Genomic DNA, 56,058 nt, shown 5'->3' with positions numbered 1-56,058 from the left:
CCGGGGGCAAATACCGCCCACGGATCGAGCAATACCACCGCCAGCAAGGCAAGCGCCAGCACCGATGAAGCCGAGCTGGCGCGCCCCATCCACAATGCGGCTGCCACCACGGAAAGCATGTACAGGGTACGCTGGGTCGGCACGCCGAAACCCGACAGCAGTGCATAAAACAAGGCTGCCAAGACGCCCGCCACGGCAGCTGCCTTGCGCGCCGGCAAGCGCAGGGTGAGCATCTGGCTGCGGCGCCATAGGCCGTACACCAGTGCAAATACCAGACTGGAGATCAAGGTAACGTGCAGCCCGGAGATGCTCATCAGATGGTTCACTCCGGTGCGCAGGAACACCTTCCATTGATCCGCGGAGATCGCGTTCTGCTCGCCCACCGCCAGCGCCTTGAGCACGCCAGCATAGGGGCGCTCGCCCAGCACCGCCTGAAACCGCTGCGCCACCCGTTCGCGCAGCATCTCGACGATGTAGCCGGGCCGATAGACACGCTCCTCCAAGCGGCGGTTACCGTCCTCCTGGCGCACATAACCGGAGGCACGGATGTTGCGTTCCAGCAACCACGCCTCGAAATCGAAACCGTTCGGGTTGGCGTTGCCATGCGGGCGCTTGAGGCGCACCGTCAGCTGCCAGCGCTCGCCGGCGTGGAAATCGGGCCGCGCGGCGTCGGATGTTTTCTGGCTGAAACCCTCGCTATAGGCGGCGAGTTGAATATGATGAGGCACCACTGCTTCCAGGGTTTTCACGCGCTCGACGTCGAACGTAAAGCGCAGCCCGCGTTCGGTTTCAACCGGCAGGCTTGCCACTACGCCGACTACCTGGACGTCGCGTCCTTCCCAAGCAGTTGACAAGGCATCCTGCAACCGCTGCTGCGCCATGAAGGCAGCCCAGAAGAAACCAAGCCCGAGAAAAAACACCTTGGCCAGTACCTCGCGCGACACTGCCGGAAAAAAACGGCTAGCCAGCCACAACAATGGCAGCAGGCCGGTCCAGGCCAGATTCGGCAGCACTGCCTGCTGTTGCAGCAGCCAGATACCGAGGACAAAGGCTAGGATATTGATCCGCACGGATGAGCTACTTGGAGATGAGCTACTTGGAATGGAAGCGATGCAGCCAGCGCTCTATCCGATCCCGGAATACGATCGCAATCAGCATTACTCCAAGACTGAGGCCGATTACCACAAATAGTGGGCCATAGCGCTGGCTCTCGAAATAGGAGCCCGCCAGGGTGAGGAGGCTGGTTCCCAGCATCCGTCCTACCGTGACGATCACCAGAAAATCGCGCAGCTGCATATGCCCCAGCCCCAGCAGGTAGCACAGATAGTCCTTGGGAAACCCGGGGATAATAAACATGAAGAAGGCCAACAGGCGGCCCTTGTGCTGCATCACATAATCGTAGCGTGCCATGGTCTCCGCCTTGACCACTCTTTCAACCAGCGGCCGCCCCAGCATCCTGGCCAGCATGAAAGCCAGCCATGAGCCGAGCGTCAATCCGATCGTCGAATAAACTATGCCCCAGATCAATCCGAAAATCAGCCCCCCGGCGAAACCTGTCAGTTCCCCCGGCACTGGAGCAATCACCACCTGTGCAACCTGGAGTCCAATAAAAACGAACGCTGCGTAAGGACGATGCCGGTTGATGAAATCCAGCAGATGCTCTTTGCTGAGAAACAAGTTGACGAAACCGGAGGCATACAAGAGAAAGCCGACGACAGCCAGGCCGCTCAGTAGCAGAAGGAGGAGCAACAACGCTTTCTTGTTTGAGGGAAAGATCATACGAGATCCGGTCGCCAGCAAAATGAATGGCTTGTAGCCACTATACCAAGAAACGATTTAGCCTTCGGTACCCAGCACGCCATCCACCAGTTTGAGCACGCGCTGCGTCCGCGCCGCCAACTCATGGTCATGGGTAACGATGATGAAGCTGGTGCCAAGCTCCCGGTTCAGCTCCAGCATCAGGTCGAACACCCCTTCAGCGGTATGGCGGTCAAGATTGCCGGTCGGCTCGTCCGCCAGCACGCAGGCCGGACGCGTCACCAGGGCGCGAGCCACCGCGGCACGCTGGCGTTCGCCGCCGGAAAGCTCGCCGGGAGTGTGGCCAAGGCGGTGTCCCAGGCCAACCTGCTTGAGTATCTCCGCCGCTTGCTCATACGCGGCATCCGGCTTCATGCGCCGGATCAGGAGCGGCATGGCGACATTTTCCAGAGCGGAAAACTCCGGCAACAAGTGGTGGAACTGGTAGATGAAGCCGAGTGATCGGTTGCGCAGGCTGCTGCGCTCGGATTCGCCCAGTTCATGGACGTTTCGTCCCATGATGGCGACTTCGCCCGAGGTAGCATCATCCAACCCGCCCAGCAGGTGAAGCAGCGTGCTCTTACCGGAACCCGATGCGCCGACGATCGCCACCCGCTCGCCCTGTGCGATTTCGAAGTTGACGCCGAGCAACACCGGCACTTCGACCTTGCCTTGGTGGAAAACCTTGTGCAGATTGGTGCAGGAAAGCACGTTACTCATATCTCAACGCCTCCGCCGGGTTGGTCTTGGAAGCACGCCAGCTGGGATAGAGCGTCGCCAGCAGGGTAAGTACGAAAGACACGGCGGCGATTACCCCTACATCGCGGCTTTGCAGGTCGGAAGGCAGTTCGCTGATGTAATACACATCTTTGGCGAGGAAATGCACGCCGAACACATGTTCGATGGCCGGCACCACCACGTCGATATTCAGTGCCAGCACCACGCCGCCAGCCACGCCGATCAGCGTGCCGATAACCCCGATCAGGGTGCCCTGGACGATGAAGATTTTCATGATGCTCGCGGGGGAAGCGCCCAGCGTGCGCAGAATGGCGATGTCCGCCTGCTTGTCGGTAACCGCCATCACCAGAGTAGAGACAATGTTGAACGCCGCCACTGCCACGATCAGCAGCAGGATGATGAACATCACATTCTTTTCGATCTGGATGGCGCGAAAGAAATTGGCGTGTTGCCGCGTCCAGTCGCTGATGTAGACGTCATCGCCGAAGCGGCCAGAAAGTTCCCGCGCCACCTGCGGCGCCTGGTTCATGTCCTTGAGCTTGAGCCGCACACCGGAAACGCGGCTGCCCATGCTGTACAGCTTGGCCGCGTCATCCAGATGAACCAGTGCCAGCCCGGCATCGAATTCGTACATGCCGGCCTCGAAAATCCCCACCACGCTGAACTGCTTCACCCGCGGCATGATACCGGCCGGCGTAACTCTCCCCTGCGGCGCAATCAGCACCACCTTGTCACCGGTAGAGACCGACAGCGTTCGCGCCAGTTCGGAACCCAGCACGATGCCGAACTCGCCAGAGCGCAATGCATCCAGCCGGCCCACCTTCATCTTGTCGGCCAGCTCGGACACTTGCGCCTCGCGATCAGGCAAAATACCTCGCACCACCGACCCTTGCACGGTCTGGTCGTAGGATAGCAGCCCCTGCGCCATGATGTAGGGCGCCGTACCAACCACCTCGGGATGCTGCGCCGCCACTTCGGCAACACTTTGCCAATCGGCCAGGGTATTGTTCGCACCGCTGATCTGGACATGCGCCGCCACGCCAAGGATGCGGGTGCGCAGCTCCTTCTGGAAGCCGTTCATCACGGAAAGCACCACGATCAGGGCGGCCACGCCGAGCGCAATGCCCAGCATGGAAACCATGGAGATAAAGGAAATAAAGTGGTTGCGCCGCTTGGCGCGGGTGTAACGCAGGCCAACAAAGAGCTCGAAAGGTTGCACGGGTAAGAATGGCTGGCAAAGGCGCCAGTTTGCCACTTAACGGCCGGAAACACAAAACCGGCCAAGCGCATCCCGGAAGAGTCCAGTAAGAGTTGGCCTGTTGCCAGTCTGATGATAACCTACTCACTAAATGCACTGCCATCTTCTCATTCCGGGCCTGTTTCCGCCCTTCCGCCCCGAAACCAGAAACACGCTACGGGATTTATCCCTGCCCGCTCTGGTGACGTTGCTGGCGCGCGGCAGCCAGAAGACGCTTCCGGATGGCAGCATGGATGAATGGCTGTGCCGAACCTTTGGCGTCGAGAAACGTCACGACTGGCCGGTAGCAGCCTTTACCCTGCTGGCGAACGGCGGCAACCCGGGAAGTGATTTCTGGCTGCTGGCAGAGCCCGTGCACCTGCAGTTGCAACGCGACCGGCTGGTGCTCGCGGATTCCGGCAACCTGGATATCACGCAAGAAGAGGCAAACAGCCTGACTGCCGCCCTTAACGAGCATTTCGCCGATGAGGGTCTGAGCTTCTTTCCGACCCGGGCAGGCCACTGGCATTTGCGCCTGGCTCACCCCCCCGCCCACCTGAAAACCCATTCTCTGGAAACTGCCGTTGGCAGGAATATCCGGAATATTCTGCCCAGCGGTCCTGACGGCAAACGCTGGCACAGCATCCTCAATGAAACCCAGATGTTGCTGCACCGCCATCCAGTTAACGAGGCGAGGGAGGAGCGCGGCTTGCTGCCGGTGAATAGCATCTGGCCCTGGGGCGGCGGAGTTCTACCGTCTAACCTGACCCCCCATTTCGTCCATATCTGGGCCGACAGCGCATTGACCCGTGGCCTTGCGGCCGCCACCGACACCCCCTGCGCCAATGTGCCGGAGACTGCTGTGGAATGGCTGCATGCCACCCAAGGCAGATCGCATCATCTGGTTGTTCTCGACGCGCTGCGCACCCCTGCTCTGTACGGCGATGTCCACCTCTGGCGCGAAACCCTGTTGCACCTGGAAAAAGACTGGTTTTGGCCGCTGCGGCAGGCACTGTCCCGCGACAAAATCTCCCGATTGACGCTCTATGCTTTCGATAGTGGGCAGGCCAGATCTTTTTCAGTCAGCCGAACCGACCTGTGGAAAATCTGGCTCCGCAAAAAACCGCTGGAAGCCTATTTCGGAGAAGCATGACCATGATGAACACCCCGGGTTTCTATAATGACGTCCCCAAAATCACCCTTTACGATCCGCTTTCCGAATTTCTGGGCGCGGCAGAAAAAGGAATCGTCGAATACAACTATCTCGACGCGGTCAAGCTGGCCGGGCACTCCTGCCCCACGGTGGCGGGCGCCTACCTGATGACGCGCAAGGCACTGGCGAGCCTTTATGGCGGCGAACTGCCGGTACGGGGTGCAATCCAGGTTTCATTCCGTGATGGTCAGGCTGACGGCGTGACTGGCGTAATCGCCAATGTCGCCAGCCTTCTCACTGGCGCCGCGCAGTCCGGCGGCTTCAAGGGTATCGGTGGAAAATTCGACCGCCGTAACCTGCTGCATTTCAATGCCAGCATCACCGGCGAGATTCGCTACACCCGTCTGGATACCGGAATCAATGTGGAGACAACCTATCATCCGGAGCTGATTAGCCCCTCCCCTGACATGAAGGAACTGATGCAAAAAGCCATGATGGGCGTTGCCAATGCGGAAGAACGGAGCAGGTTCGGTCTGCTCTGGCAGGACAGAGTCAAGCGCATCCTGATCGAGCATGCCGATAATGATGAATTGATCTCGACCATAATCAGCGGAAGGTAGGCGGTGGCTGAACACAACGAAATCGCCCTGCTGCTCACGCCTGATACTGCCGAAATCCAGTGCCTGGAAGCCATCAAACAAGCGCGCAACACCAGTCATGCCCTGGCTGCGCTGATCACCCTGCAGTCCTTTATTTCTTCCACTGTCCGCCCAGCAGATCGTTACACTCCTGCTTATGAGGCAGTCAAGGCCATCATCGAAAAGCATGTGGTCACAACACGCGAAAAAATTCTCGCCAAAAATGCGAACGACTTGGCCAAAGCGATTGGGCTGAGTAACCAGGTTGAAATCGCGCATATTCACACCGCACTATCCCGCAACGGCTTCTGGCAGGCGGCACAGCAGGCAATCAGCCAATTCGGGCCGGATGATCTGGCCACCTCTGCAACATGGGCAAAAGACTGGTGTAGAGAAGCCAAGATGCAAGCCCAGACTGCCAGTGGCTACCCGGATGCGCTAGATTTCAGCAAGGCCGGGATTGCCGCATCCGAATATGCCGCCATGACGGAACTCAGCCATTACTTAACCGATGTCATCGGTTAAATGTCGATTTAGGGGAAACCCTTATTGACAAACAAACCTTCCACATAAGCTGTGGATAAGGTTGTGTATAAGCTGTATAGATACATTGCAAGTCCATTTCAAACAAGGAAGAACAGTAATTTGACTAAATTCTGCGCTTACACTCTTGTTGTTATTAATCAATAAGTTATCAATAAGCCCGTGGTTTATCATGATGTTATGATTGAAATTTTTCGCCACAACCTAAATTGTGGATGAATCAGTCCTCAAATGCTTTGTCAAGTAATGCTCATTTAATAAAAAAGGTCGCTTCCGACTTCATGATGTTGTTGAATTTAAGCCGGTCGATCAGCCCCAGACACGGAAATCCATCTCGATTTCGCGCATCAGCTTCTGAATCATCGGCTCCTTATTCATGGCGATCTCCCTACTGTTTTTTTGCCTGTAAATTTTTTAACGGACAGTCCCAGAAAAAGTTTGAGGCATAACCTGGACGGACGAGCATTCACTGGATGCTCCCCATCACCTATACTGTAAATCAGCGTAAACACTCTATGAGAGCGCTCTTTGTGTACAAGGAGTGTTTTGCAGATTGAACCTCAAAATCAGGTTTTCATGGCCATGAAACGAACCGACAAAAATCCCACGCAATTGCGACAGGAAGCGGAGGCACAACTTGCACGCGTATCGAAGACGAAGCTGAAGCAGTGCCCCGACGAGGAACTCCTGCACGAACTTCAGGTGCATCAGATCGAACTGGAGATGCAGAATGAGGCCTTGCGTCAGTCCCAGATTGAACTGGAGGAATCCCGTGACCGCTATGTGGATTTCTATGACTTTGCTCCCGTCGGTTACCTCACCCTCAACCACGAGGGCATGATCGACGAAATCAACCTTACCGGCGCCACGCTGCTCGGGGTGGAGCGCAACAAACTACTGCGCCGCCGTTTCACCCATTTCGTTGCCACTAAGGACCGCGACCACTGGCATCGCGATTTTCTAAACGTACTAACACACGACGAACCACTGACTTGTGAACTAGTACTCCAGCGCGAAGACGGGCCACGCTTTTTCGCCCAGTTGGATTGCAGGCTCCTGAGAAAAGATGGCAAGGAACCAGTGGTGCGTGCCGTGCTGACCGACATCACCGGGCATAAGCGGGTGGAAGAAACGCTGCGCGAGCAGGAAGAATTTTTTCGCATGATCACCGAGAACGTCGACGATTTTATCGCGGTGCTCGATCTGAAAGGACGACGACTCTACAACAGTCCCTCATACGCTAAACTTTTTGGCAATACCGAAGCCATGAAGGGCACAGACTCCTTTGCCGAGATACATCCGGATGACCGGGAGCATCTGGAACGGATATTCAAGGAAACCGTACAATCCGGCATCGGCCATCGGACGGAATTCCGATTCGTTCTGCCGAACGGCGACATCCGCCACATGGAGTCTTGTGGTGGGCTGATCAAAAACAGTCAGGGCAAGGCGAGTCGTGTGGTCGTTGTGTCCCACGATATCACCGCACGTAAACAGGCCGAGGATGAAATCCGCAATCTGGCGTTCTATGACGAACTCACCAAGTTGCCCAACCGTCGCCTGCTAAACGACCGTCTGGAACACACCATGGCCGCCAGCAAGCGCAACGGCCTTTATGGCGTGCTGATGTTCCTGGATCTGGATAATTTCAAGCCGCTCAACGATAAGCACGGGCATGATGTGGGCGATTTGCTGCTGATAGAGGTAGCAAAGCGCCTCACCAGTTGCGTGCGTGAGGTTGATACCGTCGCCCGTTTTGGCGGGGATGAGTTCGTGGTAATGCTCAGCGAACTGGACAAAGATAAAGCCGAGTCCGCCACGCAAGCCAGCATCGTCGCTGAAAAAATCCGTACCGCTCTGGCAGAGCCTTATGTGCTAAAAATTCAGCATGAGGGGCAAGCGAAAACGAGCATTGAGCATCATTGCACATCGAGCATCGGCTTGGCGCTGTTTATCAAAAACGAAGCCAGTGCGGAAGATATTATCAAGTGGGCCGATATGGCGATGTATCAAGGCAAAGAGGCCGGGGGCAATCAGATTCGGTTTTATGATGACGCGAATACCTGATTGTCAATTTGATCTCTTCAGTGCTTCCTTCAAGCAAGGGCTGGCTCATGTTTTTCGAGTTGGGAGATAAAGCCACCCATCCCTGCTAACCCCACTTTTCTGTGACTCTGTAACAAATGAATTGACGTTTTTGCTCAACCCAGCATCTCCTTCAGCCTCAGTGCATTGTGCAGCGCTGCCCCGGCCGCGGTGTTGTCGAAATAGACATGGGCATCGCGCCCCTGCGCCTGCAAATCCCTCACCCGTTCGGCCCAGTCGCCAAGCTCGCCATCACTATAGGCTGAAGCATAGGTGCGGGCATGCCCATGCAGGCGGAGGTAAAGCAGATCGGTGGTGACCGCATCCCATAAGGGCCAATCGGCGGCGTCGGACCAGCAGTTGGCAATCCGATGGGTGCACAGGCAGACCGCGACCTCGTCATCGAACCAGGAAGCGTGGCGGAATTCCAGGACGTGGCGCACTTCCGGCCATGCCGCGAGGGCATTGGCGAAGTTCTGCAACCTCACCATGTCCTTGTGCAGGCTGCGCGGCATCTGCCACAGCATCACGGCCAGCTTCCCGCCCAAGCCGGCTGCCGCCTCGCGGCTTTGCTGCAGCGGCTGTTCCGGATCGAGCAATCGCTTCACATGGGTGAGATAGCGGTGCCCCTTGATGGCGAAGGTGAAATTCGCCGGGGTCTGGTCGCGCCAATGCTCGAAAGTGCTTTTGCGCTGGTGGTGATAGAAGGTGGCGTTAACCTCGACGGCATTGAAATGACGCGCGTAGAAAGCGAGCCAGTCCTTATGGGGAATGCCGCCATAGAAGCCGTCCGACCAGTCCGGATAGTCCCAGCCGCTGGTGCCGACGAAGGTACGCCCATTCATCCCTTTATGCACGCCAAGGGTTTGAGTTTGGCCACTTTCCGCGCCAGCCCGGCGCGATCGGCCGCCTCCACCACCGCGCTCACGTCCTTGTAGGCGCCCGGCGCTTCCTCCGCCACGCCGCGCAGCGAGGGGCTGCGGATCAGGATGCCCTGACTTGCCAGCTCGCGCACCAGATCGCTGCCGTGCCACTGGCGAGTGGCCTGATGGCGGCTCATGGCGCGGCCGGCGCCATGGCAGGCCGAGCCGAAGGAGCGCTCCATGCCCTGTGCGGTGCCGACCAGGACATAGGAAGCCGTGCCCATGCTGCCGCCGATCAGCACCGGCTGGCCGACATCGCGCAAATCCTGAGGCAGCGCCGGATGGCCGGGACCGAAGGCGCGCGTCGCCCCCTTGCGGTGCACGAACAGGGTGCGCGGCTTGCCGTCCACCGTGTGTTGCTCCTGTTTGCAGGTGTTGTGCGAAACGTCGTAGATCAGGGTCAAATGGCTGCCCGGCAGGATTTCGGTGAACACCTCGCGGGTGAGATGGGTGATGACCTGGCGGTTGGCCAAGGCGCAGTTGACCCCAGCGCGCATCGCGCCGAGGTAGTCCTGGCCGAGCGGGGAATCGAGCGGGGCGCAGGCGAGTTCGCGGTCGGGCAACTGGATGCCATAGCCCGGCGCAGCAATCACCATCTGCTTGAGGAACTCGGTGCCGATCTGGTGCCCCAGCCCGCGCGAGCCGCAATGGATGCTGACCACGACCTCGCCCGGGTGCAGCCTGAAGCGCTCGGCTGCCTCGGCATCGTAAATTTCGACGATCTCCTGCAACTCGAGATAGTGGTTGCCGGAACCTAGCGTGCCGACCTCGTCGCGCTGGCGGTGTTTGGCGTGCTCCGAAACCTTGTCCGGTTCGGCGCCGGGCATGCGGCCGTGTTCCTCGGTACGATTCAGATCCGCCTCGGTGCCGTAGCCGCGTTTAACCGCCCATTGAGCCCCGCCCCGCAGCATCGCATCCATTTCCGCCGCATCCAGGCGCAGACGACCGGTGCTGCCCACCCCAGCCGGGATTTGGGCGAACAAACGGTCGGCCAGCTTCTGCTTGATCGGCGCGAGATCCGCGGCCTTCAGGCCGGTATGCAGGGTGCGCACCCCGCAGGAAATGTCGAACCCCACCCCGCCGGCGGAGATCACGCCGCCCTCGCCGGGGTCGAAGGCAGCCACCCCGCCGATCGGGAAACCGTAGCCCCAGTGCGCGTCGGGCATGGCATAGGCGGCCTTGACGATGCCCGGCAGCATGGCGACATTAGTGATCTGCTCGTAAACCTTCTGGTCCATTTCAAGCAGTAGTGCCTTGTCGGCATAGATCACCGCCGGCACGCGCATCCTGCCGAACGGAGCGATGCGCCACTCGTAATCCGATACGCGTTCGAACTGGGAAAGGTCCATCCTAGAAACCTTAGTTGGACGGGGTGGAGTGTGCGGTTTTTGGGGTGCAGGGCAAGGCACAACAACGCGGAATGGTCATTCCATTCCAAGGCGTTGTAACGCAGCCATGCGCCGTAAAAACCGTGCAATCCGCCACGTAGCGGACTCACCAACCGGGTGAGACGGTAAATCATGAAACAGTTCTTTTTAAATCACAGTGTCGCCTAGAGGCGCCTACTTTTGGTAAATATCCAGTCGAGCGGTCAACTGAGGTTTCTAGGATAACGTCACACGTCCACCACGCACTGGGCAAACCACAGCCCGGTTTCAGTTTTGCCCACCTTGAGCTCGGTGTAGGTGGCGCCCTTGATTTCCACTGCCGGCTGATGCCTGGCCACGTCCACCGGCTCGCCCCAGGCGGTGGCGCGCAAGCGGTGTCCGCCCAGGGTCACCGCGAAGCGGCTGAACAGCATACGGCGGGTCGCCATTTCCAGGATCAGGCCGTTCAGCCAATCCACCAGCAGCAATTCGTCATCTGGCGCCTCGCAGGCAATTTCCACGGATTCAGCAGGCGCCACCAGCGCCAAGTCGGTCGTCACGGCAGTCATCGCCAGCGCCGCCTGCTCGAAGGCTGCCGCCAGTGTCGGCCCGACGCCGCGCACGCCGATATCGGCCTGGTGCGGAAAATGCTCCCAGTATGCGTTGACCATTTCACCCGCCCAATCAGTCCACTTCAAATAAAGGATAGTTGAAGAGCCGGGCTTTTTCATGCCTTTTTAGCGGCAGGCTGGCAAGCATCCGCACGGAACCGCTGCCGTACTTGCCGTTGATTGCATCCATCGTTTCCAGCAGCGCGCCCTGCCGTCCATCCTGTTCCATGATGCCGAACAGATCGGGAGTCACACTGGCGACGAACCGGATCTCCGATGCGATCACCCCGCAGCCGCGATACCACTGGTCAGGCTGGTAAAGCCGCTCCAGCGCCGCCTGCACCGCTCTGGACAGGACAAAATAGCTACTGGTCGGGTAGTCGAGCCTGATTTCCACGCTGGTGCTGTCGAACGATTTCAGGCGCAGGAACACCGCCAGTTTCGCTGCCAGGTAGCTCTTCGTCACCAGTTCCGTCGCCACGCGAGTGGTGTGATGGGTCAGGTGGGCGGCCAGCGTTTCACGGCTGGCAATGATCTCCCCCAGGGAGGCGGTGCGGGCGATGCTTTTCGGCAGGCGGGGTTCCAGCTCCAGCGCAAACACCCGCTCACCGCGCAGTTCGTGCCGCAGGTCGGTTCCCGACCGGCCCATCAGCTTGCTGATCAGCGCTTCATCGGCTTCGATGAATTGAAGTGCGGTGACTATCCCGAACTTGTCGAGCAAGGCTTCGCGGTTGGCGCCGATACCGGGAATATCGCGGGCTTTGACGCGGGCCAGGAATTCGGCAATGCGCCGCCCCGGCACAATAGTCGTGCCGTCCGGCTTGTTAAATTCGGAAGCGATCTTGGCCAGGGTTTTGGTGACGGAAACGCCGACCGAAACGGTGATGCCGGTTTCGTGCCTGACCGCTTTCCGCATGGCATTGGCAATCTCGCCGTAGCCCTTGCGCCACAGGCTGCGCAGGCCGCGCAGGTCGATGAAACCCTCGTCGATGGAATAGACTTCGATGTCCGGCGAAAAACGGGCGAGGATGGCGAACAACTTGTCCGACATCTGGCCGTAATAGCCGAAATCGGCGGGGATGTACTCGGCTTGGGGAAGCCGCTTCTTCGCCTCCCACACCGGCATGCCGGTGCTGATCCCGGCCGCCTTAGCATCGTAGGTCTTGGCCACCACGCAGGCGTCCTGGCTGGAGAGGACGCACACCGGGCGGTTTCTCAGGTCGGGGCGGCGCGCCAGTTCGCAGGAAGCATAGAAACAGTCAGCATCGACGTGGGCGATGGCATGCGGCCAGTCGGTAACGAGCATGGCATTAACGTGTGAGGAGATAGGAGTGAGAAGTTAAGGTCAAAAGAACCATAGTGGTGAATTGTTTTTTCCCGTCACCCCTTACTCCTCACCCCTCACCTTATTTGTATTTCCTGACCAGGCCGACCACCACGCCGAAAATCTCCAGCGATCCGGTCGGGCGGATAATCGGGTAGGCAGGGTTGGCCGGGCGCAGAACAAATTGGCCTTTTTCCCGTTCCAGATATTTGAGGGTGAATTCGTTGTCGACGATGGCGACGACAATGTCTCCGACATTCGCGGCTGGCCTCTTCTCCACCGCCACGATGTCGCCGGGATGGATGCCGGCATCGATCATGGAATCGCCCTTGACTGTCACCAGCACGGTTTGCGAGGGACGCTCGACCAGATATTCGTCGATGGTCAACATATCGTGCTGGACATCGTTGGCCGGGCTGGGAAAACCCGCCCGCACACTGTCCGCAAGCAGGCGTTCGAAGAACCTGCCGCCCGGCTTGAGCCGCTTGTCCGGCGTGACTTCGAGAAAGTCCTGCAACTTCAGGCGTGCGACCAGCGCCGCCACCGAGGATTTCGACTTGAGGCCGAGCAACCCGGCCATGGTAGCGTAGGAAGGCAAGATCCGATGCTGGGCATAGTAGTCCTGGAGCTGGTCCAGGTAAGAACGATCGTTCGACATGGGTTGAAGTGTAGTGAACGATCGTTCGCCAGTCAAGTCCTGTCTAGCCTGGCCCTGACTTCTACCTCATTCCCACAACCACGCGGCACCGCGCACACCGCTGGAATCGCCGAACCGGTTGCGCACCAGTCGCGTATCCACCCGATCGGAAAACACAAAGCGCCCCCAAATCCTGGGCACATTTTTGTACAGGCGCTGGATGTTCGACATACCGCCACCCAGCACGATGATATCGGGGTCAAGAATATTGATCACGTGAGCCAGCGAGCGCGCCAGGCGATTTTCATAGCGTTGCAAGGTCAGATCGCACGCGACATCACCGCCCGCCGCCCGTGCCGAGATGGTTGCGGCGTCGAGTTTCTTACCGTTAACACGCTGATGATCTCCCATCATCCCCGGCCCGGAAAGAAAGGTCTCGATGCAGCCGTGCTGCCCGCAGTAGCAGGCCGGCCCCGGAAGCTCCGCGCCTTCTGGCCAGGGCAGTGGGTTGTGCCCCCACTCGCCGGCGATGCCGTTGGCGCCAGTCAGGGCATGGCCGTTAACGACAATGCCGGCGCCAGTGCCCGTCCCGATAATGACCCCGAACACCACCGCGGCACCGGCAGCGGCGCCATCCGTGGCTTCAGAGAGGGCAAAGCAGTTGGCATCATTGCTGATCCGCAGCTTGCGCTGCAGCAAGGATTCCAGGTCCTGAACAATCGGCTGGCCGTTGAGGTGCACTGAATTGGAATTCTTGAGCAGGCCGGTGGCCCTGGAAATGGCACCCGGCGTACCAATGCCGATCGTTCCAACCTGCCCGAGTGCAGCTTCCGCCTGATGCACCAGATCGGCAATTGCCCGCAACGTGCCGGAGTAATCGCCCTGAGGGGTAGGTACGCGCCGGCGCAAGAGTTCACCGCCTTCGTCATCCAGAGCGATGATCTCGATTTTGGTACCCCCGAGGTCAATACCCAGCTTCATGGCAATTTCTCACGACATCGGCCTGGTGCAATAGGCTGTAAGCAATTCGACAATTGATAACGCCAAATCCTGCCACAGTGCAGCAATTGGAATCGATGACCAGCCCTCCCAATACCACCCCAGTCTGTTTTGAACAGCGAATATATCATCTTGTCATTGCCAATGACCTGTACTGCAGTATCAAAATCTTGGCTCTGAAATAAGCATTTTCTTTACTACAAAATACGTGTTTCTCCTTACTACAGAATACGTACTCTCCTTATTCTAGGTCTTCGTCCACTTCTGTAGACTGATTCCTGCACGTCGAAGAAAATCACTGAGCATTTCCAAAGAACGAACAGACATAAGGAAAAGAACATGTTCGCAATGACTCTCAATAAAATCGACCCGGAAGAAGATGGCATTCTGGAAATCCTGGAAGAAGAATCCACTCAGCCGCCAGAAGAATTAATGGAACTCCCGTCCGGAATGGGAACATGCAGCGTCGAATACCAAGGCGATGCCACAATGATCTATCTCAATGAGATCGGGCGCAACCCCCTTTTGACAGCGAAGGAAGAGCGTGAGCTTGCAACCCGCGTCAGAGAGGGCGACTTCAATGCTCGCCAGCGCATGATCGAATGCAACCTTCGCCTGGTAGTCAGCATCGCAAAACACTACATCAACCGTGGCATGGCGTTGCTGGACCTGATCGAAGAAGGCAATCTGGGACTTATACATGCCCTGGAAAAGTTCGAGCCTGAGCGAGGGTTCCGTTTTTCCACCTACGCCACCTGGTGGATACGGCAGAATATCGAACGCGCCATCATGAATCAGTCGCGCACCATCCGCATTCCGGTGCATGTAATCCGGGAGATGAACACCTGCCTGCAGGCGTTCCGTCACCTTGAGTCCCGTAAAGGCGATGAGCCCAGCGCGGAAGAGGTGGCGCTCTTGCTGGACAAGCCGGTGGCCGATGTACGCTACGTGTTGAACCTGAATGAACGCATGGCATCCCTGGATACGCCGCTGGATATCGACCCGAGCCTCTCCCTGGGTGACGCGATTCCCGACGAAAACATCCTGCCGCCCGATGTGCAGTTGCAGCAGACCCAGCTTGAGGCGCTCGTACAGCAATGGCTGGATGAACTGGGAAGCAAACAGCGCTGCGTGGTAGAGCGGCGCTTCGGCCTGAATGGCCACCAAACCCACACCCTGGGAAAGGTTGCCGAGACTCTCGAAATCACCCGAGAGCGGGTGCGCCAGATTCAGCTTGAAGCGCTGCAATCCTTGAGCCACATTCTCATGCGCAACGGCATTTCGAAAGAAGTATTATTCTGACCAAAGCTGGCGTAACCGCAGACCCCCAAGCCTCAAGAATCCATATCAGGTAAGCTTGCGGCAAACATAAAGAACCCCGGCATGCCGGGGTTCTTTATGTACCCCCGTTCTCACTAGCACATTATCGTTTTGGGTATTACACTGGAACCCATTCAACCATTGTATTTCAGCAACTCATGAACATAGACACTCAAAATAATTATCTGGCGATCACCGCTTCAGGCGAAGACAAAATAGGTCTTGTCGATCGGCTTTCGAGCAAGATCGCCGAGAGCGGATGCAATATCGAAGAAAGCCGTATGGCCGTATTGGGCGGGCAGTTCGCCCTGATCATGTTGCTTTCCGGTCCATGGAACGCGCTTTCCAAGCTCGAAGGGCAAATGGGGGCGCTAGGCGATCAGTTAGGGCTCTCTATCATCCACAAACGAACCCAGCAACGGGAACGGACGCAACCAGTGGTTCCCTACAGGGTAGAAGTGGTGGCCATGGATCATCCCGGCATCGTTCGCAACCTGGCCGCTTTCTTCTCCAAGAACGGCATCAATATCGAGGAACTCCAGACCGATACTTACCCGGCGCCACACACTGGCACATCCATGTTTTCCGTCACCATGACGGTGGGCATTCATGCCGACGTTCACATTCCCACACTGCGTGGAAATTTCCTTGATTATTGTGACGACCTGAATCTGGACGCGAGCTTCGAACCCGCACGGATGTGATGCCTGGCTACGTACACGCAGCCTCAAGAAAAACCGCAACCCTCTAGACCCTTATAATGTTCGCCCCCCATTAATCATCATGGGGGACGGCACCCCGTCATTGGGCCATTTCAGTCGTGATACTATTCGACCAGCGCAACGCATCCACTTCCGCGCCCATCAAATCTTGCACTGCCAGCCCCAAGCTTTCCAATACATCCCCGGCATGATCAAACTGCCCCTGTTCTGTCATTTCTGCCAGAGAGAGCAGTCCACCCAGGTTGCCCGATTTATTCAGCAAGGCGTCAGCAATATCTTCTGCCGGGTTGATCAGATCAATCACTTCCATCAAAGGTCTATCCAGAAGAGCATCCAGTAAAGACAAAATGCCCGTCATGAAAGCCCGATCATGGAAATCCCGGTCACTTTCTTTGCATTTCTGGGCGAGAGATTCCATCAATTTCCCTCGCTTGGCCGCAAGTCGCAACAGCGGACTGTAACTCACTTCATCCTGTTGCGGGGTATATAACAACAGTTGCAGCCAACGTTGCATCTGACGTCGACCCACAATTTTAATTGACTGGTTAAAAGTTGATATTTTTGTTTTCAGTCCCATCGATACTGAATTAACCAACCGCAACAGTTTTAGGCTCAAGCCTGCATCCTGTTTCAGGGCCTGCTCAATTTCCTGATCGGGGGCATCGGTCAGAATGAGGCCCAGCAATTTGAGCATGATCGCCTGATTGGGAAGGTTGCGCCTGCCTATGACCAAATGGGGGCGTGCAAAGTAATAGCCCTGAAACAAATCGAACCCAGCCTCTGCGCACTGAAGATACTGCTCATGGCTCTCGACCTTTTCTGCCAGTAGCCTTACCGGGTAGTTTCTAAGCTTGTTGACAATCCCCAGGGTCGACGGCCAATCCTGTTGCGTAATATCTATTTTTACAATATCCACAACGTCAAGAAGAGGATCGAAACTACTGTCATTAACATAATCATCCAGCGCCAAATCAAAACCAATCTCTTTAAGCTCCCGACAGCGTTCAATCAGCGGAAGATCGACCACCACTGTTTCCAGCAACTCCAGGGTGACCCGCTGTTGCGACAGGATTTCAATCGCGTCACTCATCAGTAACGCTTTACCTACGTTGATAAAACACTCGTATCCCGCCAGGGCCTCTCCAATATCCAAATGGCTGAAGGCATAGTTGATAACCTGTGCAGTGGCCTGCGTATTGTCGAGAAAATGCGCCGCATTCAACTCGCCACTACGAAACAGCAATTCATACGCGACCAAGCGTTGTCGCTTGTCCAGGATGAGTTGCAACCCCAAGAAAACTTCCTGCGCCTGTGGGAGGTTATGCATGCTTATTCATCTATCTTTCAGTAGGTAACAGGCGGCAAAAAAATGAAATATTCGCTAATTTTCCTCATGATATCGTAAAAACAGGGAATTCAAATTATTATCCCCAGGAGCAAAACCGGAATTAATTTTCGGCCAATCCAACGACCCCTCTGGCGGAAACCTGAAGATCCTTCGACCACCTGTCGTCACCAACAACCTGCGTGCTGGCAGCCAGTGCACCGGCAATCTCGCCTCTGTTCCACCCCAGGCTAGCCAGCAAGTCCAGAGCGACGGCATCGGCCTCATGCAATTGGTCGAGTTTGTAACTCTCTATCACTATCTGGGAACCGACAAACGAAGCAGCCGATGAGGCTGTTGCCATCGCCGTAGCCGACTGTATCAAAACGGCGGAACCGCGAATAAGGTTGGCGACCGGCAGCAGCACTTGGGCAGCTATGGAAAACAGGATGCTGGTCGCCGAATCTTCGTCATGATGACGGCTGATTACATGCCCCATCTCGCGAGCGACCAAGAAAGCCAAAGCCTCTTCATCAAGATGCAGCTTTTGCACACCGCGGAAAATCACCACCGTACCGGTTGCGCAGGATGCACTCCCAGGTTCGGCCTTTTCGGCAATAACGAACTCAAACTGGCTGACTCTCTCAGTTAGATCAGGATAAATTTCAAAAGCCGATTTCGCCAGACGAGTACCCAGCCGCTGAACCCTCTGATCGAAAGCACGATCAAGCCTGCACTCCACCCCTGCGCAGGGTGAAGGCGTATCTGCCGCAGAGGCGAGATTCAGGCGCATACCCATCTCGGAATGAACAGCACTTACCGAGGACGGCACGGTCACCTGCGTGCGCCCCTGGGGCGACGTTGCGCACGCTCCCAGCAAGATACTGGCAAGGACAACAAACCAGACGCGGATAATCATGAGTTCACTCTTCTGAAAAACCTCGGCTAACAGAGAATGAGCCCGTTCACCGTTCACTGTCAAATCACTCCAAACGACATGGATGCGAACAACCATTCCCCAGCTACCATTCTAGACAATCCGGCAAAAAAACCATGTCAGCAAATCAAACTTTGGCGATTTGAGTAAAGCATACCCTGGAAAAAGAAAAAGGCTATCCGAAGATAGCCTATATTCTTGTTTTGATTGCGCGTCCGAAGAGATTCTAACTTCTTACCACATTGGTTCGTAGCGCCCTATGCGGATAAGCTGTGCAGTTTGCGAAGCGTGGGTCTTCGGACGTAATCGTTACAGCACAGTGCACAAAATAAAAAGGGCCCACATTTCTGTAGACCCTTTAATTTACTGGTGCGCCGGAAGGGATTCGAACCCCTGACCCCTTGGTTCGTAGCCAAGTACTCTATCCAGCTGAGCTACCGGCGCATTGCGAAGGCGGCATTATAAAATAAAAACCGCCATCAAACAATGGCGGGGAGAGGAATTCATAAAAATACCCAATCAATCATAAATTTGTGGAGTTTGGCAATGTAGCTACGGCACACTTTTAGTAAGGCGTATCAGAATAAACGCTGACAAGCACACTATTCTTTCCCGTATTCCAGTGGCCACTTTTGCATCAGGTAATCAAGGATATCCTGATCGAAGTTTTTTGACCTGTATGTCCAAACGACATCACTTTTATCCAGTTTATTCAACTTCCTGCTCTTGATATTGACGCCCAGAACCGGCAGATCCTGGTGACGGTAGGTTTCCACCTCATCTTCGATCCCTTCATCGCCGTCGAAAAACAGCCATTCAGCGCTGAATTCACCCTGTAGCCGCTCCAGTAAGTGGCACATCTCCTCTTCAACCGGAAGAGGAGGATCGATCCGTTTCGGTTTTCCGGTGGAGTAGTCGATTGTCCACCCGCCATACAGATCGGATCCTTCGGTCATAAAAAAGGAGGTCATCTGGGCCGAAAAGAAATTTTCAAGCTTGAAAAAGGCCGGGGGGTAAGCCCCCTCACTATGGCCAACCCACCAGCCATACACATCCCTGCCCGCTTCGATGCAGATCACGGCACACAACAATCCCGCGCCCCTGGGCGTGTAAGCAAAAAAAGTCTGTGGAGTATTCATTATGGTCAGTCCTATCCGGTTTTTACAAAAGAATAATGCTGCCGCAGATCACGGGTCAGCAGAGACACACCACATTCGTGACCGACGGTTTCTGCAGCGACGATGTAGTCGGCATCCTTGAAGGAAGCCATCACCTTATGGCCTTCCTTTTCAGCCAAGGCAAAGAGGTGGTCGGCGACGCTGCGCTCCACTTCGGGACTGATTACCTGCCCAATCAGCCCGCGCCGTTCCAGGCGCACATGAAACGTCCCTCCTGAAATGCGGCCGACATAAGGGGTGACAGCCTCCTTCAATTGCTCCACAAGGGTTTCCGGGATGAAGTGGAAAGTTTTCTCGACGGGGATCACCCGCCCCAGATCCTTTATCCAGGGGGAACCATCCGTTTCCGCCTGCCGGATTGCCTCGAGGAAATTCGTGACATCCTCTACATAACCCATGCACACATCCTTGAACTCGGTAGTATGGAATTTCCCCATAGCTCGAAGCTCGTGCAGCAGGCGATATTCACACCCTGGGCCCGGCAGGGAAGTCACAATAATATTCCAGTTCATCAATTTCCATCTCCCAGCCTGCGTCCGCTACCTATCCAACCCCTTCACCTATACTTAAGTATAGGCAAGCCGCATTGAAATTCCCCTCTCCCGGTACCATCGTTACCACAGGGCACCTTCCGGAGATAAACCCTCAGGAGTTGCCATGAAAACATTGATTCTCAGCGCAGACCATTTCGAGGATTCCGAGCTGCCGGTCCCTTTCTACCGGCTAAAGAAGAAGGGTTTTGAGGTGGGCATCGCATCCATTAGTCACAACGGCATAAAAGCATGAAAAAACTGCGACTTGCCATCATTGGCTTGGGGAATCTGGGGCGCAAATGCGCCGAGGCCATTCTTGCCGACCCAGCCATGGTGCTGGCTGGGGTAGTGCGGCACAGCGGCAGCCCGGCTTCCTGGCTGAAAACGCCCGTCGTTACCCATATCAGCGAGCTGAAAGAAGTTGATGCCGCGCTCGTCTGCGTTCCTCCCGATGGGGTATTAGGGATGGTGAAAGACCTTCTGCAAAGCCGCATCCCCGTGGTGGAATGCGCACGCCTTCACGGCGATGCCTTCCTCACCCATAAGTCAGAAATACATCGGGCCGCGCTTGTTCACCGAGTGCCGGCCATTGTTGGAGCGGGATGTGACCCGGGCGCCTTCTCCCTGTTCCGCAGCCATTTCGCATTGCTGGTTCCCCACGGGCATACGGAAACCAGCCTGCATACCGGGCCCAGTCTGCACCATACCCTGGCAGCGGAGGGGATCAAGGGGGTCAGGAAAGCGCTGGCGACAGAGTTAGAGTCCGTGGAAGGAACAATCCAACGCTATGTTTATGTTGAATTGGAACCGTCGGCAGATGCAGCCGAAGTGGAGTACGCCATCATCCATGACCCCCTGTTCCTTGATGAACAGACGCTGGTATTTCCAGTGCCCAGTATTGCCGCACTGGAAGAAACAAATCGTGGCGTGTTGGTGGAGCGCCGTGCCGCAGCGAAAGAAGCCGTCCATGCCTCTTTTTTGCTGGAGGCGCGCTTCGACGAAGCGGGGATTGCGGCGCGAATGATGCTTGCCGCCGCAAGGTCATTATCTTCCCTGCAAGCAGGCGCATATTCCCTGCTCGACCTGCCGCCGGGTGCGCTGTGGGGTGAACAGCGCACTGCTGCGGAAAAGGAGTGGATGTAAGTTGTCAATCTTTTGTTAAAAGGAGAATAAAAAATGAAAACCCGGTTCGCAGGTTTTGAGCCCATCCGGCACGACCGCCTAATCCAGGAATATCGGCACGACGCCTATAAATCCAAGCATAAACTGCCGGAACCCACAGCTTGTCCGCAATGCGGCGCCGTGTTTCACGAGGGGCGCTGGCAATGGGCTCCCAAGCCAGCCCAGGCCCACGAGGAGTTGTGTCCGGCCTGTCACCGCATCCATGACAAATTCCCGGCTGGTTTTGTGACCGTGGGCGGCTCCTTTTTCAAGGAGCACCGCGAGGAGTTGTTGCACCTGGTAAAGAACGAGGAGGCAAGAGCCAAGGCGGAGCACCCCCTGGAGCGGATTATCGGGATCGAGGAGCAGGATGACAGCATCCTGATCACCACGACCGACATCCATCTCGCCCGCGGTATCGGCGAAGCCCTGCATCATGCCTACAAGGGCGAACTGGAATTTCACTACAACGAACAGGAGAACCTGCTGCGCGTGCTGTGGGAGCGATAGAGATCCATTTCCTCAAATGTTCTATATTGAAATTGATTTCCATGTTCACTTTGTCGCAGTCCGACATTAAGCAATCGAGAGAAAATTCCATGCCTATAGGTGAATTTTGCAACCGCGAAGTAGTGTTCGCCACCAGAAAAACAAGCATCACGGAAGCGGCGCAACTCATGCGCCAGCATCATGTGGGCGATCTGGTTGTCGTGGACGAAACCGATGGCAAGCGAGTGCCGGTCGGCATCGTGACTGACCGCGACATCGTCATCGAAATCATTGCGAAGTCGCTGGATTTAAATGATTTCACCGTGGGGGACATCATGAGTCCGCAATTGGTCAGCGTGCAGGACGATGAAGGTGTGTTCGAGACGATTCGGCTCATGCGCGCCAAGGGAATCCGCCGTATCCCGGTTGTCAACCAGGCAGGAGGGCTTGAAGGCATTGTGTCGGCAGATGACATACTGGACCTGCAGGCTGAGGAGATGGCAGAACTGGCCAAGGTCGCTCCGCGCGAACAGGAACGTGAAACTCAAACCAGGAGGTATTAACATGCAACGCCCACTCCAAATTGTTCTTCGTGGCATGCCCCACTCCGACGCAGTGGAAACACATATCAGGGAGAAGGTGGAAAAGCTGGAGTCGTTCTATTCCCACATCATCGGCTGCAAGGCCACTGTGGAAATTGCAGGAAAGCACAAACACCAGGGCAATCTCTTCAATGTACGGCTGGATATCAGCGTGCCCGGCAGCGAGCTGGTGATCAATCGCGACATGCATGAAGATATCTATGTGGCACTGAGGGATACATTCGATGCAGCGAAGCGCCAGTTGGAAGATTATGGGCGACGCCAGCGAGGCGATACCAAGATCCATGAAGGCGAACTGCATGGACATGTTGCCAGATTATTCCCAGACGGTTTCGGCTTCATCGAAACGGCGGACGGCCGGGAGTATTATTTCAACCGCGACAACGTGGTACATCCCGATTTTGACAAGCTGGAAGTCGGCAGCGAAGTGCAGTTCATCGAGGAAGCAACTGGGGAGGGATTGCAGGCGAAGCGGGTCAGCGTCGGCAAGCACCATTATCCCGGATAGGAACGCCCCCGGTTAATCGCCTGAACAGCTCAAGTTCGCGTGATCGAGCGCGTGGCTGGAATTGTGACAATGGCTTATGTCAGTCTTACCCAGGGGCGTGCAAATGGCGCTCTGGCACGACGGTTTTCGAAACTATGCCGGGCAACCATTCGCACTTCCACCCTCTCGCCATCCGCCATGATGACCCTCTGGCCTGCATCAACAGGCATAGTGATAGGCTTGGACATCCCTTCCGAGCAGGCGAAGTTGCACCCTCTCCCATACTTGGGGCTTGATGCCTTGGGGCGGAAACATTTCAGCTGGCGGTAGATCTTTATACTCCTCCCATTCCGAAGCATCTTTGGCAGGGGGGAGCGCGTCTACATCCCTGAGCATGCCATAGGCAAACAGATTCTCAAGCAAGTGCCGGTTGGCGTCGATTTCTCCTCGGGCAAACAACGTATACCCATCGCGGTCATAAAGTTGCCAAGGAAGCGGCATGCCGATGGGAATATCTTCGATCGACACGGGTTGAAGGTTCATCACATACCTCCCGGTAATTATTCAATTGGTTATGGCTTCCATACCGAGCCATGAAATCGTCAGGCCTGTTTCCGGCATCGCCTAAGCATGACCTGTCAGACCCTGGCCCATTTTCTCCAGGGCGATCTCGCGCATGCGGAATTTCTGCAGCTTGCCGGTGACGGTGGTGGGAAATTCCTCCACGAACCAGATCCAGCGGGGAATCTTGAAGTGGGCGATGTTGCCGCGGCAGAATTCCCGCATCTCCTCCTCGCTGGCGCTCTGGCCGGCCCGCAACTGGATCCAGGCCATGACTTCCTCGCCGTAGAACTCGTCCGGAATGCCGAACACCGCCACCTGGGCCACCTTGGGATGGGTGAAAATGAAGTCCTCGATCTCGCGCGGATAGATGTTCTCGCCGCCGCGGATGATCATCTCCTTGAGCCGCCCGGTGATGCGCATGTAGCCGTCGGCGTCCATGGTGCCGAGGTCGCCCGAGTGCAGCCAGCCGTTGGCGTCGATGGTTTTGCGGGTGGCTTCCGCGTCGCCGTAATAGCCTTTCATGACGTGGTGACCGCGAAAACAGATTTCCCCCACTTCACCCGTCGGCACAGTGCTGCCACTATCCAGGTGAACCACCTTCACCTCCTGGTGGGGGAGATTAGTGCCCACAGTCTCGATGCGGTGTTCGAAGCTGTCGTCGCGGGAAGTCAGGTGGGTTAAAGGGGACGCTTCGGTTTCGCCGTAGCCGATGAGGATCTCGGAACAATGCATTTCCCCGATCACCCGCCTCATCAGGGGCGGCGGACACGGCGCGCCGGCCATGATGCCGGTGCGCAGACTGGTGAGATCGAATTCCCCGAAGCGGGGATGCTCCAGTTCGGCGATGAACATCGTGGGCACGCCGTGTATGGCAGTGCAGCGCTCCTGCTCGACCGCCTGCAGTGCCGCCAGCGGATCGAAATGATCGCTGGGGATCACCTCGCAGGCGCCGACGGACAGGCACAGCAGATTCGCCAGCACCATGCCGAAGCAGTGATAGAACGGGACCGGGACGCAGAGACGGTCGGCCTCAGTGAAATGCATGGCCTGGGCGGCAAAATAAGCATTGTTGAGGATATTGTGGTGGGTGAGCACCACCGCCTTGGGAAAGCCGGTGGTGCCGGAGGTGTACTGGATATTGATGGGGTCGTCGATATCCAGGGATGCGCCGATTTCGTCCAGACTTTCCGGCAGTATGCCGTAGGCCGCCGCCAATACTTCCTGCCAGACGGTGAATCCGGCATGGGGGCGCGCGGTGTCGCCGGGACGGGCCGGATCGTATAGCACCACGCGCCGCAGCTGGGGAAATTCGGCGCATTCCAAGCCTGCTCCGGCTTCCCGGTCGAGCTCCGGTATCAGTTCCAGAAGCATGGCCACATAGTCGCTGCTGCGAAACGAGGGGATCACGAACAGGCCCTGCACTTCGGAGCGCTTCAGGGCATAGGCCAGTTCCCGCACCCGATAGGCGGGATTGATATTCACCAGGATGGCGCCGATGCGGGCGGTCGCCATTTGCAGCAGCAGCCACTCGATGTTGTTGGTGGCCCAAATGCCGATACGATCCCCTTTGCCGAAATCCAGGCCGAGCAAGCCGCACGCCAGCCGGTCCACTGCCTGACTCAGGCTGGCGTAAGTGAGACGCCGGCCTTGGGGCAGGGAGACTAGCGCCTCCCGTTCCGCGAAGCGCTGCGCCACATCCGCGAAATGCCCGGGGATAGTCGCGCCCAGCAAGGGAATCGCACCGCCCCGGTGGCAATAGCTTTTAGCCATGGTCCGCCTCCACCCCTGCCCAATAGTCGTCCACCCTGGCCTGGATTTCGGCCAGCATCGCCTCGTTGCGCCGGGGATGGAACAAGTGGGCGAAGCGCCCCTGCTTCTCGAGATATTCTTCCACCGGCGCACGCTTCGGTGGCACCCTGGTGTGGGTCACCTTGCCGTTCTCGTATTCCTTCAGCGGCCACATCCCGGTTTTGACCGCCAGGCGCCCGATTTCCACCGTTTCCCGGGGGTCGAAATCCCAGCCCGTGGGGCACGGGGAAAGGGCGATGATGAGGCGCGACCCCTTGAGGCCTTTCGCCTTCTCGATCTTGCGGGCGAGATCGACAGGCTCCGTAGCGATCACCGTAGCGACGTAGGCCGGGCGGTGGGCCGCCCAGATGGCGAAGAGATCCTTCTTGTGGCCGCCGAAACCCTGTGGGCCGGTGCTGGTGGAGGTTCTCGCCCCGTGAGGAGTGGCGGGCGAAGACTGCTGGCCGGTGTTGGCATAGCCCTCGTTGTCGTAACACAGGTAAATGAAATCCAGCCCGTGCTCGATGGCGCTTGAGGTGGACGACATCCCCATGCCGTAGGCAGCCCCGTCTCCCGTCAGCACCACCACCTGCAAGTCCTCCTCGGGTTTGATCCGCCCTCGGGCAAGCTGAATGTCGAGAGCATCGCGCACCCCCTGCGCCCCGGCAGGTGCGGACGCCATGGAGGTATACAGCCAGGAGCCGCGAAACGGGGTGTAGGGATAAACCGCGAGCAGGGTCATGCAGCCCGCCGCATTCACGAACACGGTCTTCTCCCCCAAGATGTCGTAGGCCTGGTGGATCGCCAGCAAGCCGCCGCAGCCGGCGCACATCGGCGTGCCCGTCCCCAGCAGACGGTTGGAAGGCAGGTCCTTCATGTGCTTGTATAAAGTGATCGTTTCATCGCTCATTGTTTACCCTCCATGCGCTCGGCGTGGGCCACCGCTTGCAGTTTGCGCATCTGGCGCAGTTCGTCCGCGGTGTAAAGCAGACGGGGCGGCGGCGTGCTACCTTCCCGGCAGGCCCTCCGGGTCACTGCGGCCATTTCGTAGAACTCTTCCGCCGCGATGTCGCGCCCCCCCAGACCGCCGATGAAGCTGGCGAGCACCGACGGCATGCCGGCCCGCCCGTATAGCGCCCCAGCAAGCTCTCCATGCAGCACGCCGCCCATGCCCATGGAAAGGTTCTGGTCGATCACCGCCACCCCTTTCTTGCCATCCAGCGCGCGGCGCAGCGCTTCCGCCGGGTATGGGCGCAATAGGCGCGGGCGCACCAGGCCGACCGCCTGCCCCGCCTCCCGTAGCCGGTCCACGGCATCCTTGGCCTTGGTGGAAAAGGAGCCGATCATGAAGAACACGATTTCCGCGTCTTCGCTGCGGTAGGTCTCCACGGCATCGTAGCTGCGGCCGAACTGCTGCGCGAACTCGGCGGCGACCTCATCGTAGACTTCCAGCGCCCGTTGTGCCGCCAGGTGCTGCTCGTAGCGGAAATAGGAATAGTAGGCCCCGCCCAGCACCACTACGCCTTGGCTCACCGGCTCGCCGGCATGGAAGCGGGTGGTTTCAGGATCGTATGGCGGCAGGAACCCCTCCACCGCCGCCCGATCGGGGATCTCCACCGGTTCGCGGGTAAAGGAAAGATAAAATCCGTCCAGGTTCACCAGAGCCGGCAGCCGTACCCGATGGTCTTCCGCCAGCCGGTAGGCGATGAGGGTGCTGTCCAGTACTTCCTGACAGGTGGCGCAGTGAAGTTGCAGAAAGCCGCTGTCGCGGGCAGCCAGCACGTCGTTATGGTCCGGCTCCAGGGTCACCGGGGTCTGGACGCCGCGGGACACGTTCACCAGCACGAAAGGCGCGCGGTAGCCCGGCACGGCGTAGACCATCTCCATGCCGTAGAGCAGCCCCTGGCTGGAGGTGGCGCTGAACACCCTGACCCCGGTGCTGGCTGCTGCGCCCGCCGCCGTGATCATGGAATGTTCCGATTCCAGGGTGACCAGACGGCACTCCATCTCCCCGGCATCGATCCAGCCGGCGAGGGTTTCGATGATTTCGGTCTGGGGCGTAATTGGGAAAGCCGGCACATATTCCGCCCCTGCCAGGCGCGCGCCCCAGGCGGCGGCGGCATTTCCGGTGATCAGAGTGCGCGTCATGGCTGGGCCTCACTGGATTCCGGAATCGCGGAAATGGCGTGGGCAGGACATTGAGCCACGCAGATCAGGCAACCCTTGCAATGGTCGTAGTCGATCTCGGGAAAATGTTCGGCGTTGACCCGGATCGCGCTGTCCGGGCAGAATTCGCTGCATACCCACCAGCAGCGGTTGCAGCGCTGGTAGTCGATCACCGGGCGCAGGGTGCGCCACAGGCCGGTGCGCACCTCGACGCTGGTGGCTCCGGCATGGATCGCCGCAGCGGCCGCATCCGCCTCGTCCAGCGGCAGTTCCACCCAGTCTGGGCGCTGGTAGGCGGCCGCCGCAAGCGCTTCGCCTTCACTCACCAGTCCGGCCTGGGGCGCCATCAGTTCATAGGCTGCCAGGGCCTGGTCCAGATTACTGGAGAGTGTTTCCCCGCCCAGTCCGGCCAATTCCAGTTGCACCGCCTGCTCCAGCGCCAAGAGAGTAATCACGCCCACCAGCCGCGCCGCCGCCCCGGCCAGGGCAGTGCCGACAAAATGCTGTTCGGCCCCCGCGGCAGCTTCCGCCTGTAAGGTCAGGAGAGGCCCGGCGATATTCAGCCGGTGCCGCCAGGTCTCCGGCGTTTCGCCGCTGCTGATGAGGAGAACGGTGCGCGGGGTGACCCCCTGCAAGACACCTGCCGCCGGCATGGGTACCAGGCTGTCGTCCGCCACGATGACGAGATCGGGCTCGAGAATGATGCCGCGTTCCTGGATGGTCCGCCGCGCGGCTCGCACGTAAGCGAAGACCGGCGCGCCGCGCCGTTCCGCACCATAGCGCGGCGCGTCCTGCACCTCGTAGCCCTGCTGGAAGAAGGCCGATCCGAGTATGCGGCTCGCAGTCTTCATGCCCTGACCGCCACGTCCATGGAAGCGTATCCGATACATCCGCGTCCTTCCTTGATCCGAGCTACACGGGAATTAAAAAATCCCCCAGCGCCGGTAACCCATCGCTTTCCTGACCCTGGCAACGGCCAGCGCCATGGCCGCATCGCGCGGGAGCATGCCATTCTTCGACACCCTCTCCAGCACTTCCTCGCTATTCTGCCGCAGCTTCTCCGCGATGGTTTCGAAGGCTGCGGCCTGGCTGGCGCCCTGGTATTCCATCGCGGCACAGATCACGCCGCCGGCATTGGCGATAAAATCCGGCACGCACAACACGCCACGCGCATGAAGCGCCTTTTCTGCGCCCTGGGTGAAAGGGATATTCGCGCCCTGGATCACCAGCCGGGTTTTGAGCCGGCTGACATTGTCCTCGTGAATCACGTCCGGCCGGGCTGCGGGAATCCAGATGTCGCAGTCGATATCGATCACCGCGTCGCGGTCGAGTTTTTCGCCCGTAGGGAAATCGATAACGCTCTTGCCGGTATCTTTCAGTTCACTCAGCAGCGCGACATCCAGGCCACCAGGGTCGTAGAGGGTGCCGCGGGAATCCGCCGCGGCCACGAGGATTGCGCCTTTTGCCGCCAGGAATCGGGCGGCATGCTTGCCCACCGCACCGAAGCCCTGAATGACGACGCGCGCCCCGGCCAGGGGAAAATCGCAATAGCGCAGGGCCACATCAGCCACATGGCTGATGCCCCAACCGGTGGCACCGATCTTGTCCAGGGGGATGCCGCCCAACTCGCAAGGCAGACCCACCGAACGGCCGATCTCGTCCTTGACCCAGGCCATGCACTCCTCGTCGGTGCCCATGTCGGGGCCGAAGATGTATTCGTGGACATCCCGCAGAGCGCAGGCCAATCCCCTGACCAGGCGCTCCTTGTCCGCCCTGGGCATTTTCGGATCCCCGTAGAGCACCGCCTTGCCGCCGCCGTGAGACAGGCCGGCAGCAGCATTTTTCAGGGTCATGGCGCGGGCGAGGCGAAAGCACTCTTCCGTGCTCACGTCGGGCGCCATGCGCACCCCGCCGATGGACGGCCCGGCGGCCACGTTGTCCACCACCAATACCGCTCTCAATCCGATCGAGGGTTCATGGATGTGGATGATTTTTGCCGGACCCAACTCGTCCGCAAAGCGAAATAGGTCATCCATTGCATGTATCCCCTTAAATTCATTCTATGCTATTAAATGATAGATGATAGATACGCTATTTCCTTCAGGCGGCGTGCCCTGTGATTTTTACGCCATCGAAATTCGACGATGTTTGCGAGTTGATCATGTCACGTTGAAGCCCATATCATGAAGCGTCACTCCACATTACTTGCATTCGCTTGCCTGTGCTTCGCGCTCCCTGCACAGGGGGATGCATTCGAGACGGCACGCCATAAAATGGTCGAAGAAGTGGCCGCCGATGCGGCTTTTACTTCATCCTACAGCGGCCGTGCCACCCTCAACCCGAATGTCGTGGCGGCGATGAAAAAAGTGGAGCGCCATCGTTTCGTTCCTGCGGAACTGGCCTCCTATGCCTATCTCAACCGTCCACTTCCCATCGGCTATGGGCAGACAATTTCACAACCCTTCATCGTGGCGTTGATGACCGATCTCATGAATCTCAAGGAAGGCGACAGGGTGCTTGAGATCGGCACAGGCTCTGGCTATCAGGCTGCCATTCTGGCAAAAACAGCCAAAGCGGTTTACAGCATCGAAATCATCGAACCTCTGGGTAAAGAGGCAGCCCGGCGCCTGAAATCCATGGGCTACGGCAACGTGGAAACCAGGGTGGGCGACGGCTACTACGGATGGCCGGAAGCCGCCCCCTTCGACGCCATCATGGTGACAGCCGCCGCCAGCCATGTTCCGCCGCCCCTCATCAAGCAGCTCAAACCGGGCGGACGCATGGTGATCCCCCTCGGCACCCATTTCCTGACCCAGTATTTGATGCTGCTGGAGAAACAGGTTGACGGCACGGTGACCAGCCGCCAGATTTTGCCGGTACGCTTTGTTCCCCTCACGGGTGGGCACTGAGCTATCAGCCATGGCTACAGCCACGCGTCCTCCCGTTTTCGCCATCGCCCTTCTCTCCGCCTCTGTCCTGGCCTACGAAGTATTGCTGACGCGCCTGTTCAGCATCGTGCTGTGGCACCATTTCGCCTACATGATCATCAGCGCAGCCTTGCTGGGTTACGGCGCAAGCGGCACGGCCCTGACCTTGCTGAAGGAGAAGCTTGAACCCCGCTTTGCCAGGGTATACCTGACTGCTGCTCTGGGTCTGGCCATCCTGATGCCTGCGACATTCCTGCTGGCGCAACAGGTACCCTTCAATCCCCTCGAACTGCTGTGGGACAAGACTCAGCTCCCCAAGCTATTCGCCGTTTATCTTCTCATGATGCTGCCTTTTTTCTGCGGAGGGCTGGGCATCGGCCTGGTGTTGTCGCGCTTCGGCAAGGAGGCAGGGCGAATCTATGCCTTCGATATCCTCGGTGCCGGCATCGGCAGCCTGGGGGCAATCGGCTTGTTGTTCCTGTTGCCGCTCCACCAGGTGCTGAGCGCGCTCGCTGCCCTGGCTTTGCTGGCAGCCTCCGTTGCCGTCATCGAACTGGAGATGCAGCCCAGATGGCTGCTGGAAGCGTTCCTTGGACTTGTCGTGCTGGCTGCGCTGGCGTTGCCTGCCGCCTGGCTGCAGGTTCATCCCTCTGTCTACAAGGACCTGAGCCAAACCTTGAATATCGTCGGGATGCGCGTGGCGGAGGAGCGTTCCAGCCCCCTGGGAAAAATCACGGTGGTCGAAAGCGCGCGAATTCCCTTCCGCCATGCGCCGGGAATGAGTCTCAACGCCACCAGCGAACCACCGCCCCAACTAGGCGTGTTCGTGGACGGGGACGGCCCGGTGGCCCTGACGCGCTTCGATGGGCAGCTCGCGCCCCTGTCCTATCTTGGCGACCTGACCTCGGCACTGCCTTTCCATGTGTTGGAACGGCCACGGGTCCTGGTCCTAGGCGCCGGAACCGGCAACGACGTGCTGCAATCCCTTTACCATGGCGCAACGGCTATTGATGCGGTGGAGCTGGACCCGAATATGATAGCCCTGGTCCAGAAGCGTTTTCATGACTTTGCCGGCGGTCTTTACAGCCGCCCCGACGTGCATGTGCACGCAGCCGAGGCGCGGGCTTTCGTCAACACCAGCCGTGAGCGCTATGACCTGATCCAGGTGGCGCTGCTGGATTCCTTCGGCACCGCCTCGGCCGGCCTGTATGGCCTGAGCGAAAGCTATCTCTACACCGTGGAGGCGTTCCAAAGCTACCTGGGCAGCCTGAATCGCGGCGGCATGCTGGCCGTCACGCGCTGGCTCAGCCTGCCGCCGCGCGATTCGCTGAAGCTGTTTGCCACGGCGGTGCGCGCCCTGGAGCAGTCCGGCGTCGCTAATCCGGGAGCAAGGCTGGCCATGATCCGGGGCTGGAAAACCGTCACACTGCTGGTGAAGAACAGCGACTTCACGGCGACGGAAATCGCCGCAATCAAGGCCTTCAGCCGCACACGCTCCTTCGACCTGGCCTATTACCCGGGGATGCGCGCGGACGAGGCCAACCGCTACAACCTGCTGGAGCGGCCCGAGCTATTCGAGGGAGCCATGGCGTTGCTGGGCCCCGGAAGCGAGGATTTCATCGCGCGCTACAAGTTCTACATCGAGCCCGCGACCGATGACAGGCCGTATTTTTTCCGTTTCTTCAAATGGAGCGCGGCAGCAGAATTATTCTCTCTGCGCGGGCAAGGTGGCATGCCGCTTCTCGACTGGAGCTATCCGCTGCTGGTGGCCACGCTGGCCCAAGCCGTAGGGGCCAGTGTGCTGCTGATCCTGGCGCCACTGGCGCTATCCCGCTGCCGGCGCACCTTGCCGCCTTGGCCGGCAGCCGTGTACTTTCTAGCCATTGGCCTGGCCTTCATGTTCATGGAAATCGCCTTCATCCAGAAATTCATACTGTTTCTGTCGCACCCCCTTTACGCTGTGGCGGTCGTGTTGTGCGCGTTCCTGATGTTTGCGGCGCTGGGAAGCTGGCTGTCCGGACGCCGGCAAGGGGTCGGGGAGAAGGGAGGGTGGGTCCACCGGGCGGTGCTGATCATAGCTGCGGTGGCTATGCTCTATCTCGCCATCCTGCCAGCCTTGTTCCAGGCCCTGATCCACTTGCCCGATGCGGCGAAAATCGCGATCTCGGTCGGCCTCATCGCGCCCCTGGCGGTATGCATGGGCATCCCCTTTCCCACCGGCATGACGCGCCTGTCCCGGACGGCCCAGGACAGCATCCCCTGGGCCTGGGCCATCAACGGCTTCGCCTCCGTGGTGGGCGCTGTGCTTGCCACCCTGCTGGCTATTCACCTTGGCTTTGCCGTGGTGATCCTGCTGGCCGTCCTGATGTACAGCTTGGCCTCTGCCGCCTTCAGGGGGTTTTCCAGAACCTGAAATTCTCTTCCAGGTTGGATGTTTTCCATGCATTAACTTGCTTATCCCTACAGCCGCCATGTCACCCGTTCCGTACCGAGGTGGAGGACAAGCTCACGAAAGACAAAAGGTAATGAATTACCCTGATCTTTGTAGGCAATATTGCCTCAAATGGCCATACACAAAAAGCCGCTCCGGCTAGTTGCTGATCGATGCCACTGGAACCAACATCTGCTGTGGAGAAAGGCGTACAGCCGGGATCGACCCATAGCGGTCCTTCAAGCCAGCCGAAATCAGATTTTCAGCGAACAAACTCAGGAACGAAAAACGGCGACCTATTGGCCGCCGTCTTATTAACCCCAAGCGTTTATTAAACTACTTTGCGCTTACGTGCAATACCAGCTAAGCCAATCAAGCCAGATCCAAGCAGCCACGCGGCCGCAGGAACGGGGGCGGCGGCAACATCACCGGAGTGAACAGCCCACGCGTAACGATAGTCGGTCATGGCAATACCATCCGTCAAGCCGCCGCCGAAGGCGAAGGTCCACGCGAGGGTGTTAGACGGCGTCGCTGTACTGGACCAGTAGGTTCCTGCCATAACGTTCTGAAATAGTGCCAAGTTGGCATTAGGATAGAGATTGCCATATGCGGTACCGCCCAGTTCGTTGTAGTACAGATGCCCCATCTCGCTGCCAGTGCAGTTGTAGCCATAGGATTCGGACGTGGGGGCATATTGCCCGCTGCAAGAAGCATCTGGTTGCAATGTAGTGGGCAGGCGCCATCCGCTGATTCCGTTCACTGTAAGACCCGCCACCCAGGTGTTGGCTTGTGACCAGGTCATATCGCCGTTAACGTTGGCATTCGCCAACCAGGTGAGGTTGAGGTGGGTGTCATATACTGCTAGACCGCCCAGACGGGATTCCAGTGCAGCATTGGCGCCGCTGGCGGATAACAGACCGGTGCTGAGAATTACAGCAGCGAGCAGGGTTTGTGTGGTTTTCATTGATTGCTCCAGGTTAAAATTAATTTTTTGATGCTGTGTTTGCACATTTTGGTATTTAATTATGCGGCATGAAAATATGGTTTAAGTTTAGCAATAGTCATGCCAATTGACTTCGTTCAGCCATAGAGGCCAATTGAATCAGGAGTGTTTAAATGTGTGTAGCGCGCGCAATGCGCATAACTGTAAGATATTTCGACGGATCTTGATGACAACAGATAGTTTCAGGCAATGACATTCTCTTACTTCAACGCTACTTCCATATTAAGAACCTTATACTTTAAGACATTGGCGGGTTTATGGGGGTGGAATGTAGTGATGTAAGGAATATCGACAAAGCCACTAAACAACCAAACAACAGGAATTCAATCCAAACGTCATGTGACTGCTTGTGGCACATTTCGGACGACTCCCCGTCTAATAATTCAACAGCCAACTACAGATATTTTTTTTATGCCGGCTATCACAATGAATCGACAAGATTTCCATCCATTCATAGCCGCATGAAATCTGTGCAATACTGTAATTTGCTCAAGACGCGATAAATGGGGGTAACGCTCGAACCATGTCCAGAAATATCGTAGTCACGCCATTCTCCTGCATCCCTGTGGAGCAGCGGGAGGTGGAAATGTGCGAACACAAAGGGATAGGTCACCCGGACACCGTCACCGACGGTGTGTGCGAAGCGGCTTCCCGTGCGCTTTCCCTCGCCTATCTGAAGGCTTACGGTCGAATTCTGCACCATAACCTGGACAAGGGGCTGTTGGCAGCGGGCCGCAGCGCACCGCGCTTCGGGGGCGGATTAATTGAAGAAAAGGCACGCCTGATCATTTGTGGACGGGCAACGCGCCCCGAACCTGCTTTCAACGTTCAGGAGATCGTGGAAAAAGCGGCGCGGTGCTACCTGGAAGAGCATCTGCAAGACGCTGCTGCGGGGATAGTGATCGATACCCATATCCGTGAAGGCAGTGCCAACCTCAAGCAAATCTTCGCCCGTAGCACAGGCGTCCCCTTATCAAACGACACCTCCTTCGGCGTGGGATTCGCCCCCTACTCCCCCCTTGAGACAAACGTCCTGCGCCTCGCCGAAATCTTGCGGTCGAAGGCGTTCAGGCAGCGTTTTCCCAGTGCCGGGTCCGATTTCAAGGTAATGGGCATGCGCGTGGGGAATGATTCCGCTTTTACCATTGCCTTGGCGTTTGTGGATCGCCACGTGGCGAGTGTCTCCGATTACCGGCAGCACAAAGCCCATATCTGCGAATACCTCAAACAGGAAATCGGTCCAGGCGCCAGTCTGCAATTGAACACTCTGGACGACCCAGCCGCCACGGACGAATGCGGCCTGTATCTGACCGTTTCCGGCTTAAGCTCCGAAATGGGTGATGATGGCCAAGCGGGGCGCGGCAATCGGGCCAGCGGCTTGATCACGCCGGCACGACCTATGTCCCTGGAAGCAGTCGCGGGCAAGAATCCGGTCTCCCATGTGGGCAAACTGTACAACGTCCTGGCCATGCTGATGGCGCGGGATATTCACGAGCGGCTGGAGGAAGCGGAAGGCGTAACGGTGCAAATCCTGTCCGCCATCGGCGCACCGGTGGACCAGCCTCAGGTCGCCGCGATAGAAATCCAGGCTGCTCATGGGGTAAGCGAGCCACTGCAGCGGGAGGCGGCAAAAATCGCCAACGAATGGCTGGGGAATATGCCGAAAGTAACCGCGCTCATACTCGATCAGGCGGTTTCCCTCTACTAAACCATAGCCCTCAGGCCTGGGCCAAGCCTGCGCTTACCACCACGACACTAGCTGAGCCCCTTAGCAGCTAGAAATTCGCCGAGTTCCTTGTCAGCCCGGAGGATGTGCTGCTCCGCCCAATCAGTGAGAAAGGCAGAAACCAGCGCCGCTTTGTTATGGTTTGGGGCGCGTAGGCCTACATTAATGAGGTTGTTCAGTTGTTGGAACAATCTGCGATGTTCCTCGATATGGCTCTCCATGTCGGGAAAGCCATATTCCACCATGAGACGCTCCTCGACGGCGAAATGTTCACGGGCAAAAAGGATCAGCCCCCCCAACATTTCCTGCACGGCTTCGCTTTGATTTCTTTTGGCAACCCCGTCGGCGATTTGGTTAACCCTCTTGATAATTTCACGGTGCTGGCTGTCAATCAAGGCAATGCCAACGCTGTGGCGGCTTTCGTTCCAGATCAGATGGTATTTGTTCATGGTCGTGGTGTCATGGCGTTATCTGGTAGAACAAAATTAAGGTGATGACCACATCGGTTTTATTTCAGAATACCCCATAGCCAATGAGAAATATTGATACAGATCAATTAATCAGTATGGGCCTATAAATAATTTTGATTTACATGCAAATGAATGCGGAGCTTAAGGAACAGTAAGATGCCTCATAAGCACGCCGCCCTAATAACAAATACACTCTGGAGCGCACCAGTCTTCTGAATTTTCAAGCCGGATTGGATGTCACCTCGACCCGCTTCAGGGAATCGGCTTCAATGATGTTGAAGCGTACAGGCAGAAACTGCTCCAGCAGCCAGATGGTGGTAAGAGCGTGGGATGTAAGCTTTCTTGCCCGAAAGCGTGAGGTACCACCTGCAAGGGCGAGATAAATCAGCACCTGATCGGCAGCATGGATATCGAGGGTTGCCCCGGCAGAAATTTCCTCGCGCAACAGCCTGCCCGCTTCCGAGCCAAGTGTCTCTGCGGGCACGCCTCGTTGCGCGATGGCGGAAGCGCCCAGAATGGTGTGTGCCCTTTGCGCGACCAAAACAATCGCCCCTCCCGCCCCGATGGCTTTATCTGCACCCAATACGGCCTGATTGATGGATGGCGCAGGAAAGGCCGAGAGCTCCGCCAGCGCCGAACTCGCCATGCGTTGAACGATATGATCCGGCAGGTTGGCAATGTGGGCGTAGCCGCGGATTTCCCTCAGGGCGCCGGCCGCATCCAGCATCAATGGCTGAAGCGGCAAGGAGGGCAGCACCTCCACGGCCACCTCGCCGCCACCTCGCGGGTAATACCCCCGCTTCAATACCTCGATTCGGACCCTGACGCCCATGCTGGAGAGCAAGGGCAGCAGAACAAGGCAAAAGTAATCCAGGGGTGGGGCAGCACGGACATCGGTGCCGCCGCTGATGCGCATCCACAAGCCTTCTCCGCAAGCAACCGCAACGGGCAGCGCCGCCTGCAACACCAGAGTGATGCTGCCGGCAGTGCCAACTCTAAAATCGAACCGGCCGCCAACCAACCGGCCAGGCCGGAACAGAATTTCCCGCGATTTGACTTCCAGCCCCTCTGCCTCAGCACCACACAGCTTGGCCACAGCCATGACCGCGGTCAGGTGCTGGGGAGAAAGACCGGGATTGGTTCTATTGGCACGGATGTGCCGCACATGGACAGCTTCCCCGGTAATAGCTGAAAGCGCCACCGCCGTGCGCAACAGCTGTCCACCGCCTTCTCCGTAGGAACCGTCAATTTCGCGCATGCCCACCTCGCGGCAAATGCAACACTACCAGTGTAGCAGCCGCCCCGGAGTGATCTGGAATAGCACATTGAACCTTGGCAGGATTTTGCTATCAAAATTTGTCTTAAGAGAGAAGGAATACATGTACTTCGACAAGATTCAACAATTCCAAACCGGCGTTGCCCTGGAAATCACCAGCGCTGATCTGCGAGCCCTGATTGCGGATGCCATGGCTGGAAACAGTATCCTTGAGCTTGAGCAGATCAGGCGTCCGGAAGATCTCCATGCCTACCTGTCCGTGAAGGTTCACGAAGGCGCGGAGGGGCTGATTAAACGACGCCGTCCATGGGCCGGCAAAATCAAGGCCGACCTTGCTGCGGGAAAACCGGTTACATACGGGAGCTTCAGCAACCTGTTCTGGCGCAATCTTGATGAGCAAGATCCGGACGGTGACGAGTGGTACCGACTGGTTGCCAATGAAAGGTTCGATGCCGAACTGACCGGTTTGCTCAACAAGGTGCGGGCAGCCCAAAGAATCCTGCGCCAGAGCACGGATTCGCTGGCTCGCATGAACTGGGCATCATTCAGCAGCAGTGCATTCCCGGCTGACGTACCGGCATTCTAGGGCCGATCAAACAATTGGCTGCAAGCCAAGCGAGTCTTCCAGTTCCTGGCGCAACAACGCCTCCCGGTCAGAGTAGCTGGGGGAAAAATGAAGCGGAATAACGTTCTTCACGCCTGCCTCCCTCGCCATTGAGCCAGCCTGCCGGGCAGTCAGGTGATACTTTTGTGCAGCACGCTCGGCATCCTGATGCAAAAAGCCGGCTTCGATGAAAAGCAGATCCGAACCGCGGGCCAGATTGATCACCTTTCCGGCATTTTCCGGATGATAGACCAGGTCGGTGACGTAGCTGATCTTCTGCCCAGAAACGATGCGCAGCACTTCGGCCTTGAGCCGGCCGAGCGGAATATGCGTTTCCCGGACCTGCCCGCCTTCCTTCCACCAGACACGGAACGGCGTATCATCCGCTTCGCCCCGGAGGACCGCCTGTTTCAATTCCCGCAACCATGGCCCCATGGGAAGGCGCATTTCCGCCAGGCGGTTTTTCCACACGTTGACGTGCGCCTTTTCCTCTAGTGCGAAGCCCAGGCAGGGGGTTTTGTGGTCGAGGATGGCGCAGCGGACGCGAAACATTTCTTCATCCACAAGGACCCCGTCGGCCAGCGCCAGCTCTTCTTCAGCCTCCCTTCGGAAAGCGGTCCTGCAGCGGAATCTGGCCCTTCTCGCCATCCCCTCCTGCTGAACCTCGGTCACGACCAGAGTGAAATCGCTGGAATAATTCTCCACCAGGTTCCAGGTATAAGCCGCCAGCTTGTGTTCGACCTGCTCCAGGAAGCGGGCCGGGCCAAAAAGATGCATCCGCTTTTCGCGGCCCAGGGAAATCCTCAGCAGCCAGTCGAAGCCCATGAAATGATCCATATGGGTATGGGAAACGAAAATATGGCTCAGGCGCAGAATCTTCCGCGGGGCAAGCTTCCTGATATCCCCCAAGTCGAACATCATGGCCCGTTTCTCGAACAGGCAATCCACATAAAGCGCGGGATCCCCGAAAGGGTCGTTGACGAGTTTCGGATGGAACAGGGGTCTCATTATCAATTCTGTCCATAGATGATCCGCACCGGAATTGCTCCGGGCCTGGAAGAAAGCTATACATAAGAGAAGCTGCAGGCGTTCGGGTGTAATCGGCGAACATCGCCTGCCTTGTGAAATGGCTTGATTGGAGTATAGCGCATGGTTTTGCTTGAGGTTAAAGGCTTGACGTACTCGGTGCGGGACAAGAAACCTCTGTCCGGCCTAGACCTGACGGTGAACGAGCAGGAGATTCACGCCCTGCTCGGTGCCAATGGTGCCGGCAAGACGACTCTCGCCAATCTCATCATGGGCTGTGGCGGCTATATGCCTACTGCGGGTGAAATCCGTTTTCAGGGGCAGTTGATCACTGCCATGGCCATCCACGAACGCGCCCGACTCGGGATTACCATGGCCTGGCAGGAGCCGGCCCGTTTTGATGGCTTGAGCGTGGGCGACTATCTGAGCCTGGGGCGAGCCGCCAACACCCCGGCGGACTGCCTGCGGCGCGTCGGCCTGGAACCGGCGGCCTATCTGGGGCGGGCGCTGGACAAGACACTGAGCGGAGGGGAGCGCAAGCGCATCGAGCTGGCGTCTTTGCTGGCTCTGAAGCCGAAGCTGGCGATCCTCGACGAACCGGACTCAGGCATCGACATGCTGTCCCTGCAGGAGGTCGTCGATGTGATCAAGGAACTGCAAAGGGAGGGTGCCGCCATACTGCTGATTACCCATAGACAGGAGATCGCACGCATTGCCAACCGCGCCTCCCTGCTTTGCGGCGGCAGGCTGGTCATGACGGATGAACCGGAACGGGTCGCCGAACGCTTCCGCAGTCGCGATTGCAGGACATGCGACGGGGAAACATGCCATGACTGAAGGCTTGAATAACCTGCTGGGCGAACTGTTCAGCCACTATCCGGATGCGGCGATCCTCACCCAGCCGCAGACCGCCCACCTGGTGATCGATGGCCAGCAGATGCTCAGCCGCCAAACTATTCCGGGTGTTGATATCCGCAGCCAGGAGAGCGCCGGGGTCATCACCATCCAGATCACTGTCGCCCGCGGCATCCAGGTGGAAAACCCGATCCATACCTGCATCGGCCTGATGAAACCGCATGGCAGCCAGCACATCCGCCTGCAGGTCAAACTCGAAGCACATACCTCGGCCCACATCATCGCCCATTGCATTTTTCCCAACGCGGAGAAGGTGCGCCATGTGATGGAGTCCCGGGTGGAACTCGGGGAAGGCGCCGAGTTGCGCCATAGCGAAGGACATTATCACGGACCTTACGGCGGTATCGAGGTGATTCCGCAGGCGGAGGTGCGGGTCGGGTCGCATGCCCGCTATTTCTCAGATTTTTCCCTGACCAGCGGGCGGGTGGGAAAGCTGCAGCTCGATTACCGGGTGGTGGTGGAAAAGCAGGGCGTAGCCGAGATCACTACCCGGGTATACGGCCATGGCACGGACGAGATCCGCATCAGGGATGAACTGATCCTGGAGGGGGAGGATGCACGAGGGCTGATCAAGTCGCGCATCGCGGTGGAGGACGAGGCAACCAGCGCCGTGATCGGGGTGACCCACGGCAAGGCTGCCGGGGCGCGCGGCCACATGGACTGCAAGGAGATCGTGCGCGACCGAGCCGTGGCCAGTGCCGAACCCATCGTCAGGGTAGAACACCCACAGGCCATGGTTACCCACGAGGCGGCGGTGGGCACGGTGGACCAGAAACAGCTAGAAACCCTGATGGCCCACGGCCTGACACCCGATGAGGCGGTGGATGTCGTCATCTCAGGCCTGTTGAGATAGAGTGTGCGTTGAAAATCCTGCTTTTAACCGGCGTTCCCGGCGTGGGTAAGACCACGGTGCTGCGCAAGGTGGCTGCCGGCTTGCCGGACTGGCGGCTGGCCGGTTTCTATACCGAGGAAATCCGCTCCGGCGGCGAGCGGCGCGGTTTTCGCCTGGTATGCTTCGATGGGCGTGAGGGCGTGATGGCGCGGACGGAATTCCCAGGCCCCCGCCGCGTCGGAAAATACGGTGTGGATGTGGCGGTGATCGATGCGCTGGCTGCTTCTTCCTTGGCGCTGGAGCAAGCAGTGGATGTTTATCTGGTGGATGAGATCGGCAAGATGGAATGTCTGTCGGAACAATTCGTCGCCGCCATTGGCAGGATCCTGGAATCGGGCAAGCCGGTTGTCGCCACCATTGCTTTGCACGGCAAGGGGCTTATCGACCAAGTCAAGCGCCGCCCGGATGTCCAGTTATGGCAGGTGACCTGGGAGAACCGCGACCGCCTGCCGGATGACATCCTGGCTTGGCTGGGGAAGCCGTAATAGCTCATGAACCTGCCCAACTATCAAGGAGGCAGCATCGTCAACCTGATGGCCTCCATCGAATCGGCCTGCGGCGGCAACCCGCCCTATATGCCGTTGCGTGCACTGCCGCCGAATGAGATTGCCGGCGCCCGCAACCTCATTCTGCTGGTGATCGACGGCCTGGGTTACGACCATTTGGCGCAATCGCAAGCCGAAGCCTTGCGCAATGGCCTGCGGGCCAAAATCACCTCGGTGTTTCCCTCCACTACGGCCACTGCCATCACCACCTTTCTCACCGGCCTGGCGCCTCAACAACACGGGCTGACCGGCTGGTTCACCTATTTTCGCGAGATCGGCAGCGTCGCCGCCGTGCTGCCGTTCCAGCCACGCCACGGCGGACGCTCCTACCGGGAATCCGGCATCGATGTGGTGACGCTCTTCGGCCATACGCCATTCTTCGACAAGATCGCCGTTCCATCCTATGTGGTATCGCCGCAGTGGATCGTGCATTCTGACTTCAATGCCGCCCATTCCGGGCGGGCGCAAAGGCTGGGATACCGTTCTCTGGAAGGGATGTTCCGGGCGATCACCGAAATCGTGCAGGCAAGCGCGGAAAGGAAATATATCTATGCCTATTACCCCGAGCTGGATACGCTGGCACACCAACATGGCATCGGCAGCCCACGGGCTGCAAAGCTACTATCCTTACTGGACGCGGCTTACGCCCAATTCATGGCGACGCTTGAAGGCAGCGGCAGCACCGTGGTCGTCACGGCCGACCATGGCATAGTGGATGCCGGCGCGGGGAGCCAGATCGAACTGGACAAGCACCCGGCCCTCGCCGAGTCGCTGGTGCTGCCCCTGTGCGGCGAACCGCGGGTGGCATACTGCTACGTGCATCCGGACAAGGTCGAGCAATTCGAGCGCTATGTGCGGAATAAACTCGCGGAACAAACCCAGCTGTTCAAGAGCCGACAGTTGGTGGAAGAAGGCTGGTTCGGTCCGGGCGAACCCCATCCGCGCCTGCTGGATCGGGTCGGGCATTATGCCCTGGTGATGCGGGAGAATTACGCCATCAAGGATTGGTTGACGGGGGAACGCCGCTATACCCATGTCGGCCTGCACGGCGGGGTGAGTGCAGCGGAAATGTTTGTGCCCCTGGTTGTTGCCCAGGCTTAGTCGAGATTCGGCAAGCGCGGCTTGCCTAGAAGCCTGTCGAGGTGCCGCTGCAACGGAAATAGTCATCGACATCAAAGTTCTCGTGACCCCAAAATTCCCGCGCAGGCCGGGAACACCGCTCTTGGTTGTATCCGGCTATTCACTCCAAAGCGGAATCCGATATCCACGTTTCGTTTCAACACTGAGGGTCATGGAATCCAGTGCCGACTAATCCGGCACTTCCCACACTAAGTTCTAAAACAGCTTCTTAGGCTTTCTTGGCTCAGACCCAGCGCAGGCTGCGCGGCTTATCCAGCCGCCGCAGGCCGTAGCGTTCCGCCAGCGCCAGAACTTGCCGGTATTCTTCCGCGGTGATCGGGCGATCGAGTGGCGGGCAGTCGTCGGCGCGGTAGCAGGGATAGTACTGATCCATGAGGTTGAGATAGGTGTTCGGGGAGATTTCGCGGGCGAGAAACGCCAGCACTTTCTCGCTGTCGGAAAGGCCGCCGGGCAGCACAAGGTGCCGCACCAGCAGGCCACGTAGCGCGATGCCGCGATCATCCAGGATCAGGTCGCCGACCTGGCGGTGCATTTCCTTGACGGCTGCCTGATTGACCTCCACATAGTTCCGCACGTGAGAGTACTGATGGGCGGTTTCCGAATCGCCATACTTCATGTCCGGCATTATAGATATCGACCACGCCATCCAGAAGTTTCAGGGCCTCCAGGCTGTCGTAGCCGCCGGTGTTGTATACCAGGGGCAGGCGCAGCCCCCGCAGCGCCGCGATTGCTACCGCCGCCAGGATCTGCGCTACCACGTGGCTGGGGCTGACCAGGTTGATGTTGTGACAGCCCTCCCCTTGCAGGTCGAGCATCATTTGCGCCAGTTCAGAAGGCTCGACTTCCCGGCCGATGCCTTTTTGGCTGATTTCCCAGTTCTGGCAAAACACGCAGCGCAGGTTGCACCAGCTGAAAAAGATCGTGCCCGAGCCGCCCCGGCCACGAAGCGGTTCCTCCTCGCCGTGATGGGGGCCGTAGTTGTGAACCACTGCCCGTTCCCCGGTGCGGCACACCGCGCCTTTTACGGTCTGCAAGCGGTTGACGCGGCAATAGCGCGCACAAAGGTCGCAGTCTTCCAGATGCCGCCAGGCGAGCTTTACCCGTTGCTCCAACTCGCCGCTGCGCAGCAGGCGCAGGTAGGCGGGCTCGAATCCTGACGTGGCCACGCTCATTTCAGGTGCTGGTTGGCGAGGCTTGTCGCATGGTACTGATGATTTCCCGGAGTTCGTCGCCTTCGATGGTTTCTTTTTCCAGAAGCTTGTGCGCCAGGGTGTCCAGGATGTCACGCTGCGCTTCCAGGACGGTGTGTGCGCGCTGGTGCGCCTCGGTCATGAGGGTGCGCACTTCCTGATCGATCTCGCGGGCCGTTTCCTCGCTGATCTCTCGGCCGTATAAGGGCATGGTTTCTTCCAGAAATTGCGGGCGCTTGCCTGGCCCATAAGTCATCGGGCCAAGTTTCTCGCTCATGCCGTAGGCCGACACCATGCTGCGGGCCATGCTGGTGGCGCGTTCCAGGTCGTCCTGGGCGCCGGTGGAAATTTCCTGGAAGACCAGTTCTTCCGCCGTTCTTCCTGCGAGGAGAACAGTCAGCCTCTCAAGCAGCTCGGATCTCGTTATTAGATAGCGGTCCTGGGTGGGAAGCTGCAGCGTGTATCCAAGCGCCGCTATACCCCGGGGAATAATGGAGATGCGGTGCACCCGGTCGGTTTGTGGCAGTGACTCCGCTACCAGGGCATGGCCGGATTCATGATAGGCAATGACTTCCTGCTCTTTTTGGCTCATTACCCGGCGTTTCTTTTCCAATCCGGAGATGAGCCGGTTAATGGCTTCCTCAAAATCCTCCATCTCCACTGCAGACTTGTTGCGGCGTGCCGCCAGCAGGGCGGCCTCGTTCACCACGTTGGCGAGGTCGGCGCCGACAAAGCCGGTAGTGCGTGCCGCCAGCACCTTGATATCCACATCTTGGGCAAGCTTGATGCGCTTGCAATGCACCCGCAGGATATCTTCCCTGCCACGAATATCTGGCCGATCCACCAGCACATGGCGGTCGAAGCGGCCGGGACGCAACAAGGCGGGGTCGAGAATTTCCGGGCGGTTGGTGGCCGCCATGATGATTACTCCCTTGCGGGAATCGAAGCCATCCATCTCGACCAGCAGCTGCTGCAGGGTGTGTTCCCGTTCCTCGTGCCCTCCGGCCACCGGCGACACGCTGCGCACCTTGCCCAGGGCATCCAGTTCGTCGATGAAAATAATGCAGGGGGCCTTTTGCTGCGCCTGTTCAAAAAGGTCGCGCACCCGTGCGGCGCCGACGCCGACGAACATTTCCACGAACTCGGAGCCGCTCATGCTGAAAAACGGGACGCGTGCCTCACCCGCCACCGCCCTTGCCAGGAGCGTCTTTCCCGTGCCCGGCGGCCCAACCAGCAGCACCCCCTTGGGGATGGTGCCGCCGAGGCGGCGGTATTTCTCCGGCTCGCGCAGGTAGTCGATAATTTCCCGCAACTCGTCCTTGGCTTCATCCACCCCTGCAACGTCGTCGAACGTCACGCCCGTGTCCCTATCTACATATAATTTGGCCTTGCTTTGCCCGATGGAGAGAAGGTTGCGTTGTGCGCCGCCGAGCTTGTCGAGAATAAACTTCCAAAAAAGCAGCAGCAGCGCGATGGGGATGAGCCAGGACAAGATTAATGGGGCCCATTTACCCTCCAGCTCACCGCGGTACGGAACCCCTTTGGCTTCCAGCTCCTTGATCAGATCGGGATCATCGACCTTCACGGCCGTATAAATGCGGACTCCCTGTGCCTTGTCGTCCTTCGGAATGCCGCTAACGTACGAAGGACCAAGCGTTACTTCCTGCAGACGGCCTTCGCGCACCATGGCCTTGAATTCGCTGTAAGGAATCTGCTTCACCTGCGCCATCGGCAGGATAAGCGTGAACAGAACCCACACCAGCATCGCCAAGCCAAATAGCCACCAGACCGACTCGCGCGATGGAGGGGGAAAGGATGGCAGAAAACCCTTCTTTTTTTCCGGGGGAATGGGCATATTTCCTGGCAAACAGATTCAGACCAACCGACGGCTGGGATGCGGTGCGCGTCATTAATTATCAAATTTAACTATAGTTAATCTGAGCGGCAGTCTCAGGATTTTGCCAATTTTCCTGAGCACAATATCCATCGCTACCGTTGGCACGTGAAATTCAGCAGCAAGATCGGTCTGCATGAATCCGGTTTGCACAAGCTAAAAACTTCCTACTTGAGTCCGGGCAGCAATACGACGAGCCCACTCGTAAGAATCTCTACCCCAACGGCAGCCAGTAACAATCCCATCAGCCGGATAGCAATGTTCACACCAGTTTCCCCGAGCCATTTACTTACCGGTGTTGCGAGCCTTAGTGCTAGCCAAGTAGTGAACGCAACCAACAGGCAGCATAGAATGATGATCCCAAGATGGCCTAGCGATGAACGCTCAGTCGCGTAGACGATGGTTGTGGATATTGCCCCGGGGCCTGAAAGAAGCGGTATCGCGAGTGGAACCACGGCAATATTTTCCTTGTTTTCGGCTTCTTTTGCTTCCTCCGGCGTCTGCTTTTCTCTGTTTGGTGCGGCATGCATCATGGAAATGGCCATCAACAGGATTAAGATCGCGCCGCCTACCTTAAATGAAGCGATGGTGATCCCGAATAAAGCAAGTATAGGCTGGCCAATGACTGCCGCCAGAACAAGCACCACTGCAACTGAAATGCTCGCTATACGTGCAATATGTTTCTTTTCTGCTTCGCTGTTGCTGGCTGTCATACTGACGAACAGTGGCAGCGCGCTAACGGGATTGACAATAATCACCAGCGCCACAAAGATTTTTGCATAATCGGCCCAGTAGAGCATTTGAGTGTTTTTCTTCCGTTTAGCTTAGAGTTGTGGAATTGATGGGGGAGCGAAGATTTAACATCACCGTTTGACCGTTTTTTGTGCCAGGTTGATCGGAAAAGCCACACAAACCAGATCCCAAAGGGTTATTTAGCCCCTAGAATTTACTCCTTCTTCTCCACGCCAACATTTAGGTAGAATGAACCCACTGGTTGGCCCATCTGAATTTCCAGCGACTGGTTGTTCTTATTTCACAGTCGTCTCAACCAAATCGCGCACTTCAAATAAAGCCCTCAGGATAACCTCGCTAGGAATTTTCCCTGGTATTTTTAGTTCTTCCAACACACGGCGAGCAATTTTTCGCAATGCTTCGTCAGGCACCATATGCTTTACAGCGGATTTAGCCGGTTGAGGAGCCGGCTTGGTCTTTGGAGCATAGCGCTCTTGACTAGCCGTTTTGGCTTTGCGAGTGACGCTGCGAGAAGGGGTACTGCTTTTTGCTGCAATAGCCATTTTAAATCTCCTGCCTTCAAACCGGTGTTACATTTATACGCCCCGAATTAGCAACACAGGATTGGTTGCAATGCGCACCACGCCTTCGGACCCACCTCCCAGAAGCAGGCGATGCAAACCGCGGCGACCATGGCTTCCGATCACAATCAGGTCTGCGGGCCTGTTTCTAGCTTCTGATTCAGCTTACATTTGAAATATAGCACTGCATTTTGCAATACCAGGTTTGCTTGACCTGTGGTCAGGCGGTTTTGATGGGGCCAAATGCGGAACAGTATTCGCTGCCGGCAGTTCAAGTTGCGGAGCCAAATAAAAAGGATCTCACAGCGCTCACAGCGATGTAGGTCATTTTCATTTCTGGGTCATGCCAACTCTTGTAAAACAGAGCAGCCCGTCTATATTTTTAAGGTGGCCAAATAATGGAGAGAGAGATGAGCGACGAGCGGACGAAAGAGAAGACTCAGCCGGAGGAAGAAGAGATTGAAATCCAGGTGGGCGGCCGAAAAAGCATCGCCCGCAACGAAAGGCTGGAACATCTGCGAAAGCAACATCCTCAGCGGGATGTGCCGAGAATCGACGGTGAATTGGTTGAAAGGGAAAAATAGCAATGCGGGCGGGTAAAACACCCCGCCTATTTTCTCTTATCCCCGCTCAATCATGACCGCACACCTTTCACGTGTCATGGCTGCATGGTTCGCTTGATGAGCGTACGCAGCTCGGCAAGCGGGCGGGTGTTGAGCACGTCCTGCTTCCCCAGCCATCCACGCCGTGCCTGACCCACCCCGAATCGCAGATTGGCAAAATCGAAGGTGCTGTGTGCGTCCGAATTGATGCTGATCAGCACGCCCTCCTCCTTCGCCATCTGGCAATAAGTGTCAAGCAGATCCAGGCGCTCTGGGTGCGCATTGAGTTCAAGGAAGCAGCCGCGTTTTTTGGCTTGGCGGATGATGCGCAGAATATCGACGTCATAAGGCTCGCGTTTTTCTATGAGCCGCCCTGTAGGGTGGGCGAGCAGGGTGAAGGGGTGCTCCATCGCGCGCAGAATGCGCTCCGTCTGCCTGGCGCGGGACAGTCCGAATTTGCTGTGCACCGCGCCCACGACCAGGTCGAGTCGCGCCAGCACGTTGTCCGGCAGATCGAGGCTACCATCTTCGAGGATATCCACCTCAATGCCTTTGAGCAGGGTAATGCCCGTAAGCTGCTCATTGAGTGCGTCGATTTCGTCGCACTGGCGTGCAAGGCGCAGCGGGTCGAGGCCGTGGGCCACGGTGAGGCGGCGCGAGTGCTCGGTGATGGCGAGATATTCAAAGCCCTGTGCCTGAGCTGCCAGCGCCATTTCACGCAGGGTATTACGGCCGTCGGTGGCCCTGGTGTGGACGTGAAGGTCGCCGCGCAAGTCAGCCAGTTCCACCAGATGCGGCAGCCGCCCCGCATGTGCCGCCTCGATCTCGCCGCGGTCTTCGCGCAGCTCTGGCGGGATATACGGCAGCCCGACGGCACGATAGACGGATTCTTCGTTCTCGCCGGCGATGCGGGCTTCGCCCCGGTAGACGCCATATTCGTTGATTTTCAATCCGCGCTTCTGGGCGATGCGGCGGATGGCAATGTTGTGCGCCTTGGAGCCGGTAAAGTATTGCAGCGCCGCGCCGTAGCTTTCTTCGGCCACTACGCGCATATCCACCTGCAGTCCGCTCTTGAGGATGACGCTGGCGCGCGTGGCGCCAGCCGCGAGAACTTCCGCCACTTCGTCGTAGGCGGCAAAGCGCTGCATCACCGGGCTGTCCGGCATGGCGCTGACGAGAATATCGAGGTCGCCCACGGTTTCGCGCATGCGGCGGAAACTGCCCGCGATCGTCACTTGCTTCACCCCCGGCACTGCCGCTAGATAGGCGCACAAAGCCTCGGCGTATTGCGCCGCAACTGCCAGCTTGAAGCGGCGCGCCTGGCTGACGTGCGCCTCCACTGCCTGCAGGATGTTGAGTTCGGTCTTTTCGCCGAAGCCGGGCAAGGTGCGAATGCGGCCATCACGTGCGGCGCGGTAAAGCTGTTCGACGGTCTGCACTTCCAGGTCGTGGTAGAGCGCCTTCACCCTCTTGGGGCCGATGCCCGGGATTTTCAGCAACTCGGTGACGGCGGGCGGTAGTTCCTTGCGCAAGCGCTCCAGGAGGCTGCAACAGCCGGTGGCGACAATTTCCAGAATCTTGGCGGAAAGATCGTCGCCGATGCCGGGGAGCCGTTTCAGGTCATCGCCTCTTTCCACCAGCATGCGTACATCCTGGGACAGTTCGCCCACAGTGCGCGCGGCGTTGCGGTATGCGCGGATGCGGAAGGGATTCGCCTCCTGGATTTCGAGCAGGTCGGCGATCTCCTCGAAGATGGCGGCGATGTCGGCGTTATGGATCGGCAAGGAGGCGCGCCAGATTTATTCAGCGTTTGCTTGATGATGGGGGGTTATTTCCCACGAATCAGCAATACCGGTTTTGTGGCAACCCGTACCACGCCTTCTGCCACACTACCCTGGAGCAAGTGGCTGAAGCCGCGCCGCCCATGGGTTCCAAGTACAATCAGGTCGGCGGGCCACTTGTCGGCTTCTTCTGCGATCGCTTCGTTGATGCGCTGACCCAATGATTCGATTTTCATCAACCTGGTTTCAGCCGTGATGCCGGCCTCGAGTGCGACCGATGATGCCTTGTTCAGGATCGCTTCGCCCGACTTGCTCATTGCTTCCAGTATTTCAACAACGTTGATGAATTCCGTATCCCAATTCGGTGCCGCGAAGTCAACCACATGCACGATCCGCAACTGGGATTCCATTTCTCTGGCCAGTTTGATAGCCTCCTGCAAGGCCAAATCAGAGGTATCGCTGCCGTCCAGTGCCACCAGAATATGCTTGTACATTACGTCTCTCCCTCTGCCCTCATAGCCGGGCCATAGCCAGACACGACAAGCTGGCCTGAATGATCTGCGCCGGCATCATGCTGCTGCCGGATGTGCAATGCCAGCTTTGGCTTCGTTAAAACAATTCCGGGACGGTGATCGCATTTGAGTTTCATCAACAGGTTCTGGAAGCAGTTGTGCATTGACGATTCATTTGAAACGGGAAGCGATATGATCGAGCGCTTTTCGCATCTCTTCCCAAGCCTTTTCCGTTCCACCTTTCAAATCGTCCCAGGCCCCTTCCGTGCGCTGCCGCAACTCCAACACCTTAGTACGGGCCAGATCACGTTTGCTCGCAAGGATTTCGAGCTGTTTCTCGTAGTCGGCCCGAATCTCGGTCTTTGCATCTTGTGCTTTAGATTTCAACTCTTCGAGTTTGGCGTCCCATTCCTTGATCTGCGCTTCAAGCTTTTGTTGAAATGCCTGTTTCTCGGACATTTGTGGTTCTTTACCCGGCTGTTGAATTATGCAGTCTATTGCTGCTTCGGCTTCCAGCCAGTCGAGCACGGGATCGCCTCCAACAAAACCGCGCTGTTCAGCGTGAAAATATGCCGCTTCGGTAATCATTTGATAGCGCTGTTCAGGGGTGACAGGCATTTTCTGCTCGCTCGCAGAGGGTCCCGGTTGAGATTTTTTGGCGGCAGCGGACTTAGGGACGAGAGGGCTTGGCGCTTTCTTGCCTTCAGATTTTGATTTGACTGTGGGCACAGTGATCACTCCTGGCTGACAAAACAAAAAAAACGGACCCTTCTCATTTTAAAGGGAACGGTGAACGTGATCTTTTTGTATAGCATAAGTCGTAGGGGTTGTCAGGATCTGTCGCCAACACGTAACACATCCTGCGCGTGTGCTATAAGTTATTAAGACTACAACTTCGACAGGCATAAGCACCAGATAGTGGAATATGCAACCATGAATCGACAAAGAATCGAACCCCTGGAAGAACCCGCGGCCACCAAACGCCGTTTCCATCCCATGCAACACAGGCCAAACCGGTCTGAAGGGAGCCCATACTTTCTGGAAAAATGGCTGTTGGCCAAGATACTCGAACTGATGGGCTCGCCCGCTGTAAGCTTCGTGCTTTGGGACGGGCAGGAAGTCACCATTTCGCCGGCAACAGCGGTCGCACGGATTAGCATTCGAGACCGGGACGCCTTGCTCAGGTTGGTCGCTAATCCGTGTTTGCAGTTCGGTGAACTGTACTGTGCCGGCCGGGTCGATGTGGAAGGCAACCTGGTGGAATTCCTGGAAGCCCTCTACCAGTCACGTTCCCAAGCCCCCACGGGCGGATTGCGGCAAGCCATACTCGACTGGCTCAACCGTCCGAGCCCCAACAACCTGCTGCGCGCGCGGGAAAACATTCACCACCATTACGACATCGGCAACGATTTCTACAAGCTTTGGCTAGACCAGCAGTTGTTGTATACCTGTGCCTATTTCCCCTCCGAATCGACAACTCTGGAGCAGGCGCAAGTTGCCAAAATGGACCACGTATGCCGCAAACTGCAGCTCAAGCCGGGCGATCAGGTCGTTGAAGCCGGTTGCGGCTGGGGCGCTCTCGCACTCCACATGGCCAAGCACTATGGTGTGCGGGTAAGCGCTTATAACATCGCCGAAGAGCAACTCGCCTATGCGCGGGAGCGGGCGCGGCACGAAGGCATGGGCGGGTTTATCGAGTACATCGAAGGCGACTACCGCGAGATAACCGGCGAATTCGATGCCTTCGTCTCGGTCGGCATGCTCGAACACGTAGGTGTCGAGCACTACCGGATGTTAGGCGACGTGATTGACCGCTGCCTCAAGCAGAATGGGCGCGGCCTGATTCACTCCATTGGGGTGAACCAACCCTCCCTGCTGAATCCATGGATCGAACGGACCATTTTCCCGGGCGCCCACCCCCCGAGTCTTGGCGAAATGATGAAAATATTTGAGCCGGCGAATTTTTCCATCCTGGACGTGGAAAACTTGCGCCTGCACTATGCCAGGACACTGGAGCACTGGCTGCATCGTTATGAAGCGGCGGTGCCGCGAGTTGACGAGATGTTCGGCGAACCGTTCGTGCGGGCGTGGCGCCTGTATCTGTCTGGATCAATGAGTGCCTTCACAGCCGGCGAATTGCAATTGTTTCAAGTGGTGTTCACCCGTGCCGCCAATAACGATATCCCATGGACCCGAGAATACCTTTATGCCCATGGCCGAGGCGATGGAAAGCTGTGATGTACTGATCGTGGGGGGTGGACCTGCGGGTTCCACCTGCGCCTGGAAGTTGCGGCGCCACGGTCTGGACGTGCTGGTACTGGACTCTATGACTTTTCCCAGGGACAAGGTATGCGCTGGCTGGATCACCCCCTCCGTGCTCGACACCCTGCAGATCGAGTGCGCTGATTATGCCGCCGGCAGGGTACTGCAACCGATCACCGGGTTCAGCACCGGGGTCATCGATGGCGCCGAGGTGGAAACACGCTACCGCAATGACGTGAGCTATGGCATCCGCCGTTACGAGTTCGACCATTATCTGCTTCAGCGCTCGGGGGCGCGCCTGCGCTTGGGTGAACCGCTACGCTCCCTGGAACGGAGCAACGGGGGCTGGATCGCCAATGGCACAATTCGGACCTCACTGCTGGTCGGCGCCGGGGGGCATTCCTGTCCAGTGGCACGGTTTCTCGGTGCGCAACTCGGCGCGCAACAGTCTCTCGTCGTGGCACAGGAGGCCGAATTCCCACTTGATGCCGCACAAGCGAAAGCATGCCGAGTGCTACCGCACACCCCGGAACTATTTTTCTGCCAAGATCTCAAGGGGTATGGGTGGTGCTTCCGCAAGGGGGACTATCTCAACATCGGTCTGGGGCGAAATGAGAACCACCACCTATCGGAGCACTTGGCGGCTTTCTGCGATTTCCTGAAACGACGCGGCAAGTTTCCTGCCGATATCCCGAACGAATTCCGTGGGCATGCCTATTTGCTTCAAGGCCACAGCGCACGCAAACCCACGGACAATGGGGTGCTGCTAATCGGCGATGCGGCGGGTTTGGCCTACCCGCAAAGTGGCGAAGGCATCCGCCCGGCGGTGGAATCCGCCCTGCTGGCGGCGGAGACGATTATCGAAGCGGAAGGGGATTACCGGCAAGCGCAACTCGCGCCTTACCCACAGCGCTTGCAGGGGCGCTTCGGTACTGCCCAATCTGCTGACGCGAGCCTATTTCCACAGCAGCTACAGCGTTTCATCGGCGGCAAGCTGCTAAGCAATGCATGGTTCACCCGGCACGTGGTGCTTGACCGCTGGTTCCTTCACGCTCAGCAACACCCCCTGCGAATTTACTGACCCCAGCACCAGGCCCCTACTGGAAAAAGTTTGCATTTCTTCTGCAGCCTGCTTTAATCAATAAAGATTGCCCTGACTCAGGAAAGGTGAGAACGCTGGCCGTATCGCGCATTTTGAACTATGGAGAATGTTCATGAAATTTAGCGAAGAACTGGTACAACAGGTTTGGGAGAAAGCCAGGGGTAATTTCGACGTGGATTCAGGCCTCTGGCGTGAAGATGAATGTGGCGCATGGATCAGCCGAAATCAATATGGGCATCAGAATTCCGATTTCGGGTGGAAGATTGAAAACGTTTCGGCTGGTGGGCCAGACATCCTGGAGAATCTGCGTGCGTTTCATCTCGGCAACTCATTCGACCGGACCAGTGGACATCCGAAATGCCACGTTACGGCTGACCGAACAGGGCTGGCCTCATCAGAGCGCACTTTCCAGACACGCAACAAGAACGTCTAAATCCGCAGAAGATTGGCAAGAACTGCAAAACCAGCCGGGAAATCGCCCTGCCAACACTAGTGTGCTAATTGATGGGTACAAAAACAAAACGCCCCGAAAGGGGCGTATTTGCTTGTTACTTGGCGGAGAGAGAGGGATTCATCAGAAAACCCAGTAAACCGCTATAAATACAATTAGTTACAACAAAATCCATATGGTGGCTAGCTACAGTGTTTAGCTACATTTTCAGCCGCACAATATGCTCCAATAGAACTGGGAGAATTATTGCACAGATGAAAGTACAACAAAAGCTTAGTTCAGCACGCATGGCAACCACACGGGTATCTGGTCTTTGCACGTAACCGCCTGTCACCACTGTATCGAGATCAACGTCCTCTGTCGGAAACCATGAACTTCCGTACCCGCCACTTTGTTGCTATACGTAATTGCAACTTCGAGTACGTAACCAAAAAGAGGAATCAATAACTGTTTGATAACAATAATAAAGTAGCCAAATCAGGGACGTTCATTATGCTGTCGCAAGGAAGGCACGACGGTTACCATGCCGATGACCTAATCGAGGTGCTGCGCGATTTTGAGCCTTTGCAAGTGCAAGCAGAGTATTTGAAGGACGGCCAGGAACCGGCGGACTTCGCTGGGTTCAAGGAATTTCTAGTGCAGGGTGGTTATGTCAGGGGTTTGAAGTACCGAGAATGGTTTTTGGGCAGCGAGGATTTATCTGACTGTGAGTTTTACGATTAATTGGATTGTGAGCAAGAAAATGATTCCAAGGGCCCAGGCTGAACACCTGGGCTTTTTTGTTTCTGCCCTAAGCAAGGGTCTATTGGCATACCCAGCAATTAAAAAGATATTACAAATACCCACGGCTGAAAGTCCGTTCATGGGGATCACGCACTTCCGTAGCTGACCGTATCGGAACCACGAAACCAATGTCTGCTGTGGAGAAAGGCGTCCATCCGGGTTCGACCCTGAAGAGTCATTCGAGCTTTGCAAAAGCAGACCATCAGAACCAAATCCGCAAATGATAACAGTGACCCTAAGGCCGCCGTTATCGTGAGCAAAAAACTATTAAGCTACCTTGCGTCGCGCCACACCGATCAAGCCCAGCAGGCCAGAACCAAGCAACCAAGCGGCAGCAGGAACTGGCACTGCCGATGTAACAGCAAAGTTGTTAGAACTGCCATTAATCTGTCCGACCTGATACGCATTGCCGGTATTCACACCGTTTTCCCACTTCCCAATATGTACAAGTGCCAAAACCACATTTGCAGGCTCAACAGTACCGGGCATCTGTGTTGCAGTGGTTATATCAGAGGTAAATAATTTTCCAAAAAAAGTCACATCAAAATCAACGGCGTTATTGGGTGCTCCACTTGTGCCAATAGTTGAGCCTGGAACGAACGACGTAGATCCTGGAGCCCATCCGTCAATAGCTAGGACATCGTAAGTTCCGGCCGGGAACATCCCTTTATTCTGAGTTGAACTAATATAAACATTATGATTAATTTCTACGACGGTCTGCCCACCAGTATAAAGTTGGCCACCATTAATGGAGGGCGTTACGGTATAGGAGCTACAAGACGCAACACCTAAACCCCCATCGCAAAACGCAACACCCAAATCCCCTCCATTTGCGGGGTCGAAAGCCATTGAACCGGGCCTTGCTAATGATGTATCAGTGTCATACTTAAAATTTGACGCATAAGATTGGTTCAGCAAGCCTGATAAGGAGCCGGTCGCAGATGCGAAAGCTCCACTAACGTTCAAACTAACAGGTGTTGCATTTGCGGTCGCGGATAAGGCAAGCGAAGTCACAACAATAGATGTGATTAATATGTTACGTATTTTCATGATCTAGTCCAGTTTATGTTGGGTTTTTTTGGTTCATTAAATTATTACTGCGTTTGGTAGCCATCTACTTCATGAGCATAAATAGTGATTAGGCTACTTTACGTCGTGCAACACCTATCAAGCCCAATAGGCCGGAACCCAGTAACCATGCAGTGGCAGGGACTGGCACTGCTGAAGGAAGAACTCGACTGAGAGGAAGAGTGCAGCTAGGGCCGCAACTTGGCTGAAAAATCGTGCCTGTGTTGCCGGATGCTGTTAGGTACTGTGTGCCATCAACATCGCCAGCAATCCCCCAGTTTCCATTGGTGTCACCTGTCGAGGTGGCGGTTATTGCGCCGGTCGTCGAGTTCCATGAATATGTACCCCATTCAATGCCAGTGTGTACTGGGTCACCAGTAACTACTGACGCATCAACGTAGCGTCCATCTGACAAGAAGCTAACAACGGAAAGGTAGCCACTTGTCTCCCCAAGCCAACTTCCGATGATTTGCGAGGACGAAGGAAGAACTCGACTGAGAGGAAGAGTGCAGCTAGGGCCGCAACTTGGCTGAAAAATCGTGCCTATATTGCCGGATGCTGTTAGGTACTGTGTACCGTCAATATCGCCAGCCAACCCCCAGTTTCCGTTGGTGTCGCCTGTCGAGGTGGCGGTTATTGCGCCGGTCGTCGAGTTCCATGAATATGTACCCCATTCAATGCCAGTGTGTACTGGGTCACCAGTAACTACTGACGCATCAACGTAGCGTTGTTAATTTGCGCCGAATATTGACCCGGGATTTGCACTGAAAATTGACCCACCCGATAAGCCACAGTATGGCTCAAGTTACAGATGGATTTCTA

The 56,058-nt window shown here is 57.2% G+C and carries 57 protein-coding genes, 1 tRNA gene and 1 pseudogene (1 of these 59 only partly in view); 24 read left to right on the top strand and 35 right to left on the bottom strand.

The genetic code is table 11. The features are described from left to right. The 4 genes in view from SCT_RS02660 to SCT_RS02645 are tightly spaced (at most 57 nt apart) and all read right to left on the bottom strand, a layout consistent with a single transcriptional unit that may run on beyond the window. A protein-coding gene (locus SCT_RS02660) for a DNA internalization-related competence protein ComEC/Rec2 (protein ID WP_059418715.1) crosses the window boundary here: on the bottom strand, positions 1 to 1,070 show its start. The gene continues 1,273 nt to the left of window position 1, outside the view; only the first 1,070 of its 2,343 coding nucleotides appear in the window; the start codon lies at positions 1,068 to 1,070; the stop codon falls past the left edge of the window. Between the two features lie 22 nt (positions 1,071 to 1,092). Continuing rightward, positions 1,093 to 1,779 (bottom strand): TVP38/TMEM64 family protein, encoded by a 687-nt coding sequence (locus SCT_RS02655; protein WP_059418710.1) that lies wholly within the window; start codon positions 1,777 to 1,779, stop codon positions 1,093 to 1,095. A gap of 57 nt (positions 1,780 to 1,836) precedes the next feature. Beyond that, complete coding sequence (gene lolD / locus SCT_RS02650) at positions 1,837 to 2,517, bottom strand: lipoprotein-releasing ABC transporter ATP-binding protein LolD (RefSeq protein WP_059418706.1); 681 nt, start codon at positions 2,515 to 2,517, stop codon at positions 1,837 to 1,839. Further along, on the bottom strand, positions 2,510 to 3,754 hold the full coding sequence (locus SCT_RS02645; RefSeq protein WP_059418701.1) for a lipoprotein-releasing ABC transporter permease subunit: 1,245 nt from the start codon (positions 3,752 to 3,754) through the stop codon (positions 2,510 to 2,512). The genes lolD and SCT_RS02645 overlap by 8 nt, the downstream gene beginning before the upstream one ends. 130 nt (positions 3,755 to 3,884) lie before the next feature. On the opposite strand from SCT_RS02645, the gene SCT_RS02640 reads away from it, so the two are divergent. The 4 genes from SCT_RS02640 (at position 3,885) to SCT_RS02625 (ending at position 8,173) form a co-directional block, all read left to right on the top strand. Further along, entirely contained in the window at positions 3,885 to 4,925 is a 1,041-nt protein-coding gene (locus SCT_RS02640; protein WP_059418695.1) for a hypothetical protein, read from the top strand. A 2-nt stretch (positions 4,926 to 4,927) separates the two neighbouring features. Beyond that, positions 4,928 to 5,545 carry a hypothetical protein gene (locus tag SCT_RS02635; RefSeq protein ID WP_371257723.1) on the top strand — a complete coding sequence of 206 codons (618 nt, stop codon included), beginning with the start codon at positions 4,928 to 4,930 and terminating at the stop codon, positions 5,543 to 5,545. A gap of 3 nt (positions 5,546 to 5,548) precedes the next feature. Further along, positions 5,549 to 6,088: a hypothetical protein gene (locus SCT_RS02630; protein ID WP_059418692.1), complete on the top strand. Its 540-nt coding sequence runs from the start codon at positions 5,549 to 5,551 to the stop codon at positions 6,086 to 6,088. A gap of 600 nt (positions 6,089 to 6,688) precedes the next feature. Then, the gene (locus tag SCT_RS02625) at positions 6,689 to 8,173 is read left to right on the top strand and encodes a sensor domain-containing diguanylate cyclase (protein ID WP_159107872.1); all 1,485 of its coding nucleotides are present in this window, start codon (positions 6,689 to 6,691) and stop codon (positions 8,171 to 8,173) included. 134 nt (positions 8,174 to 8,307) lie between these two features. On the opposite strand, the gene SCT_RS02620 is transcribed toward SCT_RS02625, so the two are convergent. The 6 genes from SCT_RS02620 to SCT_RS02595 all read right to left on the bottom strand — a co-directional run bounded on the left by SCT_RS02620 (position 8,308) and on the right by SCT_RS02595 (position 14,034). After that, the gene (locus SCT_RS02620) at positions 8,308 to 9,036 is read right to left on the bottom strand and encodes a DUF72 domain-containing protein (RefSeq protein ID WP_059418684.1); all 729 of its coding nucleotides are present in this window, start codon (positions 9,034 to 9,036) and stop codon (positions 8,308 to 8,310) included. Beyond that, positions 9,033 to 10,463 (bottom strand): RtcB family protein, encoded by a 1,431-nt coding sequence (locus SCT_RS02615; RefSeq protein WP_059418680.1) that lies wholly within the window; start codon positions 10,461 to 10,463, stop codon positions 9,033 to 9,035. Before SCT_RS02615 ends, SCT_RS02620 begins: the two co-directional genes overlap by 4 nt. Before the next feature lie 266 nt (positions 10,464 to 10,729). Further along, positions 10,730 to 11,152, bottom strand: a complete 423-nt coding sequence (locus tag SCT_RS02610) for an archease (protein ID WP_059418677.1) — start codon at positions 11,150 to 11,152, stop codon at positions 10,730 to 10,732. Positions 11,153 to 11,165: 13 nt separating this feature from the next. Further along, on the bottom strand, positions 11,166 to 12,398 hold the full coding sequence (locus tag SCT_RS02605) for a DNA polymerase IV (protein ID WP_059418675.1): 1,233 nt from the start codon (positions 12,396 to 12,398) through the stop codon (positions 11,166 to 11,168). Between the two features lie 100 nt (positions 12,399 to 12,498). Continuing rightward, positions 12,499 to 13,074 (bottom strand): LexA family transcriptional regulator, encoded by a 576-nt coding sequence (locus SCT_RS02600; protein WP_059418673.1) that lies wholly within the window; start codon positions 13,072 to 13,074, stop codon positions 12,499 to 12,501. Positions 13,075 to 13,140: 66 nt separating this feature from the next. After that, a complete protein-coding gene (locus SCT_RS02595; RefSeq protein WP_059418670.1) occupies positions 13,141 to 14,034 on the bottom strand; it encodes an ROK family protein in 894 nt (297 codons plus the stop codon). A gap of 357 nt (positions 14,035 to 14,391) precedes the next feature. On the opposite strand from SCT_RS02595, the gene rpoS reads away from it, so the two are divergent. Together rpoS and SCT_RS02585 are read left to right on the top strand one after the other, a co-directional pair. Then, positions 14,392 to 15,354 carry an RNA polymerase sigma factor RpoS gene (rpoS, locus tag SCT_RS02590; RefSeq protein WP_059418668.1) on the top strand — a complete coding sequence of 321 codons (963 nt, stop codon included), beginning with the start codon at positions 14,392 to 14,394 and terminating at the stop codon, positions 15,352 to 15,354. Positions 15,355 to 15,530: 176 nt separating this feature from the next. Continuing rightward, the gene (locus SCT_RS02585; protein ID WP_059418666.1) at positions 15,531 to 16,076 is read left to right on the top strand and encodes a glycine cleavage system protein R; all 546 of its coding nucleotides are present in this window, start codon (positions 15,531 to 15,533) and stop codon (positions 16,074 to 16,076) included. A 97-nt stretch (positions 16,077 to 16,173) separates the two neighbouring features. Here SCT_RS02585 and SCT_RS02580 read toward each other — a convergent pair whose 3' ends face one another. From SCT_RS02580 to SCT_RS02560, 5 genes are all read right to left on the bottom strand, one after another. Next, complete coding sequence (locus SCT_RS02580) at positions 16,174 to 17,421, bottom strand: EAL and HDOD domain-containing protein (RefSeq protein WP_059418664.1); 1,248 nt, start codon at positions 17,419 to 17,421, stop codon at positions 16,174 to 16,176. Positions 17,422 to 17,542: 121 nt separating this feature from the next. Next, on the bottom strand, positions 17,543 to 18,433 hold the full coding sequence (locus SCT_RS02575) for a M48 family metalloprotease (RefSeq protein ID WP_059418662.1): 891 nt from the start codon (positions 18,431 to 18,433) through the stop codon (positions 17,543 to 17,545). Positions 18,434 to 18,722: 289 nt separating this feature from the next. Then, positions 18,723 to 18,799, bottom strand: a tRNA-Arg gene (locus tag SCT_RS02570). 158 nt (positions 18,800 to 18,957) lie between these two features. Then, positions 18,958 to 19,434 (bottom strand): hypothetical protein, encoded by a 477-nt coding sequence (locus tag SCT_RS02565; RefSeq protein WP_144408203.1) that lies wholly within the window; start codon positions 19,432 to 19,434, stop codon positions 18,958 to 18,960. A gap of 71 nt (positions 19,435 to 19,505) precedes the next feature. Beyond that, complete coding sequence (locus SCT_RS02560) at positions 19,506 to 20,045, bottom strand: THUMP domain-containing protein (protein ID WP_059418658.1); 540 nt, start codon at positions 20,043 to 20,045, stop codon at positions 19,506 to 19,508. A gap of 145 nt (positions 20,046 to 20,190) precedes the next feature. Here SCT_RS02560 and SCT_RS17795 point away from each other — a divergent pair, with 145 nt between their 5' ends. The 5 genes from SCT_RS17795 to SCT_RS02540 all read left to right on the top strand — a co-directional run bounded on the left by SCT_RS17795 (position 20,191) and on the right by SCT_RS02540 (position 22,826). After that, on the top strand, positions 20,191 to 20,319 hold the full coding sequence (locus tag SCT_RS17795) for a hypothetical protein (RefSeq protein WP_256381541.1): 129 nt from the start codon (positions 20,191 to 20,193) through the stop codon (positions 20,317 to 20,319). Next, positions 20,316 to 21,209 carry a diaminopimelate dehydrogenase gene (locus SCT_RS02555; protein WP_059418656.1) on the top strand — a complete coding sequence of 298 codons (894 nt, stop codon included), beginning with the start codon at positions 20,316 to 20,318 and terminating at the stop codon, positions 21,207 to 21,209. Before SCT_RS17795 ends, SCT_RS02555 begins: the two co-directional genes overlap by 4 nt. Positions 21,210 to 21,242: 33 nt before the next feature. Then, a complete protein-coding gene (locus SCT_RS02550; protein WP_059418654.1) occupies positions 21,243 to 21,737 on the top strand; it encodes a BCAM0308 family protein in 495 nt (164 codons plus the stop codon). Positions 21,738 to 21,826: 89 nt separating this feature from the next. Further along, positions 21,827 to 22,279, top strand: a complete 453-nt coding sequence (locus SCT_RS02545; protein ID WP_059418867.1) for a CBS domain-containing protein — start codon at positions 21,827 to 21,829, stop codon at positions 22,277 to 22,279. A 1-nt stretch (position 22,280) separates the two neighbouring features. After that, on the top strand, positions 22,281 to 22,826 hold the full coding sequence (locus SCT_RS02540) for an HPF/RaiA family ribosome-associated protein (protein WP_059418652.1): 546 nt from the start codon (positions 22,281 to 22,283) through the stop codon (positions 22,824 to 22,826). Between the two features lie 198 nt (positions 22,827 to 23,024). Here the strand turns inward: SCT_RS02540 and SCT_RS02535 are convergent, their stop codons facing one another. From SCT_RS02535 to SCT_RS02510, 6 genes are all read right to left on the bottom strand, one after another. Continuing rightward, positions 23,025 to 23,348, bottom strand: a complete 324-nt coding sequence (locus SCT_RS02535; protein ID WP_059418650.1) for a hypothetical protein — start codon at positions 23,346 to 23,348, stop codon at positions 23,025 to 23,027. A gap of 81 nt (positions 23,349 to 23,429) precedes the next feature. After that, complete coding sequence (locus tag SCT_RS02530) at positions 23,430 to 25,139, bottom strand: AMP-binding protein (RefSeq protein ID WP_059418649.1); 1,710 nt, start codon at positions 25,137 to 25,139, stop codon at positions 23,430 to 23,432. Next, positions 25,132 to 26,067 (bottom strand): thiamine pyrophosphate-dependent enzyme, encoded by a 936-nt coding sequence (locus SCT_RS02525; RefSeq protein ID WP_059418647.1) that lies wholly within the window; start codon positions 26,065 to 26,067, stop codon positions 25,132 to 25,134. Before SCT_RS02525 ends, SCT_RS02530 begins: the two co-directional genes overlap by 8 nt. Next, positions 26,064 to 27,305 (bottom strand): pyruvate synthase, encoded by a 1,242-nt coding sequence (locus SCT_RS02520; protein WP_059418645.1) that lies wholly within the window; start codon positions 27,303 to 27,305, stop codon positions 26,064 to 26,066. Before SCT_RS02520 ends, SCT_RS02525 begins: the two co-directional genes overlap by 4 nt. After that, positions 27,302 to 28,213: a 2-oxoacid:acceptor oxidoreductase family protein gene (locus tag SCT_RS02515; protein ID WP_059418643.1), complete on the bottom strand. Its 912-nt coding sequence runs from the start codon at positions 28,211 to 28,213 to the stop codon at positions 27,302 to 27,304. The genes SCT_RS02520 and SCT_RS02515 overlap by 4 nt, the downstream gene beginning before the upstream one ends. Positions 28,214 to 28,246: 33 nt before the next feature. After that, complete coding sequence (locus SCT_RS02510; protein ID WP_059418641.1) at positions 28,247 to 29,359, bottom strand: Glu/Leu/Phe/Val dehydrogenase; 1,113 nt, start codon at positions 29,357 to 29,359, stop codon at positions 28,247 to 28,249. Between the two features lie 147 nt (positions 29,360 to 29,506). Between SCT_RS02510 and SCT_RS02505 the strand changes: the two genes are divergently transcribed. Next, entirely contained in the window at positions 29,507 to 30,232 is a 726-nt protein-coding gene (locus SCT_RS02505) for a protein-L-isoaspartate(D-aspartate) O-methyltransferase (RefSeq protein WP_144408202.1), read from the top strand. A 10-nt stretch (positions 30,233 to 30,242) separates the two neighbouring features. Next, positions 30,243 to 32,663, top strand: coding sequence for a spermidine synthase (locus tag SCT_RS02500; RefSeq protein WP_059418637.1), 2,421 nt, complete (start codon positions 30,243 to 30,245; stop codon positions 32,661 to 32,663). Between the two features lie 349 nt (positions 32,664 to 33,012). On the opposite strand, the gene SCT_RS17560 is transcribed toward SCT_RS02500, so the two are convergent. Further along, entirely contained in the window at positions 33,013 to 33,645 is a 633-nt protein-coding gene (locus tag SCT_RS17560; protein WP_059418635.1) for a DUF1566 domain-containing protein, read from the bottom strand. A gap of 562 nt (positions 33,646 to 34,207) precedes the next feature. Here SCT_RS17560 and SCT_RS02490 point away from each other — a divergent pair. Next, positions 34,208 to 35,392 carry a methionine adenosyltransferase gene (locus SCT_RS02490; protein WP_059418633.1) on the top strand — a complete coding sequence of 395 codons (1,185 nt, stop codon included), beginning with the start codon at positions 34,208 to 34,210 and terminating at the stop codon, positions 35,390 to 35,392. Between the two features lie 47 nt (positions 35,393 to 35,439). Here the strand turns inward: SCT_RS02490 and SCT_RS02485 are convergent, their stop codons facing one another. Both SCT_RS02485 and rtcA read right to left on the bottom strand, forming a co-directional pair. Beyond that, positions 35,440 to 35,859, bottom strand: coding sequence for a bacteriohemerythrin (locus SCT_RS02485; protein WP_059418631.1), 420 nt, complete (start codon positions 35,857 to 35,859; stop codon positions 35,440 to 35,442). A 241-nt stretch (positions 35,860 to 36,100) separates the two neighbouring features. Further along, positions 36,101 to 37,138: an RNA 3'-terminal phosphate cyclase gene (gene rtcA, locus SCT_RS02480; protein ID WP_059418629.1), complete on the bottom strand. Its 1,038-nt coding sequence runs from the start codon at positions 37,136 to 37,138 to the stop codon at positions 36,101 to 36,103. A gap of 121 nt (positions 37,139 to 37,259) precedes the next feature. On the opposite strand from rtcA, the gene SCT_RS02475 reads away from it, so the two are divergent. Beyond that, positions 37,260 to 37,742, top strand: a complete 483-nt coding sequence (locus SCT_RS02475; protein WP_189799640.1) for a hypothetical protein — start codon at positions 37,260 to 37,262, stop codon at positions 37,740 to 37,742. Positions 37,743 to 37,748: 6 nt separating this feature from the next. On the opposite strand, the gene SCT_RS02470 is transcribed toward SCT_RS02475, so the two are convergent. After that, the gene (locus SCT_RS02470) at positions 37,749 to 38,768 is read right to left on the bottom strand and encodes an MBL fold metallo-hydrolase (protein WP_059418626.1); all 1,020 of its coding nucleotides are present in this window, start codon (positions 38,766 to 38,768) and stop codon (positions 37,749 to 37,751) included. A 141-nt stretch (positions 38,769 to 38,909) separates the two neighbouring features. Here SCT_RS02470 and SCT_RS02465 point away from each other — a divergent pair, with 141 nt between their 5' ends. Genes SCT_RS02465 through SCT_RS02450 form a run of 4 tightly spaced genes read left to right on the top strand, consistent with a single transcriptional unit; the run spans position 38,910 to position 42,239 of the window. Beyond that, positions 38,910 to 39,623, top strand: coding sequence for an ATP-binding cassette domain-containing protein (locus SCT_RS02465; protein WP_059418625.1), 714 nt, complete (start codon positions 38,910 to 38,912; stop codon positions 39,621 to 39,623). Further along, positions 39,616 to 40,554 (top strand): SufD family Fe-S cluster assembly protein, encoded by a 939-nt coding sequence (locus tag SCT_RS02460; RefSeq protein ID WP_237759570.1) that lies wholly within the window; start codon positions 39,616 to 39,618, stop codon positions 40,552 to 40,554. The genes SCT_RS02465 and SCT_RS02460 overlap by 8 nt, the downstream gene beginning before the upstream one ends. 8 nt (positions 40,555 to 40,562) lie before the next feature. Next, positions 40,563 to 41,078, top strand: coding sequence for an NTPase (locus SCT_RS02455; protein WP_059418623.1), 516 nt, complete (start codon positions 40,563 to 40,565; stop codon positions 41,076 to 41,078). Between the two features lie 6 nt (positions 41,079 to 41,084). After that, entirely contained in the window at positions 41,085 to 42,239 is a 1,155-nt protein-coding gene (locus SCT_RS02450; RefSeq protein ID WP_059418621.1) for an alkaline phosphatase family protein, read from the top strand. Between the two features lie 262 nt (positions 42,240 to 42,501). On the opposite strand, the gene SCT_RS17450 is transcribed toward SCT_RS02450, so the two are convergent. The 6 genes and pseudogenes from SCT_RS17450 to SCT_RS16610 form a co-directional block, all read right to left on the bottom strand. Further along, entirely contained in the window at positions 42,502 to 42,810 is a 309-nt protein-coding gene (locus SCT_RS17450; protein WP_202812104.1) for a hypothetical protein, read from the bottom strand. Continuing rightward, positions 42,776 to 43,450 (bottom strand): radical SAM protein, encoded by a 675-nt coding sequence (locus tag SCT_RS02445; RefSeq protein ID WP_202812103.1) that lies wholly within the window; start codon positions 43,448 to 43,450, stop codon positions 42,776 to 42,778. The genes SCT_RS17450 and SCT_RS02445 overlap by 35 nt, the downstream gene beginning before the upstream one ends. A 1-nt stretch (position 43,451) precedes the next feature. Next, on the bottom strand, positions 43,452 to 45,323 hold the full coding sequence (gene ftsH, locus SCT_RS02440; RefSeq protein ID WP_082098150.1) for an ATP-dependent zinc metalloprotease FtsH: 1,872 nt from the start codon (positions 45,321 to 45,323) through the stop codon (positions 43,452 to 43,454). Positions 45,324 to 45,529: 206 nt separating this feature from the next. Then, complete coding sequence (locus SCT_RS02435) at positions 45,530 to 46,162, bottom strand: MarC family protein (RefSeq protein WP_059418618.1); 633 nt, start codon at positions 46,160 to 46,162, stop codon at positions 45,530 to 45,532. A 228-nt stretch (positions 46,163 to 46,390) separates the two neighbouring features. Beyond that, complete coding sequence (locus tag SCT_RS02430) at positions 46,391 to 46,657, bottom strand: hypothetical protein (RefSeq protein ID WP_059418616.1); 267 nt, start codon at positions 46,655 to 46,657, stop codon at positions 46,391 to 46,393. 33 nt (positions 46,658 to 46,690) lie between these two features. Next, positions 46,691 to 46,819: pseudogene (locus SCT_RS16610) on the bottom strand (universal stress protein); the annotation flags it as partial. A gap of 266 nt (positions 46,820 to 47,085) precedes the next feature. On the opposite strand from SCT_RS16610, the gene SCT_RS17270 reads away from it, so the two are divergent. Beyond that, positions 47,086 to 47,259: a hypothetical protein gene (locus tag SCT_RS17270; protein ID WP_159107871.1), complete on the top strand. Its 174-nt coding sequence runs from the start codon at positions 47,086 to 47,088 to the stop codon at positions 47,257 to 47,259. 74 nt (positions 47,260 to 47,333) lie between these two features. On the opposite strand, the gene polX is transcribed toward SCT_RS17270, so the two are convergent. The 3 genes from polX to SCT_RS02410 all read right to left on the bottom strand — a co-directional run bounded on the left by polX (position 47,334) and on the right by SCT_RS02410 (position 50,299). Beyond that, on the bottom strand, positions 47,334 to 49,061 hold the full coding sequence (polX, locus tag SCT_RS02425) for a DNA polymerase/3'-5' exonuclease PolX (protein ID WP_059418614.1): 1,728 nt from the start codon (positions 49,059 to 49,061) through the stop codon (positions 47,334 to 47,336). Between the two features lie 44 nt (positions 49,062 to 49,105). Further along, positions 49,106 to 49,552 (bottom strand): universal stress protein, encoded by a 447-nt coding sequence (locus SCT_RS02420; RefSeq protein ID WP_059418611.1) that lies wholly within the window; start codon positions 49,550 to 49,552, stop codon positions 49,106 to 49,108. A 189-nt stretch (positions 49,553 to 49,741) separates the two neighbouring features. Beyond that, the gene (locus tag SCT_RS02410) at positions 49,742 to 50,299 is read right to left on the bottom strand and encodes a DUF2934 domain-containing protein (protein ID WP_144408201.1); all 558 of its coding nucleotides are present in this window, start codon (positions 50,297 to 50,299) and stop codon (positions 49,742 to 49,744) included. A 204-nt stretch (positions 50,300 to 50,503) separates the two neighbouring features. On the opposite strand from SCT_RS02410, the gene SCT_RS02405 reads away from it, so the two are divergent. The 4 genes from SCT_RS02405 to SCT_RS02390 all read left to right on the top strand — a co-directional run bounded on the left by SCT_RS02405 (position 50,504) and on the right by SCT_RS02390 (position 54,108). Beyond that, on the top strand, positions 50,504 to 51,808 hold the full coding sequence (locus SCT_RS02405) for a cyclopropane-fatty-acyl-phospholipid synthase family protein (RefSeq protein WP_202812102.1): 1,305 nt from the start codon (positions 50,504 to 50,506) through the stop codon (positions 51,806 to 51,808). Then, complete coding sequence (locus SCT_RS02400; RefSeq protein WP_202812101.1) at positions 51,777 to 52,913, top strand: NAD(P)/FAD-dependent oxidoreductase; 1,137 nt, start codon at positions 51,777 to 51,779, stop codon at positions 52,911 to 52,913. The genes SCT_RS02405 and SCT_RS02400 overlap by 32 nt, the downstream gene beginning before the upstream one ends. Positions 52,914 to 53,046: 133 nt before the next feature. Further along, positions 53,047 to 53,367: a hypothetical protein gene (locus tag SCT_RS02395; RefSeq protein ID WP_059418605.1), complete on the top strand. Its 321-nt coding sequence runs from the start codon at positions 53,047 to 53,049 to the stop codon at positions 53,365 to 53,367. A gap of 510 nt (positions 53,368 to 53,877) precedes the next feature. Further along, positions 53,878 to 54,108 (top strand): hypothetical protein, encoded by a 231-nt coding sequence (locus SCT_RS02390; RefSeq protein ID WP_059418603.1) that lies wholly within the window; start codon positions 53,878 to 53,880, stop codon positions 54,106 to 54,108. A gap of 327 nt (positions 54,109 to 54,435) precedes the next feature. Here the strand turns inward: SCT_RS02390 and SCT_RS17555 are convergent, their stop codons facing one another. Then, complete coding sequence (locus SCT_RS17555; RefSeq protein ID WP_237759567.1) at positions 54,436 to 55,218, bottom strand: VPLPA-CTERM sorting domain-containing protein; 783 nt, start codon at positions 55,216 to 55,218, stop codon at positions 54,436 to 54,438. Positions 55,219 to 56,058: the final 840 nt, after the last annotated feature.

The sequence above is a fragment of the Sulfuricella sp. T08 genome (assembly GCF_000971475.1).
Taxonomy (GTDB): domain Bacteria; phylum Pseudomonadota; class Gammaproteobacteria; order Burkholderiales; family Sulfuricellaceae; genus Sulfuricella.
Note: the sequence above shows the minus strand (reverse complement) of the source record. Positions and strands in the feature narration are given on the sequence as shown.

Coding starts and splice junctions, on each gene's coding strand:
- SCT_RS02500 (WP_059418637.1), top strand. CDS start 30,243: ATGGCTACAGCCACGCGTCCTCCCGTTTTCGCCATCGCCCTTCTCTCC.
- SCT_RS02510 (WP_059418641.1), bottom strand. CDS start 29,359: ATGGATGACCTATTTCGCTTTGCGGACGAGTTGGGTCCGGCAAAAATC.
- SCT_RS02550 (WP_059418654.1), top strand. CDS start 21,243: ATGAAAACCCGGTTCGCAGGTTTTGAGCCCATCCGGCACGACCGCCTA.
- SCT_RS17270 (WP_159107871.1), top strand. CDS start 47,086: ATGAGCGACGAGCGGACGAAAGAGAAGACTCAGCCGGAGGAAGAAGAG.
- SCT_RS02530 (WP_059418649.1), bottom strand. CDS start 25,139: ATGGCTAAAAGCTATTGCCACCGGGGCGGTGCGATTCCCTTGCTGGGC.
- SCT_RS02475 (WP_189799640.1), top strand. CDS start 37,260: ATGTACTTCGACAAGATTCAACAATTCCAAACCGGCGTTGCCCTGGAA.
- SCT_RS02405 (WP_202812102.1), top strand. CDS start 50,504: ATGAATCGACAAAGAATCGAACCCCTGGAAGAACCCGCGGCCACCAAA.
- SCT_RS02620 (WP_059418684.1), bottom strand. CDS start 9,036: ATGAATGGGCGTACCTTCGTCGGCACCAGCGGCTGGGACTATCCGGAC.
- rtcA (WP_059418629.1), bottom strand. CDS start 37,138: ATGCGCGAAATTGACGGTTCCTACGGAGAAGGCGGTGGACAGCTGTTG.
- SCT_RS02540 (WP_059418652.1), top strand. CDS start 22,281: ATGCAACGCCCACTCCAAATTGTTCTTCGTGGCATGCCCCACTCCGAC.
- SCT_RS02395 (WP_059418605.1), top strand. CDS start 53,047: ATGAAATTTAGCGAAGAACTGGTACAACAGGTTTGGGAGAAAGCCAGG.
- SCT_RS02640 (WP_059418695.1), top strand. CDS start 3,885: ATGCACTGCCATCTTCTCATTCCGGGCCTGTTTCCGCCCTTCCGCCCC.
- SCT_RS17555 (WP_237759567.1), bottom strand. CDS start 55,218: ATGAAAATACGTAACATATTAATCACATCTATTGTTGTGACTTCGCTT.
- SCT_RS02600 (WP_059418673.1), bottom strand. CDS start 13,074: ATGTCGAACGATCGTTCTTACCTGGACCAGCTCCAGGACTACTATGCC.
- SCT_RS02465 (WP_059418625.1), top strand. CDS start 38,910: ATGGTTTTGCTTGAGGTTAAAGGCTTGACGTACTCGGTGCGGGACAAG.
- rpoS (WP_059418668.1), top strand. CDS start 14,392: ATGTTCGCAATGACTCTCAATAAAATCGACCCGGAAGAAGATGGCATT.
- SCT_RS02400 (WP_202812101.1), top strand. CDS start 51,777: ATGCCCATGGCCGAGGCGATGGAAAGCTGTGATGTACTGATCGTGGGG.
- SCT_RS02525 (WP_059418647.1), bottom strand. CDS start 26,067: ATGAGCGATGAAACGATCACTTTATACAAGCACATGAAGGACCTGCCT.
- SCT_RS02390 (WP_059418603.1), top strand. CDS start 53,878: ATGCTGTCGCAAGGAAGGCACGACGGTTACCATGCCGATGACCTAATC.
- SCT_RS17795 (WP_256381541.1), top strand. CDS start 20,191: ATGAAAACATTGATTCTCAGCGCAGACCATTTCGAGGATTCCGAGCTG.
- SCT_RS02445 (WP_202812103.1), bottom strand. CDS start 43,450: ATGAGCGTGGCCACGTCAGGATTCGAGCCCGCCTACCTGCGCCTGCTG.
- SCT_RS02585 (WP_059418666.1), top strand. CDS start 15,531: ATGAACATAGACACTCAAAATAATTATCTGGCGATCACCGCTTCAGGC.
- SCT_RS02490 (WP_059418633.1), top strand. CDS start 34,208: ATGTCCAGAAATATCGTAGTCACGCCATTCTCCTGCATCCCTGTGGAG.
- SCT_RS02610 (WP_059418677.1), bottom strand. CDS start 11,152: ATGGTCAACGCATACTGGGAGCATTTTCCGCACCAGGCCGATATCGGC.
- SCT_RS02470 (WP_059418626.1), bottom strand. CDS start 38,768: ATGAGACCCCTGTTCCATCCGAAACTCGTCAACGACCCTTTCGGGGAT.
- SCT_RS02625 (WP_159107872.1), top strand. CDS start 6,689: ATGAAACGAACCGACAAAAATCCCACGCAATTGCGACAGGAAGCGGAG.
- SCT_RS02545 (WP_059418867.1), top strand. CDS start 21,827: ATGCCTATAGGTGAATTTTGCAACCGCGAAGTAGTGTTCGCCACCAGA.
- lolD (WP_059418706.1), bottom strand. CDS start 2,517: ATGAGTAACGTGCTTTCCTGCACCAATCTGCACAAGGTTTTCCACCAA.
- SCT_RS02485 (WP_059418631.1), bottom strand. CDS start 35,859: ATGAACAAATACCATCTGATCTGGAACGAAAGCCGCCACAGCGTTGGC.
- SCT_RS02655 (WP_059418710.1), bottom strand. CDS start 1,779: ATGATCTTTCCCTCAAACAAGAAAGCGTTGTTGCTCCTCCTTCTGCTA.
- SCT_RS02505 (WP_144408202.1), top strand. CDS start 29,507: ATGAAGCGTCACTCCACATTACTTGCATTCGCTTGCCTGTGCTTCGCG.
- ftsH (WP_082098150.1), bottom strand. CDS start 45,323: ATGCCCATTCCCCCGGAAAAAAAGAAGGGTTTTCTGCCATCCTTTCCC.
- SCT_RS02580 (WP_059418664.1), bottom strand. CDS start 17,421: ATGCATAACCTCCCACAGGCGCAGGAAGTTTTCTTGGGGTTGCAACTC.
- SCT_RS02515 (WP_059418643.1), bottom strand. CDS start 28,213: ATGTATCGGATACGCTTCCATGGACGTGGCGGTCAGGGCATGAAGACT.
- SCT_RS02460 (WP_237759570.1), top strand. CDS start 39,616: ATGACTGAAGGCTTGAATAACCTGCTGGGCGAACTGTTCAGCCACTAT.
- SCT_RS02560 (WP_059418658.1), bottom strand. CDS start 20,045: ATGAACTGGAATATTATTGTGACTTCCCTGCCGGGCCCAGGGTGTGAA.
- SCT_RS17450 (WP_202812104.1), bottom strand. CDS start 42,810: ATGCACCGCCAGGTCGGCGACCTGATCCTGGATGATCGCGGCATCGCG.
- SCT_RS02450 (WP_059418621.1), top strand. CDS start 41,085: ATGAACCTGCCCAACTATCAAGGAGGCAGCATCGTCAACCTGATGGCC.
- SCT_RS02575 (WP_059418662.1), bottom strand. CDS start 18,433: ATGGTTGTTCGCATCCATGTCGTTTGGAGTGATTTGACAGTGAACGGT.
- SCT_RS02420 (WP_059418611.1), bottom strand. CDS start 49,552: ATGTACAAGCATATTCTGGTGGCACTGGACGGCAGCGATACCTCTGAT.
- SCT_RS17560 (WP_059418635.1), bottom strand. CDS start 33,645: ATGAAAACCACACAAACCCTGCTCGCTGCTGTAATTCTCAGCACCGGT.
- SCT_RS02430 (WP_059418616.1), bottom strand. CDS start 46,657: ATGGCTATTGCAGCAAAAAGCAGTACCCCTTCTCGCAGCGTCACTCGC.
- SCT_RS02520 (WP_059418645.1), bottom strand. CDS start 27,305: ATGACGCGCACTCTGATCACCGGAAATGCCGCCGCCGCCTGGGGCGCG.
- SCT_RS02595 (WP_059418670.1), bottom strand. CDS start 14,034: ATGAAGCTGGGTATTGACCTCGGGGGTACCAAAATCGAGATCATCGCT.
- SCT_RS02535 (WP_059418650.1), bottom strand. CDS start 23,348: ATGAACCTTCAACCCGTGTCGATCGAAGATATTCCCATCGGCATGCCG.
- SCT_RS02435 (WP_059418618.1), bottom strand. CDS start 46,162: ATGCTCTACTGGGCCGATTATGCAAAAATCTTTGTGGCGCTGGTGATT.
- SCT_RS02635 (WP_371257723.1), top strand. CDS start 4,928: ATGATGAACACCCCGGGTTTCTATAATGACGTCCCCAAAATCACCCTT.
- SCT_RS02555 (WP_059418656.1), top strand. CDS start 20,316: ATGAAAAAACTGCGACTTGCCATCATTGGCTTGGGGAATCTGGGGCGC.
- SCT_RS02615 (WP_059418680.1), bottom strand. CDS start 10,463: ATGGACCTTTCCCAGTTCGAACGCGTATCGGATTACGAGTGGCGCATC.
- SCT_RS02605 (WP_059418675.1), bottom strand. CDS start 12,398: ATGCTCGTTACCGACTGGCCGCATGCCATCGCCCACGTCGATGCTGAC.